Annotated in this window: 34 protein-coding genes and 3 pseudogenes (1 of these 37 cut by a window edge); 31 read left to right on the plus strand and 6 right to left on the minus strand. The window is 33.8% G+C overall.

Going from position 1 to position 56,268, the window contains the following annotated elements:
• On the plus strand, positions 1 to 663 hold the 3' portion of the coding sequence (locus CN601_RS16840; protein WP_098119408.1) for a response regulator transcription factor. The gene continues 6 nt to the left of window position 1, outside the view; only the last 663 of its 669 coding nucleotides appear in the window; the start codon falls outside the window, past its left edge; the stop codon is at positions 661 to 663.
• 34 nt (positions 664 to 697) lie between these two features.
• Positions 698 to 1,002: pseudogene (locus CN601_RS27585) on the plus strand (ATP-binding cassette domain-containing protein); the annotation flags it as partial.
• A 423-nt stretch (positions 1,003 to 1,425) separates the two neighbouring features.
• Here CN601_RS27585 and CN601_RS16850 read toward each other — a convergent pair.
• The gene (locus CN601_RS16850; RefSeq protein WP_098119410.1) at positions 1,426 to 4,884 is read right to left on the minus strand and encodes a S8 family peptidase; all 3,459 of its coding nucleotides are present in this window, start codon (positions 4,882 to 4,884) and stop codon (positions 1,426 to 1,428) included.
• Between the two features lie 1,003 nt (positions 4,885 to 5,887).
• Between CN601_RS16850 and CN601_RS16855 the strand changes: the two genes are divergently transcribed.
• From CN601_RS16855 to CN601_RS16865, 3 genes are all read left to right on the plus strand, one after another.
• Entirely contained in the window at positions 5,888 to 8,170 is a 2,283-nt protein-coding gene (locus CN601_RS16855; RefSeq protein ID WP_098171733.1) for a S8 family serine peptidase, read from the plus strand.
• Positions 8,171 to 8,346: 176 nt separating this feature from the next.
• Positions 8,347 to 8,931 (plus strand): dockerin type I domain-containing protein, encoded by a 585-nt coding sequence (locus tag CN601_RS16860; RefSeq protein ID WP_142317362.1) that lies wholly within the window; start codon positions 8,347 to 8,349, stop codon positions 8,929 to 8,931.
• A 651-nt stretch (positions 8,932 to 9,582) separates the two neighbouring features.
• Entirely contained in the window at positions 9,583 to 13,146 is a 3,564-nt protein-coding gene (locus tag CN601_RS16865) for a S8 family serine peptidase (RefSeq protein ID WP_306659831.1), read from the plus strand.
• Positions 13,147 to 13,332: 186 nt separating this feature from the next.
• On the opposite strand, the gene CN601_RS16870 is transcribed toward CN601_RS16865, so the two are convergent.
• A complete protein-coding gene (locus tag CN601_RS16870; protein ID WP_179865588.1) occupies positions 13,333 to 14,220 on the minus strand; it encodes a LysR family transcriptional regulator in 888 nt (295 codons plus the stop codon).
• 335 nt (positions 14,221 to 14,555) lie between these two features.
• Here CN601_RS16870 and CN601_RS16875 point away from each other — a divergent pair, with 335 nt between their 5' ends.
• From CN601_RS16875 to CN601_RS27605, 5 genes and pseudogenes are all read left to right on the plus strand, one after another.
• Positions 14,556 to 18,770, plus strand: a complete 4,215-nt coding sequence (locus tag CN601_RS16875) for a S8 family serine peptidase (RefSeq protein ID WP_179865589.1) — start codon at positions 14,556 to 14,558, stop codon at positions 18,768 to 18,770.
• Positions 18,771 to 19,395: 625 nt separating this feature from the next.
• Complete coding sequence (locus CN601_RS27895) at positions 19,396 to 23,613, plus strand: S8 family serine peptidase (protein WP_098119415.1); 4,218 nt, start codon at positions 19,396 to 19,398, stop codon at positions 23,611 to 23,613.
• A gap of 178 nt (positions 23,614 to 23,791) precedes the next feature.
• Complete coding sequence (locus CN601_RS16885; RefSeq protein WP_098119416.1) at positions 23,792 to 24,103, plus strand: LysR family transcriptional regulator; 312 nt, start codon at positions 23,792 to 23,794, stop codon at positions 24,101 to 24,103.
• A 59-nt stretch (positions 24,104 to 24,162) separates the two neighbouring features.
• Positions 24,163 to 28,392 (plus strand): S8 family serine peptidase, encoded by a 4,230-nt coding sequence (locus CN601_RS16890; protein ID WP_098119417.1) that lies wholly within the window; start codon positions 24,163 to 24,165, stop codon positions 28,390 to 28,392.
• A gap of 383 nt (positions 28,393 to 28,775) precedes the next feature.
• Positions 28,776 to 30,137 (plus strand): annotated as a pseudogene (locus tag CN601_RS27605) (spore germination protein).
• Positions 30,138 to 30,251: 114 nt separating this feature from the next.
• Here the strand turns inward: CN601_RS27605 and CN601_RS16905 are convergent.
• Positions 30,252 to 31,421 (minus strand): ROK family transcriptional regulator, encoded by a 1,170-nt coding sequence (locus CN601_RS16905; protein WP_098119420.1) that lies wholly within the window; start codon positions 31,419 to 31,421, stop codon positions 30,252 to 30,254.
• 496 nt (positions 31,422 to 31,917) lie between these two features.
• Here CN601_RS16905 and CN601_RS16910 point away from each other — a divergent pair, with 496 nt between their 5' ends.
• From CN601_RS16910 to CN601_RS16945, 8 genes are all read left to right on the plus strand, one after another.
• Positions 31,918 to 33,018 carry an amidohydrolase family protein gene (locus tag CN601_RS16910; protein ID WP_098119421.1) on the plus strand — a complete coding sequence of 367 codons (1,101 nt, stop codon included), beginning with the start codon at positions 31,918 to 31,920 and terminating at the stop codon, positions 33,016 to 33,018.
• 18 nt (positions 33,019 to 33,036) lie between these two features.
• Positions 33,037 to 33,393: a Rieske (2Fe-2S) protein gene (locus CN601_RS16915; RefSeq protein ID WP_098119422.1), complete on the plus strand. Its 357-nt coding sequence runs from the start codon at positions 33,037 to 33,039 to the stop codon at positions 33,391 to 33,393.
• 80 nt (positions 33,394 to 33,473) lie between these two features.
• Entirely contained in the window at positions 33,474 to 33,962 is a 489-nt protein-coding gene (locus tag CN601_RS16920; protein ID WP_179865591.1) for a DinB family protein, read from the plus strand.
• Between the two features lie 124 nt (positions 33,963 to 34,086).
• Complete coding sequence (locus CN601_RS16925; protein ID WP_098171735.1) at positions 34,087 to 35,364, plus strand: MFS transporter; 1,278 nt, start codon at positions 34,087 to 34,089, stop codon at positions 35,362 to 35,364.
• A 168-nt stretch (positions 35,365 to 35,532) separates the two neighbouring features.
• Positions 35,533 to 36,936 carry an aldehyde dehydrogenase gene (locus CN601_RS16930; RefSeq protein ID WP_098119425.1) on the plus strand — a complete coding sequence of 468 codons (1,404 nt, stop codon included), beginning with the start codon at positions 35,533 to 35,535 and terminating at the stop codon, positions 36,934 to 36,936.
• Between the two features lie 154 nt (positions 36,937 to 37,090).
• Positions 37,091 to 38,599 carry a long-chain-fatty-acid--CoA ligase gene (locus CN601_RS16935; RefSeq protein ID WP_098119426.1) on the plus strand — a complete coding sequence of 503 codons (1,509 nt, stop codon included), beginning with the start codon at positions 37,091 to 37,093 and terminating at the stop codon, positions 38,597 to 38,599.
• Positions 38,600 to 39,095: 496 nt separating this feature from the next.
• Complete coding sequence (locus CN601_RS16940; RefSeq protein ID WP_098119427.1) at positions 39,096 to 39,296, plus strand: alpha/beta-type small acid-soluble spore protein; 201 nt, start codon at positions 39,096 to 39,098, stop codon at positions 39,294 to 39,296.
• 607 nt (positions 39,297 to 39,903) lie between these two features.
• A complete protein-coding gene (locus CN601_RS16945) occupies positions 39,904 to 40,167 on the plus strand; it encodes an N-acetylmuramoyl-L-alanine amidase (protein WP_098119428.1) in 264 nt (87 codons plus the stop codon).
• A gap of 120 nt (positions 40,168 to 40,287) precedes the next feature.
• Here the strand turns inward: CN601_RS16945 and CN601_RS16950 are convergent.
• A pseudogene (locus CN601_RS16950) lies at positions 40,288 to 40,767 on the minus strand (Ger(x)C family spore germination C-terminal domain-containing protein); the annotation flags it as partial.
• Positions 40,768 to 40,779: 12 nt separating this feature from the next.
• Entirely contained in the window at positions 40,780 to 41,472 is a 693-nt protein-coding gene (locus tag CN601_RS16955; protein WP_098171736.1) for a Ger(x)C family spore germination protein, read from the minus strand.
• Between the two features lie 244 nt (positions 41,473 to 41,716).
• Between CN601_RS16955 and CN601_RS16960 the strand changes: the two genes are divergently transcribed.
• The 5 genes from CN601_RS16960 to CN601_RS16985 all read left to right on the plus strand — a co-directional run bounded on the left by CN601_RS16960 (position 41,717) and on the right by CN601_RS16985 (position 45,994).
• Positions 41,717 to 42,055 carry a zinc ribbon domain-containing protein YjdM gene (locus tag CN601_RS16960; protein ID WP_098171737.1) on the plus strand — a complete coding sequence of 113 codons (339 nt, stop codon included), beginning with the start codon at positions 41,717 to 41,719 and terminating at the stop codon, positions 42,053 to 42,055.
• A gap of 247 nt (positions 42,056 to 42,302) precedes the next feature.
• Entirely contained in the window at positions 42,303 to 44,078 is a 1,776-nt protein-coding gene (locus CN601_RS16965; protein WP_098119432.1) for a SulP family inorganic anion transporter, read from the plus strand.
• Positions 44,079 to 44,183: 105 nt separating this feature from the next.
• Complete coding sequence (locus CN601_RS16970; protein WP_098119433.1) at positions 44,184 to 44,510, plus strand: ArsR/SmtB family transcription factor; 327 nt, start codon at positions 44,184 to 44,186, stop codon at positions 44,508 to 44,510.
• A gap of 336 nt (positions 44,511 to 44,846) precedes the next feature.
• Positions 44,847 to 45,047, plus strand: coding sequence for a hypothetical protein (locus tag CN601_RS16975; protein WP_098119434.1), 201 nt, complete (start codon positions 44,847 to 44,849; stop codon positions 45,045 to 45,047).
• Positions 45,048 to 45,421: 374 nt separating this feature from the next.
• Positions 45,422 to 45,994, plus strand: a complete 573-nt coding sequence (locus CN601_RS16985; protein WP_098119436.1) for a hypothetical protein — start codon at positions 45,422 to 45,424, stop codon at positions 45,992 to 45,994.
• Between the two features lie 781 nt (positions 45,995 to 46,775).
• On the opposite strand, the gene CN601_RS16990 is transcribed toward CN601_RS16985, so the two are convergent.
• Complete coding sequence (locus tag CN601_RS16990; RefSeq protein WP_098119437.1) at positions 46,776 to 47,942, minus strand: tyrosine-type recombinase/integrase; 1,167 nt, start codon at positions 47,940 to 47,942, stop codon at positions 46,776 to 46,778.
• Positions 47,943 to 48,398: 456 nt separating this feature from the next.
• On the opposite strand from CN601_RS16990, the gene CN601_RS16995 reads away from it, so the two are divergent.
• The 8 genes from CN601_RS16995 to CN601_RS17030 all read left to right on the plus strand — a co-directional run bounded on the left by CN601_RS16995 (position 48,399) and on the right by CN601_RS17030 (position 56,252).
• The gene (locus CN601_RS16995) at positions 48,399 to 49,415 is read left to right on the plus strand and encodes a helix-turn-helix domain-containing protein (protein WP_098171738.1); all 1,017 of its coding nucleotides are present in this window, start codon (positions 48,399 to 48,401) and stop codon (positions 49,413 to 49,415) included.
• 415 nt (positions 49,416 to 49,830) lie between these two features.
• Positions 49,831 to 51,129, plus strand: coding sequence for a DUF262 domain-containing protein (locus CN601_RS17000; protein ID WP_098171739.1), 1,299 nt, complete (start codon positions 49,831 to 49,833; stop codon positions 51,127 to 51,129).
• Between the two features lie 3 nt (positions 51,130 to 51,132).
• Complete coding sequence (locus CN601_RS17005) at positions 51,133 to 52,914, plus strand: DUF262 domain-containing protein (RefSeq protein WP_098171740.1); 1,782 nt, start codon at positions 51,133 to 51,135, stop codon at positions 52,912 to 52,914.
• Between the two features lie 610 nt (positions 52,915 to 53,524).
• Positions 53,525 to 53,917, plus strand: coding sequence for a hypothetical protein (locus CN601_RS17010; protein WP_098171741.1), 393 nt, complete (start codon positions 53,525 to 53,527; stop codon positions 53,915 to 53,917).
• 95 nt (positions 53,918 to 54,012) lie between these two features.
• Positions 54,013 to 54,402, plus strand: a complete 390-nt coding sequence (locus CN601_RS17015; protein WP_098171742.1) for a hypothetical protein — start codon at positions 54,013 to 54,015, stop codon at positions 54,400 to 54,402.
• A gap of 237 nt (positions 54,403 to 54,639) precedes the next feature.
• A complete protein-coding gene (locus CN601_RS17020; protein WP_098171743.1) occupies positions 54,640 to 55,002 on the plus strand; it encodes a PadR family transcriptional regulator in 363 nt (120 codons plus the stop codon).
• The gene (locus CN601_RS17025) at positions 54,963 to 55,724 is read left to right on the plus strand and encodes a VanZ family protein (protein ID WP_098171744.1); all 762 of its coding nucleotides are present in this window, start codon (positions 54,963 to 54,965) and stop codon (positions 55,722 to 55,724) included. Before CN601_RS17020 ends, CN601_RS17025 begins: the two co-directional genes overlap by 40 nt.
• Before the next feature lie 108 nt (positions 55,725 to 55,832).
• Entirely contained in the window at positions 55,833 to 56,252 is a 420-nt protein-coding gene (locus tag CN601_RS17030; RefSeq protein ID WP_098171745.1) for a hypothetical protein, read from the plus strand.
• Positions 56,253 to 56,268: the final 16 nt, after the last annotated feature.

Raw genomic sequence — 56,268 nt, forward strand, 5'->3', positions numbered from 1 at the left:
CATATCTTAATTGTTGATGATGATCCCAGTATCAGGGAATTAGTGTCAATGCATTTGCAAAATGAAGGATTTGGTATTTTTAAAGCTTGTGATGGACTTGAAGCATCTGAAGTTCTTAAAAAAGAAAAAATCCATCTAGCTGTTATTGATATTATGATGCCGAATAAAAATGGTTATGAGCTGTGCGAAGAGATTCGTAGTTTCTATGATATTCCCATTATCATTCTTTCATCAAAAGACCAGTTACAAGATAAAGAAATAGGTTTCGAATATGGAGCAGATGATTACTTGGTTAAACCATTTGAACCAAAAGAATTGCAATTCAGGATCAAAGCGTTGTTACGCCGCTATAAAATGCTGAGTACAGAGTGTATTCATCTGAATCAAACAGTGATTAATCCAATGAGCTATGAAGTTAGTATTAATGGAAATATTTTTATTTTACCATTAAAGGAATTTGAATTATTATCCCAACTCGGAAGATATCCAAACCGTATTTTTACTAGAGAAGATTTGATTCAATTGATCTGGGGACCTGACTTTGATGGTGATGTGCGGACTGTTGATGTTCATATAAAACGATTACGTGAAAGATTCAGGATGAGAACGTCTGATTTTATGATTAAAACGATTCGTGGAATCGGATATAAATTGGAGGCTTAAATAAATGAAGTCTCTTTATTTGCAATTTGATTATTACTATTCAGAAAATCTTTCTGGTAGAGAAAAGCAAAGAGTAGCAATTGTACGTGCTTGGATGAATGACTGAGAAATTATGCTATCTGACGAACCTACAGCCAGTCTTGATTCGAAACTAGATAGAGATCTGGATGTGTTGTTAGCAGAAGAGGTAAAGACTAGAGGAAAAGTAGCTATCATGTTTACTAACGATGAAAGAGTACTAGATTTATGTGATCGGATCAGACCATTCGAGACGGTCTGTTGTCAAAATTGAAATCTCGATCTATACATAGTTTTTACTACATAGCGATTGAGAATTAGTAATAATTTAATAGTAGGATAAACTTGACCCGTTATTGATTTATCAATAAGGGTTTTGCTTTGTAAAATAATTAAGCAAATATTTGGAAATGCGAACACAATGTGTATTTTATCGATAAAGCTGTGAACTTGGTTGATAAGGTTAATATTTCTTGAAATAATGGTGAAATTCGTTGGAATATAATGGAATCTCGTTAGCTTAGATGAAATAGATGTTAAATGCATTCGATAATTAAAAATAATTAGAACAGATTTTTTTATAATACATGAGTATCAAAAAGAAATGATTAAGTAAAGTTTTAAAAAACTTCGATGAGAAGGAAAAAAGAAACGTGTACGGAACCTTTCTCCATTCGGATCTAGTTCTATACACGTCTATGAAAAACGTAGGGGTGTCCTTATACTATTTTTTAGGGAACGGTTTTATTTATAACTTGGAATTCGAAAAGCACGAATCATAGTCTGACTAACTTTATTACCCGATTTATCTTCTGCTTTTAATCGGAGTGAAACGAATCCTCCTGAAGTGTGGTTAATAATTGTTTTTCCACTGTCTATAGTCTGAGCGAATATAGGATTCTGAGACCATGTCTTTCCGTCATCGAATGAGATTTCTACTGAAAGCTTAGTTAGCTTCACTTTAGCACCATCCTCACGATTAACGTCAAGGTTTAAGATGAAATCCGTATCTCTTCTTGTCACAGCATCAGCTCCATAAAAATCTCCATCTGCACGGATCATTAACAGCGGAAGTAGTGTAGTTTCACCTCCGGCTGGGCGCTTGGAGTGGAATGTCCATGTTGTTTCTGCTTGAGTACCTAGATCAGACCAACCAACTTGGCGAGTTGCAGTAGTTGTGACAGTATATTCAGAATCATCTGCCGGGACGATGACAGTTATTCCAACAGGGCTAGCTACCGAACCTGAACTGCCACCTGTACGTGTTACTGCTGTTGTACCGGTCAGCTTCGATGCCCCAGTATATTCAGTTAGTTCGTGTCCTTCTTCGCCGAATGAGAATAGTCGGTGACCGAAGGAGATTGTATCACCTGTTCGCCTGGATGGAAACAGCTCTAATCCACCGAAAGTTGACGCTGTAGAAGGGTTGACCGGGCCACGGTTCCATTCCACCTCGGATTTGCCTTTTTTCATAATTCGAGTGTCGTAGGTAACGCCCTGACCAGTTACACCATTCGTTACACTGTTAAGTACAATCATTCCCAACCAACTAATGTCTTTATCAGCGGTGTAGTACTCTATGCGATCAGCTAGTGGTGCTGCATCTACGAATTGGTGTTTATTACCAAGTCCGCCGCCACCCGGAAGTAAACTTTGTTCAGTACGGAAGAATTTCTCCACCTTTCCTTGGTCGTGGTATGTTGTGTGAACCTGTGCTAAGTCCTTATCGCGAACTTGGAAGCTTAGATCTGCTGGGATATTACCTTCACTATGGAAGACCAAATTGTAGAACCAGCCATTAGCGGTATACATCGGCACTTTGCCGTTAGCATCCCTTGGTACTAGTGTTGGTCTATACGCAAACTGGTAAATATGGTGCACTGGATCAGCAACCTTCACAGTTGGAGTAGCGAAAAACTCGGTGTCGTTACCGTATGTCGCAACGAATGCTTGTCGTGAGGACGAAATATTATTGCCCTCATCGCTAATGATTTGCGACTTATGGAACACTTCTGCGTGAACTCGTCCTGCATTGTCTTTGTCCACCTTTACCGTGATCGGTAGCGCGGTGCGTGCATCCAATATCACATTTTTATTTCCGTTCTTACTTACCAAAAAGTCTGGTCGAGTTGCAATTGTTGCCTTTCTGTGTCCTTTTGAATCAACCGATTCAATGAATGTATTGAAGTCGTAATGGCCAACAGGTAATCGCTGATTAGATACACCATCAGAGAAGTTCAGCTGAAAATTCTCGCCAGTATCTGAGTTAAACGCGATTCCTCTAACCGATGTCGGTGCATTGCCGTTCCGATCAATCGTGCGCACTGTCAAAGGATATGCTTCTATGTCAAAGTAAGCGCCAATCGCGGTATTCACAGAAGTTTCTCCAGCTGTTGCAGTCAAATACCCAGAGTAAGCTCCTAATTTTCCCACTTTAGACGGATCCACAGTTACTTCTAACGATGCTGTCCCTTTTGCTGGAACTGTAACTTTGCTGCTACTGAAATTGAACATCCCATCTGGTGCTGATTTGCCGTCTGGCCCAGCAACATTCGTTTTCAACTCCAGCGTAACATCAGTAGCGCTATCATTTCGATATGTCACCGTTCTGTTGACTTTCTCTGAAGAGTGAGGGAATGGAAAGCCAAGGCTGACACTGCCACTTGTTGCATATACATTCGTATTTGTTGCCCTAACTAGGTCGAGGCGTCCGGCACCTTGCCCATATACTGACACTCCGCTAAGAGGCTTAGCACTACTCATTAATGCTGCTTTTAACTGTGTAGCCGTCCAGTCGGGGTGCAGTTGCTTCATGATCGCAACAGCGCCCGTCACATGCGGTGCAGCCATCGAAGTACCACTCATGTTCGTGTACATGCTGTCAATTGGAGAACCTGCATTAGTCCCAGCAGCACGCGCAGCAATAATAGCTTGCCCTGGTGCGGTGATGTCTGGCTTTAGCGCTAGGTCACCTACTCGCGGACCCTGACTTGAGTAGGTAGATAACGTATCTGTCTTAGTGGAGCTAGCCACGGTCAGCGCGGCGTCCGCGGAACCTGGATTCCCTACAGTGAACGGCGCACCTGAATTACCTGCCGAAATAACGAACAATGTGCCAGTCTGTTCTGTCAATCTGTTCACAGCTTGAGAGATTGAGTCGGTGCCATCCGACGGATCACCACCGAGGCTCATATTAATAGCAGCAGGGTGTTTACTAGAAGCCCACTCCATGCCGGCAACAATATCGCTTTCCTCGCAGCTGCTATTGGTACATACTTTTCCAATTAACAGGCTAGTGTCCGGGGCAACTCCGCGGTACATACCGTCAGACGCAGCACCAGTTCCTGCGATGATGCTCGCTACGTGTGTACCATGACCCAAAGTATCTTTGGCTACTCCATTTGTGTCGGTGAAATCCTTCGCTTCGATAACTCGACCTGCTAGGTCGGGATGAGTAGCATCGTATCCTGAGTCGAGAATGGCAACAGTGGCGCCCTTTCCAGTGTATCCAGACGCCCAAACGGTGGGTGAACCAATTAAGTTATTGGCCTCAACGTCCTCAATATGGACTTTTCCATCCAACCAGACTTTCTTTACATTATTATCGAGTGTCAGTGTACTTGAGCCAGTAGTTAACTGTTTCCAAAGCTTTGCTGCTTCGTCATGATCGACATCTGCAGCAAAGCCGTGCAGACTTGGAAGATTACGATCGATATTCAGCGCACCCAGCGAGGAAGGATCAGAACTAGAAACTGCTGCGTCGTCCTTGTAGCCAACGATCAGTGGTAAAGAATCAGACTTTTCGTTCGTATACCCGTCTGCGATTAGCTGGTCGATATCAAACAGCCTCTCGTCGAGTGCTTTAGAGTCTACTAGTGGAACAGCGTCCATTGGAATGACGGTAGCGTTTTGTTTGCCGGTTTTATCACGAGTGACTGACTCATAAAAGTTGACGCCTTCTCGTCCTGGTGCAGGTTGGACGTTAAGCGATAGATTACCGTCCAGTGCTGTTGTAACCTCCACTTTGTCTCCAGTAAGTAATGTAACAGTCTTAATGTTAGTAGCCTGCCCTTTCTCTGAATCGACAGGTTTAATGCCAGAAATGTCAGTTTGTTCGGTTGTTTGTCCCAAAACTAAGCTGGGAATTAGCGCAAGCTGTAAACAGATTGTTGGGATGATAAGTGACTTTTTAATTGAACTCATTCCTTTCTAATGGTAAATTCATATGTTTGAAGAGTCGTAGAGGTAGGTTAATTTTAATGATTGATTAGCAACTTAAATCTTATGTCTAATAATTTCTCTTATAAACTGACTAAAGACAAAGTATAAAGATCAAGGTGAAAGTCTCGTTGTTTAATAGTTTGTTAAAAGTTAGTAAGGATAAATAGAATTACTAGACACTTTATAGGCTCCTTCCATTTTTTATAATCAAAAATATAGAATTCATTTATGAACGATATATGAACAAATGATTACAAATTGATTAAATAATTATAATGTTAAAAATATTCAAATAAATAATTGCACTATTAAATGATATGGGTAGTAGGTTTACTACGTATAAGAAGGTAGGAAAGAAATAGATAGAAAAGTATTCTAGGAAAAAGTAAGGTTTTAATTGAAACTAGGAATATTAAAAAATTCGTAAATTACAAAATGAATTTTATTTCGCCATCATAATGTTTCTAATTAATATTAGAGATTACGAAAAAAATTGACCTGTGACATATAGCTTAAGGTTAATTTTTTCCCGTATTATATAAGTTTTCCTTATATTACATAAGAAAAAATAAATTGTTAATATTCTGAAAATTACTTAATCTAAACTGGAGGAAAGTAGTCTATTTTAAAAACAAAATGGTTCCATGTTTATTCAGCTAAAATTTAGTTCCAAAAGATTTTTTTTGAATTTTAAACAACTACTTTTTATTTAGTTTAGATTGGAAGGTGTAAAAATTTGTAAAAAACAGCTAAGTGTTTCATTCAAATAAGATTATATTGTTGGCAATATTTTGATTATTCCTGTATTAGGGGAATGTTTAAAGGATTTACGTAATCTAAAAAAGTATATTTTCTTAATGAAAATGGAATGGCATTGGAAAAAAGCTCATTAAAAATGCGAAGGAACTTGTGTTAGTAGGTTTCTTCAATTCAGTAACTATTATTTTTTTAAACTGGCTAATCAATTCTTAAAGGAGATGGAAAGATGAAAAAGAAGTTCATTAAATTGAGCATTATAGCAGTTCTTACTACAAGTAGTCTATCGGCATTAAATTTTAGAGCGCCAAGTAGAGTGCATGCAACTACTCTTAATACAGAATCGATTTTAGCTAAACTTACACCAGAACAACGTAAATCTTTGCAACAGCTTTCAATAGTCGAGCAATCCGGACTTCACCTAGATTCGAGCGTGGATTTGGAAAGTGAGAAGGAGGTTTCAGTGATTGTACAATTCAAACATAAGCCGGATAAAGTTGCAGTACTACAATCGGCACTGCAAGGGGAACGCTTGTCAGAAACTCAAGCGAAGAAGGATGTAACTGCTGACCATGAGGCGTTCAAAAAGGATTTAATGAATGCTTTTAAAGTTCATGGAAAGAAAAAGATAGCATCTTTCGAAATAGAACAAACATACAAACATACTTTCAATGGCTTAGCGTTGAAAATACCAGCGAATATGATTAAGACTTTACAGAAATCTGAAGCTGTACAAGCGGTGTATAGTAATGTGCAAATGCAAATTGAACCACCATCAATTGAGACAGAGGATACTCAATTAGCCAATTCCCCTAAAATGGATGAAGAGGATTCTTTTCTTGGGCTGAAACAACTCCATGCGGAAGGTTATACGGGAAAAGGTGTGAAAGTTGCGGTTATTGATACGGGAATCGACTATAATCACCCTGATTTACAAGCTGCCTATAAAGGTGGATACGACTTTGTAGATCATGATAATGATCCAATGGAAACCACGTATTCAGATTGGAAGAAGTCTGGAAAACCAGAAATAAATGGTGGAATAACGTACTACACAGAACATGGTACACATGTATCCGGCATCATCGCAGGAAGAGGAACAAACGATAGTGACTACGCAACAACTGGTGTGGCACCCGATGCAGACCTATATGTTTATCGAGTACTTGGGCCTTATGGAAGTGGATCGATGGAAAATGTTTTAGCAGGAATTGATAAAGCAGTTTCAGACAGTGTAGATGTAATGAACTTGTCTCTTGGCTCAAATGATAGCGATCCACTGTTTCCAACAAATATTGCTGTCAATAATGCGGTTCTTAGCGGTGTAACCGTTGTTGTAGCTGCTGGAAATTCTGGAAGTAGTGCATATACTTTAGGTTCTCCTGGTACGGCTGCCCTGGCTTTGACAGTTGGAGCAAGCAATACGCCATTTAAAATTGATACATTTAAAGGTTGCATTGAGAATGTATCGGCAGATTTACGCCTTATGGCCAAAAATTATGCTGATTACATATCTACTTTAAATGGCCAAACCCTTCCCATTGTAGATGTAGGATCTGGGAATTTACCTTACTATAATGGTAAAGATGTGAAAGGGAAAGTAGTGATTGCAAACAACAATCAATATTCGTTAGATTCTATCATCCAAAATGCTAAACAAAACGGAGCAGCAGCTGTTCTGATCTATAGTCTTATTAAGGGGCAAGGACATATCCAAAGTTATTTAGGAGAAGGCAAAAACTATTTACCAGCGTTTTCCTTATCAAATTCAGACGGAACCGCTATTTTACAAAAAATACGAGCAGGTTATACTTATTTTAATTTTGGAGAAATGGGACAAATCCAGGCGCAAGGAGATTTTTTAGCGGACTTCAGCTCGCGAGGTCCATCACGAGTTAATTATGATATCAAACCGGAAATCACAGCTCCTGGTGTAGGGGTTATGTCGACTGTTCCTTTTTATAAAAATAATCCTGATAACCCTTCCGATTATAAATATTCATACGAGCGTTTATCAGGTACATCAATGGCCACACCGAATGTATCTGGAATTGCTGCATTATTATTGCAAGCAAACTCAAAATTGAAACCGAATGATATAAAAGCTATTTTAATGAATACAGCACATCCGTTAAGTAACCCGTATAGTGTATTTGACGTAGGGGCTGGACGTGTAGATCCTTTAATGGCTATTCACTCAAGTATTGAAATCAAAGTTTCGGAAAAAACACCTATGATGATTCATGATAAAGTAAATCAGATTAAAGAAGAAACAGGTGCACTTAGCTTTGGAACAAAACTATTTAACAATAAAGATATAGTTGATAATCGTTCTGTTAAGATCGATAACAATGGAGTAGTAGCTAAAACTTTTGATGTAAGTGTGAAATTTCAAACCGATGTAAGAGGATCAAAAGATGGAGAGAAAAATGGTGTGAAATTGGCAACTGATCCTTCATTTACCATACTTGCTAATAGAAGCGTGAATAAGAATGTTTCGCTAATACAATAGATAAAGGTAGTATCAATGCCAATACAGTCATAAAACTTTTCTTTGATGGTACGAAAGAGATAACAGGGGATATTCCATTAGTAGATGTCACCGTTGAATTGCCAATTAGCACAAATATATATTATGATTCTACTATAAAAAACATGCAATCAACATTTACAAGCAGTGATGGGCAAGTGACAAAACCATTTACTGTCATTCCAAATATAAAGGTTTTACCTACATTCTCCAGAGTGAATGATTATTTAAAAGCAGAAGCGTTATCTAATAATATTGTAGATTACTCAAAAGCGGGAATAACTTTTAAAATTAGAAATACTCAAGAGAAAGAATTTACAAGTCCTATTGATCAGTTAGGATCTTTTGCTATCAATTTACCAGTTTCGAATGATGAATTTAGAGTAACCTTGGATGCTCCTGGACATTTTACAGCTACCTCAACTTTTACAGTTTTTGGTGATTTATATGGGACTCTTTATGGAAAGTCAAAACTTTTGGGTCTAGATGATCTAACTGCAGGAGACGTGAACAAAGATAGTGTCATTGATATCATGGATGCTGTGGCAATTCAAGTATATTGGGGAACAAATAAACGTAGCGCTGATATTAATTTTGATGGCAAAGTGGATGAGAAAGACCTGTTCTTTGTGGAAAAGAATTACATGAAGCAAAATGAAAAAATAGATAGTATACCAGAAACGCCAAAGAAAAAATACAAAGGAAAAACGCTTGAAGACATAAAAGAGGAATTAGGAGTATAATAAATTTTTGTAACATAAGGAAATATCAAATCATTAATAAATATATGTTCATATGAAGTGATAGAAGCTCAATCTTTTAGGTTGAGTTTTTTTTATTTTTTGACGCTATTCTAAAGAATTTTAGCTTTTAAGTATTTCAATTTTCGAGGCAAAAGTTGAATGGAATGGTCCGTAAATTTATTAGGAAAAAAGTAGTGATTTTTAGTTAAACAAACACGATCAAATAAGCGAACTTTAATAATGGATTAGATTTAATATTATTTTTTATAGAACTTTAATTGTATATTAATAAAATTTTAATTAAGTATTTGACTAGAAAGTAAAACGATAGACTTGGCTTAACTAAGTAGTTTTAAGATGAATATTATCATTCAATAATTTATCAATATTTTTAAATTTTTTAAAAAATAACTTGTGACAATTGTCTTAAGACAAATTTTTATCCCGAAATAAATAAGATTAACTTACCTTTCATTAAAAAAACTAAATTGCAAATATTCAGATAAATAACTAATCTTTTCTTAAGAGAGTGGTCGATTGTCAAAGCAAAAAGATTGTATGTTTGAACAGCTATCGTTCTTTTCCATATGAATTTTTGGTTTATTGAAAAAACTACTTTTTAAGAATAATAGATTGGAAGGTGTAGGAAAGTTGAAAAAAAAAAGTAAAGTTTTTCCGTACAAAGTCATTACATCTGTAGCATTATCGACAATGTTATTATCAACTCCTGTATTTGCAGAAGGAACACCAGATGAATCAGGAATTCCAAACGAATTGGGTCAAAAAGCCAATATCTCTGAAATATTGAAAAATGGCTTTTTAAGTAAAGAAGAATTGGCAAACGCTAAGGAAAAAGACAAATTTGGTTATGAAACGATGAAAGATAAACCAAATGAAGTATTAGCTGAATATAAGCCAAATGATCAAGTTAGGATGATCGTTGAAGTAGAAAATGCGACAGATTCAGCGAAAGATAACGAACAAACGAAAGAGAAAAAGGATAAGGCAATTCAGGACGATGTTATCTCTAAGCTTTCTAAAACGAAAACTAAGAAGACTATAAAACACCGTTTCTATAAAGGTTTTAATGGTTTTAGTATAGATACGCAGTTTAAGAATTTAGAAGAAATACAATCTATAGATGGTGTAAAGAAAGTTCATCTTGCAAGAACGTTCCAACCTTCTATGGCTGCAAGTAAAGAATTAGTACAAGCTCAAAAAGTATGGGAGTCATACGGATACAAAGGTGAAGGGCTTGTTGTCGGAGTAGTTGATTCAGGAATTGATTGGACTCATAAAGATATGACAATAACAGAAAAAGGAAAGAAACTGGAGAAATTAACGCGAGAAAACAGTGCATCTAAATTTAACGAAACTGCAGTTAATGAAACTTGGTACAGTGATAAAGTTCCAACTGGATACGACTGGGCGGATAATGATACAGATGTCATTCCACACGGCGCAAATGGAAATCCTCATGGTACACATGTATCCGGAACAATTGGTGCGAATGGTGATGAAGCAAATGATGGTGTACTTGGTATTGCACCTGGAGTCCAATTATTAGCAGAAAAAGTATTCTCTGATCAAGGCGGAGGAGCATGGGAAGATGACATTATTGCAGGTATTCAGCATGCAATGACGATGGGTGCTGATGTCATTAACATGAGTTTAGGTAGTGATGCGGGATGGGTAGGAGAAGACGATGACCTTGTTCAAAAGGCGATTCGTGAAGCTACTGAACAAGGGACGTTAGTAGTTGTAGCTGGAGGAAATGCAGCTTATAGTACGCAGAATAATCTTCTACCATGGTCTACTCAACCATTTGCAGAAAATCCAGATATTGGAACAGTTGGGCAACCTGGAGTAAGTCCGTATGCTTTATCAGTGGCTTCATATGAAAATACGAAAATTCATATGAATGCTTTACAATCCTCAGATGGATTTACTTTGCCGTATAGAAATTCATCGGGAATGCCGTTTTCTAATGCATTAGTACATGATCAAAGTTATGATCTTGTTTATGTAGGCGAAGGTACAACTGCAGACTTTAATGGGAAAGACGTGGCTGGAAAAATCGTCGTTGCAAAACCGATTCCACCAAATGGATATGGAAGTTATTCGTATATTCAAGGGGAAGCCAGAAAAAGAGGGGCATTAGCAGTAATCGTAGTACCACCATCAGCAGTAAAGGATTACCCGAATTTTGTCTTCAGTTCTTACTTTATTCCTTCAGCAACGACAGGTAAAGCTGTTGGAGATGCATTAATCCAAAAACTATCAAACGGACAAATCGTTAAAATGAAATCATCCATTGGGATTTATGTAGATAACCCAGATAAAGATACGATGTCCTATTTCTCATCTTATGGAGCTCCTTATACATTAGATTTTAAACCGGAAATTTCTGCTCCTGGTGGAAATATCTATTCGACAGTTCCTGGTAACCAATATGATGTGTACAGTGGAACTTCTATGGCAACTCCACATGTCGCTGGTGGTTCAGCACTTGTGCTGCAATCTTTATATGATAAAGGGCTTAAACACTCAGAAGAAGCTGCATTAAAAACTAAAATAGCATTAATGAATACGGCAAAGATCGTGCAAGATCCACGTACGAATAACGAAGTACCTTACTCTCCTCGTATTCAAGGGTCGGGCTTAATGCAAATCAAAAATGCGATTAGTACACCTGTACTTGTAACTAGGAAAAATACACCTTTAGAGCAAGCAGGAGCGGTTGCATTAAAAGAAATTAAAAATGATAGAGCGGTCTTCAATTTGAATGTGGAAGCACTTCAAAATCTTAAAACAAAAGAAGAATTAGAATATACTGTAAATGTTGATTTATTAACAGATGGAACAGAAACGAAAAATTTTGACTTCAACAATGATGGGAAATCAGATTATTCTAATGAATATTTAACGTTAAAAAGTAAGCGCGTCGAAGGAGCTTCCATCTATGTGAACGATGAAAAAATCACTGATGTACAAGGAGCCGCATTAAAGATAAAACAAGGACAAGAAAAAAATCTAAAAATAGAAATTCGACTGCCAAGAACTTTAAAGAAAGATGCTTTTTTAGAGGGATTTGTACGTCTTGTGCCAACCGGAAAAAACAGTAGTTTGGCTGTTCCATTAACTGTTCCTTATATGGGATACAATGGCGAATGGGACCAACCAAAAAATATTGATCCTGTTGCTTGGGATAATGATGCTTTCTTAGGATATACAGCACTTTGGGATGATATGACGGAAACCCCAATTGGATATAACAGAGCAATCGGAGATTTTGATGTAGTAGATCATATGGCTGTTTCTCCAAATTCAGTTGCACCTGGTGTCTTCCCATCATTTACTGCTTTCCGTAACTTAAAAGAAACAGAAATGTACGTGGAAGATTCAAAAGGAAAGAAAGTAAATTGGCTTGGCAACTTAGGAGAGTATACTGAAAATGGTTCTCCACTAAAATTAAGAAAAAACAGCATGTTCTCTGGAAACTATTTCTACAAATTTGATGAATTTGATTTTCCAGATTATACATGGGATGAAACAGATGAAAAAGGCAATTTAGTACCTGACGGAAATTATAATTATGTTTTAAAAACTACATTAGATTATAAAAATGCGAAGCCACAAGTAGTGAAACTTCCGATTAAGGTCGATTCTGGACAAGTGAAGGTTACGGATATAAAAGTTGAACCAAAAGATGGTAAATATGAAATTTCATTTAAAGCAGCAGACAATAAAGGTGGTAGCGGTTATAAAGGAGCGATTCTTTTTGTTGATAATCAGTATTATGAAACAAAGATTGGGGAAACTTCTGTTCTAGTTCCAAACAATCCTAAGAGCATTGTCGTCATGGGAGTTGACTACGCTTATAACCAAAGCTACTCAGTATGGGGAGATCCTTCTTTTATTAACGAGAACATGGTCTTGACTTTCTTTAATGTATCTGGAACAAATGTAACTACTAGTACACCTGCTACTATTACCAGTTACGCGAATAATCGAGTGGATTGGAAAGTGTATGTGAAGGATGCGAATGGGAAAGTAGTTGATACAGCAGTGGTAGAAGATGAGCATACGTTACGCCTGAAATGGACTCCAGCTGAGAAGGTTCAAAGTGGCACTTATTATATCTCGGCTGATGTTGTTACAAAAGATGGATTTAAAATAACAACGACACCGAAAAAAATTACAGTAGTAAAGTAATAAATTAGTAATATAAGTCAATTTTTAAACGTACCCCGAAGTAGAGCTAAATAGAGCTACTTTGGGGTATTTTTGTTTATAAGTAAAGTAATAAGGATGTAAAAAAGGTAATAAGAGTTCCAAACCATTAGGTTGACATTTCTAAATTCCTGAATTATCATCTGTAATCATTATAGTGAAAAAATATTATAGATTAGTTTTTAAATAAGTAATGAAATTGTTAGCCGAATTAGAAAATTGTTTTTGTCTTAAACAAACTGCCCAAAACTCATTACTAATATAGGTGGACTTGGTTATTAAAGGGATTATTTTGATTGACCCATTAAGAACATCTACATCATTTTTTAATGTTATATTTCGTGCGAGAGCAATAGCTATGCCGTTTTTTACGGCTGAACGAATATTATCTGAATTACTAGAAATGAATAGGAATTTGTTTTTGTTAAAAATTAAGCGATGAAAATCTACAAATGAATTCATTTTATAAATAACTAACTGTTCGTTTTGTAAATCTTCAGGAGTAACTTCATCATAATGGTAGAAAGGTGATGTTTTTCCGACAAGAATGCAAAGCTGAGTACTGCATAACCATTCATACAATATATCGGATTCCTGACTTAGGGTTTGTTCAGTTGCTGGCAATAATGCAATATCTGGATGATCAGTTTTGATGAAATGTACTATCTCCGTTGGGTCAACTTCTTGAACATGGACATCAATATCTGGATAATCATTTTTGAATTTTAAAATGGATTCGGTAACGATATACGTGATTCCTGGAACACAAACTATCTTTAGTTCATTTTTGATTGAATTATTTTGAATTTTTATGCTCTGTTCTAACTTTTCTATTTGTTCTAATACCTTACTAGCAAGGTCAATAACGACTCTTCCTTCTTCAGATGGAATCGTTTTCGATTTTAACCGAATGAATAATTTGAAATTTATATTTTTTTCCAATTGGAGTATTGATTGACTGACTGCTGACGCAGATACATGAAGGTTTTTTGCTGCTTTCGTAATTGATTCTACTTTTGCAATTTCCACGATATACCTTATTTGTTCTATATTCATATATACCCCCATTTTTTGATTTCCCGTAATTTCTATGAGGCTATTAAAGCATATAAATTCTTTTTTGTATATTAGTTATTTCAATTCGTTCGTTACTAAATTTTAACTTATTTCATTATCTTGAAATATTAATGTGTATATTAAGTATGGCTTTATATGGAGTCCTGAATTCCTCGATTTACATAAAAAGATCAAGTAATTAGAATAAACACTAGATAAAGAGAAGGGGGATTATGCTGCTAAGATATTTCAGAATATTTTAAATGATTAGTCTTGATTTTGTTATTTTTTATTGATCGAATTTAGAAGGATAAGATTAAATGGGGTGTAAAAGCATGGAAAAGTTATTAAAGAAAAAGAATGTTTTAAAGAACATTACTGCGCTTACTTTAGGAGTAGGGCTAGTTACAAGTAGTTTTTCAGCTTCATATTTTAATTCACCATCTAAGGTTCATGCTACTACTCTATCAAACGCAGAAGCGATTTTAGCTAAACTAACACCAGAACAGAGACAAGCATTGGCAAAAATGAATACCGAAGATCAAACTGGGTTATTTTTAAATCCAGACGTTAATCTAGATAAATCGGATAAAGTATCAGTTATTGTTCAATTTAATCAAAAGCCTCATAAAGTTGCAGTTTTAGAAGCTGCATTAAAAGGTGATAATTTATCTGATGTAAATGCTCGAGGTTTAGTTGATTCAGATCATGTGACATTCAAAAATGACTTAACTAAATTGATTAAAACTGAAAAAAGTAACTCTTCTTCTTTTAAAATCAATCGTGAATATAAAAACGCGTTTAACGGTGTTGCAATGCAAGTTCCTGCAAATCAGATTAAAACGTTACTTAATTCAAAAGCTGTAAAAGCAATTTACAGTAATGATCAAGTTCATGTAGAACAACCTATAAGTGATACTAGCCCTTCTACTGAGGCTCGTGGACAAGGTATGGCTGCAGAAAATGCATATTTGAATATTAATAAATTACATGATGAGGGTTATACAGGTAAAGGTGTAAAAGTCGCGGTCCTTGATACAGGGGTTGATTATAATCATCCTGACATTACGGGTGCTTATAAAGGTTACCGTGCTCAGCCTGGTGTTGATCCTAAATCAATCGATATCAACTCAGTAAAAGGCTGGGATTTTGTCGATAATGATGCAGATCCGATGGAAACGACATATGCAGATTGGGTAAAAGCAGGAAAACCTGGAGATTCTGATGGTGCGGATTACTATACTGAACATGGAACGCATGTTTCTGGGACAATTATTGGACAAGGTAAAAATAATAGTGAATACGCAACAAATGGTATCGCTCCAGGTGCTGACCTTTATGTTTATCGTGTGTTAGGACCGGGTGGTAGCGGATCTTTTGATGGCATTATAGCGGGAATTGAAAAAGCTGTAACCGATGGAATGGACATTATGAATTTATCTCTAGGTGCAAATTATAATGATCCGATGTTCCCAACAAGTATCGCGATTAATAATGCGGTATTGAACGGAGTAACTGCAGTAATCGCAGCAGGTAACGCTGGTAATGGGATGTATACAGTTGGCTCACCTGGTAATGCGTCATTAGCACTAACGGTTGGAGCAAGCGATGTTCCAAATGTGATTGCTACAATGAAAGGTAAAATCGATGATTCTGCTTTTGACCTACGACTGATGGCTAAAGGTTTTAGTGATAATATCTCTTCGTTACAAGGTCAATCATTTCCAATTACTAGTGTCGGAACTGGTCAATCATTTGAATACTCTGGCTCGAACAAGCGAGTAGACGGAAAAATCGTACTCATTCAGAGAGGAACAAATACGATTAATGATAAAGTTTTACAAGCAAAAGAGCATGGAGCAGCTGCGATACTAATTTACAATAACAATCCAACGGAGGGGCATCTCCAAGTAAACTTAGGTGAGGGTACTGATTTTATCCCTTCTTTTTCTTTAACAAATGCTGATGGTCTATCATTAGTTCAAAAAATAACATCAGGTAATGCTCAAATTTCGTTTAGTGACTTAGGACAAATGACAACCGGTGGTGATAATTTAGCGGATTTTAGCTCACGTGGACCATCTCGTGTAACATATGAGATTAAACCGGAAATTACTGCGCCTGGGGTAAGCGTTTTATCAACGGTTCCAGGATTTCTTCATGACCATGAGAATCCGAATAATTATGAATATGCATACGAGCGTATGAGTGGTTCTTCAATGGCGACACCAGCAACTGCAGGTATTGCAGCATTATTACTTCAAGCAAAACCGGACTTACAACCGGAAGATGTGAAAGCCATTTTAATGAATACGGCTGATCCATTAAGCAAGCCATATAGTGTATTCGAAGTTGGTGCAGGTCGAGTTGATCCGTATAAAGCAATTCATTCAAATATCGAATTGAAAGTTGAAGAAAAAACGCCAACTATTATTAATAATAAAGTAAAACAAATGAAAATTGATACGGCAGCATTAAGCTATGGAAATATAGCCTATAGCGGAAAAGATATTGTTGATACACGCTCTGTTACATTACTAAACAGAGGAGAAAAGGCAAAAACATTTAATGTTAGTGTTAATTTCCAATCTAATTTAAGAGGATCTAAGGATGCGGCTAAAAATGGTGTAACAGTCGATACAATTTCTACGATTACATTAAAAGGAATTAGTCAAAAGAAAACAAATGTATCACTTACAATTCCAAAAACAGCTGAAAAGGGAATCTATGAGGGGTATGTTGTGTATACAAATAAGGATAACCCTAATGAAACGTATAAAATCCCTTTCGGTGTTCACTATGTAGAGCAAGGTTTCGAAAGTATGAGTAATGATCGAGAATCCGTTACGACATCTTTAGCACCGGGTACACTGAAAGACAGACGGTTTTTAACAACATTGACACTTAAATCTCACATGAGGAATATTGATGTCATTGTATCTGATGCAAAAACAGGTGAAGATTTAGGGGTAATTGGATCAATGGATGGAATCGGAATAGATGAGGGAGTACCTAATACTATGACTCTATGGTCAGGATATTATTATCCATTCACTAGCGATCCAAATAATCCAGTGTCATCGAAATCTTATTCACCAAAAGAGGGGCAATATAAATTAAAACTAATTGGATACGATGATAATGGAAAAACATATACAATCTCTCAAGACTTCTTCGTAGACAATCAAATGCCTAAATATGATATCCATGTTGATGGTGAAAAAGAAGGTAATCCATTTATTGAGTTTAAACCAGATCAACAGTTTGTTGATATGACAGGATCGATCTCAGATAAAAATGTCGATGTAAGAAAAACAGCAGGATTTATTGCAGACCAATCACAAAATCAAATTTGGTATTACTATAATGGACTTTACCCAACAGCAAAACTAGAATTGGACAAGGATGGAAATGCAATAGACAAAATTGCGATGTTACCATCTCAAGCTTATTTACCTGTTTTGTTTGAAGGAATCGATGAAGCGACAAATAGTGCTGGTCAAAAACGATATATTTTTATTAAAGATGGTACGTCTTATGTTTACGGTCAACCAACAGGCCCAACAAGATTAAATCAAGTGATATCACATCCTGGTGACAGCGTCAAAATAACACTTACTGCCAATAACTTGAATAAAGTGATGAAAGCAAATTACAATTTTACAACAAATGATAGTGACACAAATATTATCGATATTTCCCTTAATCCAGAGGCGAAAAAACTAGGTGGTACAATAGTTGTTACTGCAACGAATCCATCAACAACAACGACTAAATCAGATGTAAATGTTACATTCGATGGAAGTAAAGATGTGTCTGGTGACGTACCGATGGTTGATGTAACACTTAAAATAACAAATTCAAATCAAACGTATTTTACTTATAGCTCAAGCTTCAACAAGGTGACTTCTACTTTCACAAGTATTGATAATGTAGTAACGAAACCACTTACTTATGTTGCTCCAATTGCTATTCTTCAAGATTTTTCACGAGTAGTTGGATATATCCAACCTGAAGGATTATTCGATTCAACTAATCAAGTTGATTCGTCGAAGGATGCAACGAAAATAGGTGCAAAAGTAACCGCAACTGATAGAAATGGAAAGAACTATGTAGGAACTATGGAGGCAAGTGGCCAGTTTACATTAGATGGATTGCCAGTTACAAAAGATGATTTTACACTTGTTCAGGACATTCCTGGTCACTTTACAACGTATGGTCATTTCGATGTTTACAACACAATTGATGACTCAATCTATGGAAATGCTACTAGAATCGGAACGGAAACAGTTGATCAAGCAGTAGCTGGAGATGTAAATAAAGATAATGTCATTGATATTATGGATGCGATAGCAATCCAAACATACTGGGATACAAATAAACGAAGTGCAGATATTAACTTTGATGGAAAAGTAGATGCAAAAGACTTTGCATTTGTTGAAAAAAATTACTTAATGCAAAATTCAACAATTACTAATCCACCAAAGCCTGTTAAAAAATATAAAGGTGAAACAATAGACAGTATTAAAAATGAATTAGGATTACAATAAATTGGTAATAGAGTAACTACTCGTTTGGTAGTTACTCTATTCATGTTGTTGAAAAAAGAATCTGTCATTGAAATGCCACGATATTATGTAGGAGTTTATTGACAGGGTGTTTTTGTAAACTATGATGCTTTTAATAAAGAGATTTGATGATTTACGCTCCAAGATGCTCGTTTTCCGTGGGATGGGCGATGGGCCCTCCTCGTCACATTCATTCCTGCTAAGGTTCACTTGTTCCACTTCTCGCACAGGAGTCTCGCACTTTCTGCTCCAATTTCTCTTAGTATTCTTTTTTTGAATTTAGTATTAATTAGTAAACTTTTATACTTCACTTCTTTTGAACAATTTATGCTATGAAAATTTGAATTCTAGTATTAAGTATTGCTTTATACAGAGTCCTTAAATGCACGTTTTACTTAGAAGGGACAAGAATTTACAATAAATATGATTAATAGACAAGGGGGGTCTATATTACAATTTTATTTCAGAATATTTTAAATGATTAGTTTTGTTTTTGTCGTTTAGTTGTTACTGCAATAAATCTAATGTGACAGGATTCGATGAAAATAACGTAATTTAAGCATTTGATGGTTTGGAAAATTTTATTAGATGAAATGGGGGCAAAAAAGTGAAAAAAAAGTTAAAGCAACAGAAAATCATTAAGAATGCAACTGCTCTTACTTTAGGTTTAGGGCTTGTTACAAGTAGTTTTTCAGCTTCGTATTTTAATTCTCCATCTAAAGTTCATGCTACTACTCTATCTAACGCTGAAACGATTTTAGCTAAATTATCACCAGAACAAAGACAAGCTTTGGCAAAAATTAATACAGATGATCAATCAGGATTATTTTTAAGCCCAGATGTCAGTTTAGAGAAATCAGAGAATGTATCAATCATTGTTCAGTTTAATCAAAAACCTCATAAAGTCGCTGTTTTAGACGCGGCATTAAAAGGTGATAGCTTATCTGACACTGATGCAAAAAAATTAGTAGATTCAGATCATACTACATTTAAAAATGACTTAAATACGATCTTGAAAACTGATAAAAATGATTCGGCTTCAATTAAGATAAAACGTGAATTCAAAAACTCCTTTAACGGGGTATCAATGCAAATTCCTGCAAATAAAATTAAGACTTTATTGAAATCAAAAGCAGTAAAAGCAATTTACAGTAATACTCAAGTACATGTAGAACAACCAGTGACTGAGGCGACACCATCAACTGAAGCTGTAGGAAAAGGGATGGCTGCAGAAAATTCATTCTTGAATATCAATAAGTTACATGATGAAGGTTTTACAGGCAAAGGCGTAAAAGTTGCTGTTATTGATACAGGGGTTGACTATAACCATCCAGATATAACTGCTGCGTATAAAGGTTATCGTGCTCAGCCAGGTGTTGATCCAAAATCAATCGATATAAATTCAGTAAAAGGCTGGGATTTTATCGATAATGATGCAGATCCGATGGAAACAACCTATGCAGATTGGGTAAAGGCAGGAAAACCTGGTTCAGCTGATGGAGCAGATTATTATACGGAACATGGAACGCACGTTTCCGGAACAATTGTTGGACAAGGTATAAACAATAGTGACTACGCAACGAATGGTATTGCTCCAGATGCTGATCTATATGTTTATCGTGTACTAGGTCCTGGAGGCGGTGGTGCAAATGATGGCATTATTGCTGCGATTGAAAAAGCAGTAACTGACGGAATGGACATTATGAATCTATCATTAGGTGCAAATTATAATGATCCATTGTCTCCAACTAGTATTGCAATTAATAATGCAGTATTAAACGGAGTGACGGCTGTGGTAGCAGCTGGTAATGCAGGTAATGATATGTATACACTTGGAAACCCTGGTAATGCTTCATTAGCTTTAACAGTTGGAGCAAGTGATGTTCCGGATCAAATTGCAACAATGAAAGGTACGCTTGACAATACAGTTTCTGATCTGCGACTTATGGCAAAAGGGTTCGCTGATAAAGTTGAGACATTACAAGGAAATCAATATTCAATTGTTAATGTTGGGTTAGGTACATCAAGTGAATATACAGGTAACAATAAAAGTGTGGCAGGCAAAGTTGTTCTAATACAACGTGGAAATACTACAATAAACGATAAAATTTTGCAAGCAAAAAATCGCGGTGCAGTTGCCGTACTAATATACAATAACAACCCAGCTGAAGGGCATCTACCGTTTAATTTAGGAGAAAGTACTGACTTTATCCCAGCATTCTCTATAACAAATGCAGATGGACTAGCATTAGTACAAAAAATATCGACAGGCAGTCCTCAGTTTTCGTTTAGTGATTTAGGACAACTGACGACTCAAGGTGATAACTTAGCTGATTTCAGCTCAAGAGGACCAGCTAAGACCACATATGAAATTAAACCTGAAATTACAGCACCAGGTGTAAGTGTTTTATCAACTGTACCAGGATTCGTACATGACCATGGTAATCCAGGAAATTACCAATATGCTTATGAGCGAATGAGTGGTACTTCGATGGCAACACCAGCGACTGCAGGTATAGCTGCATTACTACTTCAAGCAAAACCAGATTTACAGCCTGAAGATGTAAAGGCGATTTTAATGAATACAGCAGATCCTTTAAGTAAGCCATATAGTGTATTTGAAGTTGGTGCAGGTCGAGTTGATCCTTATAAAGCAATTCACTCAAGCATTGAACTTAAAGTGGAAGAAAAAACGCCGACGATCATTAACAACAAAGAAAAACAAATACGAATTGATACGGCAGCATTAAGCTATGGAAATAAAGCTTACACCGGATCAGATATTAATGATACTCGCACTGTAACGTTATTAAATAGAGGAGAAAAGTCAAAAACATTTAATGTTAGTGTTAATTTCCAAACTAGTTTAAGAGGATCAAAGGATGCAGTGAAAAATGGGGTAACAGTTGATACGAATCCAACCGTTACGTTAAAAGGAATCAGTCAAAAGAAAACAAATGTAACACTTACGATTCCAAAATCGGCTGAAAAAGGCATCTATGAAGGGTATGTTGTGTATACAAATAAAGATAATCCTAATGAAACGTATAAAATCCCTTTCGGTGTTCATTATGTAGAACAAGGGTTTGATGCTATGAGTAACGCTCGTCAATCAGTATCAACTTCATTAGAAAAAAACCAATTTAAAGATCGAGAAATTCTTACTACCATTTCATTAAAATCACATATGAGATATATTGATGTCGTTGTAGCGAATGCAAAAACAGGTGAAGATTTAGGCGTAATTGGAACTGTTGATGGAATCCCATTAAATGAAGGAGTTTCATATAATGCGCATTTGTGGCAAGGATATTACTACCCGTTTACTAACGATCCAAATAATCCAATTTCTACGAAAGCTTATGCACCAGATGAAGGACAATATAAGCTTAAGTTGATTGGGTACGATGATAATGGAAAATCATATACAATTTCACAAGACTTCTTTGCCGATAATCAAATGCCAACATATGATGTTCACGTTGATGGAGAAAAAAAAGGTAATCCATTTATTGAATATAAACCAGATCAGCAGTTAATTGATATGACCGCATCGATTTCTGATAAGTATGTTAACGTAATGAATGCAGCAGGCTTTAAAGCTGACCAATCTCATAATCATATTTGGTATTACTATAATAGTATTTATCCTACTGACGAACTAACAATAGATAAAGACGGAAACGCAAAAGATCAAATTGCGATGTTACCTTCTCAAGATTTTCTATCTGTCATGTTTGAAGGGATTGATGAAGCAACAAATGGTGCAGGTCAAAAACAGTACATTTTTATTAAGGAAGGTACACCATATGTTTACGGACAACCAAATGATCCAACTAGATTAAATGCAGTACTTAAACATCCTGGTGACACAGTAAAAATAACACTTACTGCAAATAACGTAAATAAACTGATGAAAGCTAATTATAATTTTACGACAAGTAATGGAGATACAAATATTGTCGATATTTCACTCAATCCTGAGGCGAAAAATCTAGGCGGTACTTTAGCTGTGACATCTTCTAATCCATCTACTACAAAAACAAAATCAGATGTAACGGTTACATTTGATGGTAGTAAGGAAGTGTCTGGTGATCTTCCAATGGTTGATGTAACACTTAAATTAACAAATTCAAATCAGACTGATTTTTCTATGGTATCTAGTTTTGCTAATGTAACTTCAACTTTTACAAGTGTAGACAATAAAGTGACGAGACCATTAACTTATGTTGCTCCTATCGGTATTATGCAGGACTACTCAAAAGTAACTGGTTATATTCACCCTAATGGATTAAAAGGTGTAGATGGATTATTGGATAAAACGAAAGACTTCACAACAGTTGGCGGGAAAATTACTGTTATTGATAGCAAAGGAAAGAGATACGAAGGAACAATCGATAAAATTGGACAGTTTTTAGTGTCTGGATTGCCTGTTACAAAAGAAGGTTTTACAATCGTTCAGGACATTCCTGGTCATTTTACAACGTATGACGATTTTAAAAACGTTTACAGTACAGTGGATGATACCATTTATGGCACTAGTAAGTATCTTGGAACAGAGACGGTTGATAATGCGACTGCCGGAGATGTGAATAAAGATAATGTCATCGATCTAAATGACGCTTTAGCTATTCAAACGTATTGGGGAACGAATAAACGAAGTGCAGATATTAACTTTGATGGAACAGTTGATGCGAAAGATTTTGCGTTTGTTGAAGAAAATTACTTAATGCAAAATTCAACAGTTGCAAATCCACCAAAACCTGTCAAAAAGTCAAAAGGGAAAACAATTGAATCCATTAAAAATGAATTAAGTATTCAATAAATAGTTCAATAGACTAAAAAAATTGGTCGTGTCTATTAAGTTACTTTAAAAATTTATTCAAACTATAAATAAATGCATGAAATTTCCAAAGCTATCTGCTTTCACTTGGACAGGAGGCAGATAGTTTTTATAAAAGCTTTAGATGTTGAATTGTTTTATAGATTAATAGGAGGATTTGATGAATATCGAAAAATTACAATATTTCGTTGAAGTTGTAAATACCGGTTCCTTTTTATTTGCAGCACAGAATCTATTCGTGAGTCAATCAGCCATTAGCCAATCAATTAGTAGCTTAGAAAAAGATTTAGGCGTTAAACTATTTGATCGATACCGAGGGCAAGGTGTTGTACCAACTGCAGAAGGGTTACGCATCATCCCACTAGCAAGAGAATTACTAATAAAATGTCAAGAGTTAGAGGAACTAGCCAAATCGATACATGATCGAGTTCAAATGGAACTAGATGATCGATATCAACTCAGTATACTCTAAAAATTTTAACTAATTTACCATTTTATCTAATACAACAATAGACAGGGGAAAGTTAAAAAATGAATAAGAAAAAGAAGTTTATTCAGAATACTACAGCCTTAACATTAGGGGTAGGATTAGTAACAAGTAGTTTTTCAGCTTCATATTTTCATTCACCATCAAAAGTTCATGCAACTTCTTTATTTAATGCAGAAACGGTTTTATCTAAATTAACAACAGCACAAAGACAAGCATTAACTCAAATATCAAAAAATGATCAATCAGGTTTATTTTTAAATCAAGATATAAATTTAGACAGCCCACAAGCTATTTCAGTTATCGTTCAGTTTAATCAAAAACCACAAAAAATTGCCGTTTTAGAAGCTGCTTTACAAGGTGAAAGTTTGTCAAATGACGAAGCAAAAAGTCGAGTGGAAGCAGATCATACAGCATTTAAAGAAGATATACACCAATTTTTAAATACGAATAGTAAAGCTTCTAGTACTTACAAGATTAAAAGAGAATATAAAAACGCATTTAATGGTGTATCGATGGATTTGCCTGCAAATCAAGTCGAATCTTTATTAAAATCGAAAGCTGTAAAGGCAATATACAGTGACGAGACAGTAAAAGTAGAGCAGCCTAATAGTGAAATAACTCCTTCAAAAGAAGCTGCTGGTCAAGGAATGGCAGCAGAGAATGAATATCTCAAAATTAATAAATTACACGAAGAAGGATATACAGGTAAGGGAGTGAAAGTTGCTGTTATTGATACAGGTGTTGATTACAATCATCCTGATATTACAGCAGCATACAAAGGATATCGTGCACAACCAGGAGTAAATCCACAAACAATTGATCCGAGTTCTGTGAAAGGTTGGGACTTTGTTGGTAATGATGCTGATCCAATGGAAACAACTTATGAGGATTGGAAAAATGCAGGGAAGCCTGGAACTAGTGATGGAGCCGATTACTACACTGAACATGGCACGCATGTTTCCGGAACGATTGTAGGACAAGGTAAAAACAATAGTGAATATGCAACGAATGGAATTGCACCGGATGCGGATCTTTATGTATATCGCGTACTCGGTCCTTCAGGCAGTGGTAATACATCAAATGTAATTGCAGGAATTGAAAAAGCAGTAACGGACGGTATGAACGTTATGAATTTATCTTTAGGAGCAAATTATAACGATCCGATGTATCCAACTGGAATTGCAATTAATAATGCAGTTTTAAGTGGAGTAACGGCAGTAGTTGCAGCAGGGAATTCAGGTAGTGATATGTATACTGTAGGATCTCCAGGTGGTGCTGCATTAGCTTTAACAGTAGGTGCAAGTGATGTACCGAATGTGATTGCAACAATGAATGGGAGTGTTGATAGTACGAAGTTTGATTTACGATTAATGGCGAAAGGCTTTAGTGATAATATTACCTCATTACAAGGTCAATCACGTCAAATCGTTGCTGTTGGAACTGGACAAGCTACTGAATACAAAGGTGCAAATAGTCGTGTGGATGGAAAAATCGTACTGATCCAAAGAGGAACAAATACGATAAATGATAAAATTTTGCAAGCAAAAAATCGTGGTGCTGCCGCTATAATAATTTACAATAATAATGCTGCAGAAGGACATCTTCCATTTAATTTAGGTGAAAGCACAGATTTTATCCCTACTTTCTCATTAACCAATGCTGATGGACTTGCTCTATCGCAAAAAATAAGCTCGGGTAGTGCACAATTCTCATTTAGTGATTTAGGGCAAATAAAAACCGGTGGCGATAATCTTGCTGACTTCAGCTCTCGTGGACCATCTCGTATGACTTATGAAATTAAACCTGAAATTACAGCACCTGGTGTAGGTGTATTATCGACTGTTCCAGGATTTGTTCATGATCATGCGAATCCGAACAATTATCAATATGCGTACGAGCGTATGTCAGGTACTTCGATGGCGACGCCAGCTACTGCAGGGGTAGTAGCATTATTGCTGCAAGCAAAGCCTGATTTAAAACCTGAAGATGTAAAAGCCATCTTAATGAATACAGCGGATCCTTTAAGCAAGCCTTATAGTGTATTTGAAGTTGGGGCAGGTCGAGTTGATCCTTACAATGCAATTCATTCAACTATCGAATTAAAAGTTTCTGAAACAACACCAACAATTATTAATAACAAGGAAAAACAAATTAAAATTGATACTGGTGCACTAAGTTTTGGAAATAAAGCTTATAGTGGAAATGACATCAAAGATACTCACTCTGTTACATTATTAAATAGAGGGGAAAAGTCAAAAACGTTTAATGTAAGTGTTAATTTTCAATCTAATTTAAGAGGATCAAAGGATGCAGTGAAGAATGGTGTAACCGTTGATACGACTTCAACTATTACGTTAAAAGGGATTAGCCAGAAGAAAACGAATGTTACATTGATGATTCCAAAGGCGGCGGAAAAAGGAATCTATGAAGGATATGTTGTTTATACAAATAAAGACAATCCAGCTGAAACATATAAAATACCATTTGGTGTTCACTATGTAGAGCAAGGTTTAGCTGATTTTAACCTATCAAAAAACTCTGTCAGTTCATTGGGTACACAGTATTTCCAATATTTTTGGGAAAATAGAGTATTTGGTACATTTAGCTTGAAATCTCATATGAGATCTGTAGATATTGTTTTAACAGATGCAAAAACAGGTATGGATATTGGTTTGCTTAACTCGTATGATGGTGTAGGAGTTAATGAAGGAGTACAGTATAATGTTCTTGCTTATAATGGTGGGTATTATCCATTCACAAATGATCCAAATAATCCAGTTGATTATAATCCGGTGATAACAAAAGAAGGTCACTATTTTGTAAAATTAATTGGATATGATGATGCAGGAAAAACGTATATCTTAAAAAGAGATTTGTTTGTAGATAACACAATGCCAAGCTTTGATATGCATGTAGATGGAGAAAATCCAGGAAATCCATTTGTAGAATTCAAAGCAAATCAAGAAAATGTTCCATTGACAGCTACCATAAAAGACAAAATAGTTGATGAAATGAATTCAGCCGGATTATCAGCAAATCAATCACAAAATCAAATTTGGTATTTCTATAATGATCCATTTTCACCGTCTGGACAACTGACAGTAGAAGGGAATGGAAATGCAACTGATCAAATTGCTATGATTCCAAGCCAATCCTATTTACATGTGTATTTTGAAGGGATTGATCAAGCAACAAACAGTGCTGCACAAAAATCGTACTATTTCGTGAAGGATGACACGCCATACGTTGCAGGAACACCGAATTTACCAACGAGATTAAACGCACTTTGGTTGAAAAATGGAGACACTGTTACAATTACTTTAACAGCGAATAATATCGACAAAGTGAAAGAAGCTGTATACAATTTTGATACAACTAAAACTGATACAAAAATACTAAATATTGCATTAAATCCAGAAGCACAAAAACTTGGTGTAAAAGACTTCAATGTGACATCAACAGATAAATCAAGCACGGTTGTTAATTCAAATGTAAAAGTTTCATTTGATGGAACTACTGGTGTTTCCGGTGATGTTCCGATGGTTGATATCACTTTACAAATTCCAAAAGGTCAAGAACGTTTGGGTTCATCAAGCTTTTATAGCTCAGCAGTGAAATCGACATTTACGAATGTGGATAATGTAGTAACGAGACCAATCACAGAGACAGTGCCAATCAATATTTTATCTTATAATTCAACTGTAAATGGTTATTTATTTGCAGAAGGATTAAATAAAGTAACGAGTACTGGAACTGGCGTAGATTCTGCGAAAGATTACACGACAATTGGTTCAACGGTTCAAATTTTAGATAAAAATGGAAATGCGTACAATGGAACAATTGCTAAAAATGGTACGTTTAAAATCTTAAATTTACCAACAACGAAAGATAAATATACGCTTAAGATTGATATTCCAGGTCATTTCACTCAATACGGAGATTTTGATTCTTATCTACCATTAGATGATCAAATTGGTGGTAAGTATTGGACGAATATCTCAAACGTAGTAACAGGAAATGCAGTCGCTGGAGACATTAATAAAGATAATGTCATTGATGTGATGGATGCTTTAGCGATTCAAACTTATTGGGGGACAAATAAACGTAGCGCGGATATTAACTTTGATGGAAATGTGGATGCAAAAGACTTTGCTTTTGTAGAAAAGAACTACTTATTACAAAATAAACAAGTTGATAACGCGCCATCTCCTAAGAAACAATATAAAGGATCAACGCTTCAAAGTATTAAAAATGGATTAGGAATTAACTAATAGATTAGAAGATTCTTTCTACCTGTTTCTGAATATTGGAACAGGTAGATTTTTTGTTCTACGATAAGAAAGTAAAAATTAGCAGTGAGGAAGAGAACTTGAGGTAGATGCCAAATCTTGGAATAAAGTATAAGTGCAAGTACGCCTTTGTTTTCTCCTAAAAGGCTCGGTAGTCGCCGAGTTTTCTTTATATGCTCAATGCATTGAATAAAATGCTTTTCATTACGGAAAGGAATTCTTTGGATTTTTTTGTTTAAAGGAGAGCCTAATATGCTTAAAAAGATGAAGGAGCTAAAGAATGGGTGAATTGAAACAAATATCTTTATCGGTTAACTTTTTTAAGAATCTAAATCTAATCCAAGAACAATTTAATGAATCCTGACTTGAAATTTCGTTTATTTAAAATTAGAGGAAAGATTGATCGTGAGGCTGCGATTTTTTATCTCGATGGAATTACAAATAATGAAACTATACAGAACCATCTTCTTTCACCGTTGTTGCATGTTGGAGAAATTGAAAAATTAGAAGACATTGTTTTTTACCATCTTTCAATTTTAGATGCAATTGTAGTAAGAACGATTAATGAGATTTTGAGTGGATTATCAAAAGGGAAAACACTAGTTCTCATTGATGGATTTAATGAAGGAATTTTAGCAGATACTTCGGATTGGCAAAAAAGAGCCATTTCTGAACCAGATACACAACGTTCTATAAAAGGTCCATTGGTTAGTTTCAATGAGCAATTGAAAAATAATATCAATTTATTACGTAATATGGCACAGACGCATCAATTAAGTGTAGAAAGTTATTAAATTGGTCAGGAATGTAATACAGATGTCTCGATTTTATATATGAGAAGCCTTGTTAATCATCATGTTTTAGAAGAAGCTAGACAAAAAATTATGAATATCGATGTTGATTATTTATTAGAAGCTAGAGTAATAGAAGATGCATTAGAAGGGAAGAAGAAGCTTTTTCCACTTACTTTTACGTGTTAACGGCCAGATGTAACGGTTTCAGCTTTGTTTGAAGGCAGAGTAGTAATTCTGGTAAACGGTAACCCTTCTTGTATAATTGTTCCCTGCCTTTTTCTCAAAAATATTCATCAACCTGATGAATATTTTTCAAAATCAGGTCGATTTGGGTATCGTTTTATGCGCTTATTTGGTGGGTTCCTGTCAGTTTTCTTACTAGGATTATATGTGTCAATGGAACGGTTTCATCATAATTGGATTCCACATCATTTTGCTAAAAAATTGTTATCCAGCTCAGATACACTTTTTCCTATTTTGATTGAAATTTTTTTCGTTTTGATTTTGTTTCAATTTCTGACCGAAGCAGCACTACGAATACCAAAGTCAACTGTTATTATAGTGTCTTTGATTGGTGCAATTGTAGTAGGCCAGACCGCGGTTTCGGCTAAACTAATCCATCCATTAACATTAATTATAGTTGGAACTAATTTTTTAGCAACGATTGTAATCGCAGCAGGAGGGTTATATGGAACTGTACTAATACTAAGGTTTATTTTTCTACTACTTGGTTATTTTTTTGGAGTAACAGGTATTCTAATAGGATTCATCATTCTAATTGCATATATGGCATCACTTAAATCTCTTGGTGTACCATGTTTAGCACCTTTTATTCCATTTCAATGGAACGAAATGAAAGACGGCTTAATCCGAGGAGATTTGCGAAAGTTAATTAATAGTAAGCATACGTATCAAACTAAGAAAAATAAATGAAGCGAAAATAAGGTGAAGTGGAAGAAAACAAATGATTAAATGAGCCGGTAACGATGAATCCAATCAGTTACCGGTTCAATTAATAAAACAGCAGTATCATATTTGGCTGTGTAATTAATCCAATAATTCATGTATAACAATACAGCCTGCTCCAATGGCCGCTGCGTTTTCGCCAAGTGTAGGACGAGTAAATTTAAATTCATAATCAGGATAAACTTTTTTCATTCGCTCTTGTGTAGTTTCAATTACGATTTCATAAAATAAATCGATCTTTGCTATAGTTGGTCCACCTAAAATAACGATTTCGGGATGGACAATGCTTAAGTAGGTAGAAAGTCCAGCCCCGAAGTAAATAGCAGCATCTTTAATGACTTGGATACATAAAGGATCATTTTCTTGAACTGCTGAGCAAATATCATCAAAATTTATTTGTTCATTTACAGAAAACTTTTCATTTAATATCGAAGAATGACCTCTCTTTAAAGCGTTTATTGTATCATCAATCATCGCTGGAATAGAGGAATAAGCAAGAGCACAACCGAAATTTCCACAAATACATTTTCGCCCATGAATATCGACCACTATATGGCCATGTCCAAATTTTCCGGCTGTATCTGTCGTTTTACGGAGAATATGTGCGTTTGTTAAGATGCCAGTTCGAATACCAATCCCGCTATGTATAAATACAGCATTGTCTGAACCCTTCCATGAACCTTGTTGATATTCACCTAAAACTGCGGCATTTGAACTATTTTCAATCGATATTTTCATTTGTAACTGTTCACCAAGAATAGTACTAAGTACTTTTTTATCTAAATCGATGACCGAATTTTCGAGGGCAATTCCTATTCCAAGAATACATGAATGATTAATTTGATGTGCTTGTAACATGTGTGAAATGACTTGGGCAATTTTTTGAGCCGCATTTTCTGATGAAGTTCCTTGAGAGAGAAAGAGTACTGATTCAGCTGTGATTGTTAAGGAAAGATCCATCATCAATATTTTACTGGGTGTAGAAGATACGTCTATGCCAATAACAAAATAGTTATTTGGTGTAACTTGATAGAGAGTTGGTTTTCTTCCTCCTCTCGATTCACCAAAATTACCTTCACTAATTAGCTCTTCTTTTGTGAGATCTTCGATAAAGCGCGAACAAGTACTTTGTTTTAATCCAGTAAACTCCATGATTTTTCCTTGTGAAATCGGACCATATTTCCATATCAATTTGTAAATACGTTTTTGAGTGTGCGCTTTTTGTGATTCTTGATTTAAAAATTGGAACATGAAAGCTTTTCTCCTTAATTATAAGATTCACTATCGTCATTTTATCACTATTATTTTTAAAAAACAGTATCAATATTAGCAGTCATTTAATAGTTAAAGATCAATTGCAACTAACAATAATGTTTTTACTTATCGGTTTACTTAAGAAAAATGACTGTTTTTTACTACAAGAATGAGCATAATGTTAATCGGTTCCTGATTTTAGTTGTTTGTACTTACATCCAAAATGAATATATCATTGGTGTTTTATCTATAAAATTAGATAATCTAAAATATTTTTAAAACGCTTATGTAAATGTATTGACCCAATATGGATATAAGTTTTATAATTGGATTAAGAATTATAATATCTGAAAATTTAGATTCATCTGAAGATTCCTTAGCGTATTTATGATGGAGAACTTGCAAAAATTGCATCTTAAGTGAAACAGTCAAAACTGAATCGAAGCAAGTCTATTGCTTCATCATTTACAGTAATTCAAATAGGAGGAAGAAAATGACTACTATCCAACAGAACACAGACTTAGAAAAAGAAAAGACAAGAAAAGGTTTACCCGTTATCGATTGTGATATCCATGAAATGCCAGTATCAGTGTTTGACTTATTACCTTACATGGAGGAGCCGTGGAGAGGTTATTTAGAAAGAGGACAATGGCAACCAAAAAGATTACCATATACTTGGCCACTTCCTGGCGGAGTAGACCGACTGGATTTAAAAAATGACGATAAAAATTGGTTTGCAGGAACAGATTTCAATTTAATGAAAAGAGAAGTTTTAGATAAATACAATATTAAATATGCCATCTTAACAAGCTTATTTTATCCTTCTGATACACCAAAGGCAGTTCAGCCAGAATTTCGTAATGCGCTTGCGAGTGCTTACAACGATTGGGTTATTGAAAATTGGTTGACTAAAGACGATCGATTACGTGGATCAATTTGCATTAATACACGCGACCCAAAGGCTGCGGCGCAAGAAATTGACCGCGTTGGTAGCCACCCGAAAATCGTACAAATCATGATGCCTGTATTGTATGACGTGGAATTTGGAGATCCATATTTCCATCCAATCTATGAAGCTGCAGAAAGAAATAATTTGCGAATTTCAATGCATCAAAGTACGGACACACAACCAGCGGGCGGATATCCGACTTATTACATGCAGTGGCATACAACGATGCCGCAAAATTTCATGACTCAAATTGTCAGTCTAATAACACATGGGGTGTTTGAAAAGTATCCAAGCTTAGGATTTATTTGCTTAGAAAGTGGATTCACATGGTTACCCCATCTAATGTGGAGATTCGATGTGAACTATCGCTCTCTTCGAAGAGAAGTACCATGGTTAACAAAAAATCCGAGTGAATATATCCGAAAACACTTCCGTTTCAGTACTCAACCGATGGATGACCCAGAAGATGCAAAACAGTTATTGCAAATTATTGATATGATTGGGCCTGAAATGCTTGTCTTTTCAACGGACTACCCTCATTGGGATTTTGATGATCCATACCGTGCGTATCCTAGTATTTTCCCTAAAGAATTAAAGCAACGTCTATTGTACGATAATGCTCGAGAATTTTACGGTTTTGAGTAATAGGGGAGGAGGGAAAATATGAAATTCGCAGTTGCCAAAATAAATGACATGAACCCAGGAGAAATCAAAGAAATTACGGTAAATGGGAAAAAATTACTTTTATGTTGTATGAAAGATTCTACCTATAAGGTATTAAGTGCCCTTTGTCCACATGAGGGAGCAAGAATGGTAGGAGCCAGAACATTAGAAGGTACAACACTTAGCCCTTGTGTAGGAGAAATCGAATTTGGTCGATGTAATGAAATCATTCGGTGTCCATGGCATGGATATGAATTTGATGTTAGTACAGGTAAGACATTATTTGAATCAAAAAATATGAATCTTAAATCCTATGAAGTGAACATAGATGGAGAAGAAATTTTTGTAGAGGTTTAGGTCTTGGGAAAATGTGTATCCGAAATGTACGGTTAAAAAACTTTCTTATGAAAATCTTTTAAGAGAAAAGGAGAATGTTTATGAATTTCTGGAATCAACAAAAAAATATATTTAATCGATCACATGTTACATTAATAAAGATGCTTAAGTCTATCGCTGAAGTGGTTGCAAATCATCAACCTAAAGGTTTTAATAATTCACTTCATTGGAATGTTGGACATATTTTAACGATTAATGAACAGCTTTTGTTTTTGTTACCTAATCATCCAACAGAATTTCCACTTCATTATATTGAATTATTCGGACAAGGAACGAAACCAACTGAATTTCAAGAAAACGTACCCTCATTGGAGACGTTAATTGACCAATTAATTGATCAAAAAACGCGAGTAGAAGAACTGGCTGTCCAAGGATTTGATCTGAAATTAACTGAGCCACTACTGTTAGAACCTCTCTCTTTAGAGACAAATGGGGAATTGTTTAATTTTGCGATTTATCATCAAGGAGAACATACCGGATTTATTAATGCACTAAAAAATATCGTTGAGATAGCAGAAGTTCAAAATTAAATTGAAGAAATAAATCCGTCGACTATGTAAGCCTCCTTGTGTTAATTGCAGATCATGTTGTCGACGGTTTTTAATAGTGCATGATGTGGCTGAAAGGTGAAGTATTCAAAAAGGGGGACTTACTTTGAAGAGAATTCGTGGAATCATACTTTTATTTTTATTTATCGGATTAATGATTAACTATGCAGATAAATCGGTGTCTGGATATGCTTCAATTGCGATTATGAAAGAATTTAAATTATCAGCTCCTCAGTGGGGAGTGGTCGGAAGCAGTTTTTTCTGGTTATTTTCATTGGCAGCAATCGTTGGTGGAGCATTGTCAGACAAAATTGGATCAAAAAAAATGCTTACAATTCTTTTGCTAGCATGGACAGTTTTACAGCTAGGGGCATTCGCCATCACTGGTCTTACTGGACTTATCTTGTACCGAATTTTACTCGGAATGTTTGAAGGTCCGAGTGCACCAGCGATGTACAGTCACGTAAGTAAATGGTTCCCAAAAGAGCAGCAAGGACGGGCTTTATCCATTCTGAACATAGGTGCTCAAATTGGGGCATTTTTATATGCTCCGATTGTTGTTCATCTGATTCATAATTTTGGGTGGCGATTTTCGTTTGCTAGTTTTGGTGTATTCAGCCTATTGTGGGTTCTTTTTTGGATTCCATTTGGTAAGGATAAACCGGTTGAAACAAAGAAACCTAATCTTAATATATCTATACAACCAAAATTGAAATCCTCTGAAATAGTCAAACTAGTATTCTCACGTAATTCAATACCATCGATACTAGCTTTATTCGCATGTTTTTGGTATGTAGTATGGCTACTTGTCTGGATGCCACAGTATTTGGTAAAAGTGATTCATCTATCATCTCAACAGATGGGCTATTCGGTATTAAGTATTGGCTTATGCTCGATGATTATTTCTTATGCGATTTGCACTTATTCAGATATATTGTATAAGAAAAGTGGGGATTCTCGTAAATCTCGTGTAAATTTATCAATCATTACGATGCTGTCAGCAGGAGCTATGTTGACTTCAATACTGTTCATTCATTCAACTGTTTGGGTCATTGTTACTATTGCTTTTGCAAGTGGATTTGTAAATGTGTTCTTAGCTTTAGGTCCCCAGTTATTAATGAGTTTTTCTCCTGAACGTAGTGGATTAATGGCAAGCTTAGGTACTTCATTTATGAATTCAGCAGGAATTATTGGCCCAATTGTAACAGGTTATTTAATCCAATCTGCCGGAAAAGGAAACGTAGAAATGGGGCATAATTATTCTATTTTTAGCATCATTGCATTACTTGTCGTTGCAAGTATATTATTATTGGTTTTTGTGCATCCAGATGAGCGTGTTATTAAGATGGCACAAGAAAATGACCAAGGAATTAATATAGTTTAATGGATAAGTAAAAAAAGAAGAAAAACGACCCTAGTACAGGTAGATACAATTTGTTTTATCAAAATTGAAAATCAAATAGTTTTGTATTTCGATAGATTCATAATAGTTAGAAAAAATAGCTAAAGAATAGGTGGCTATTACAATTTCGACTATAAGGAGTGTTTAATCATGGAACAAGTAATCGAAAAAACATTAGTTGATTCATCTCAATATGCTTCATTGGTTTCATCACAGAATGCTTTCTTTCAAACTGGAAAGACTCGATCATATGAATTTCGAATTCAACAGCTAGTAAAATTATATAAAGTAATTTCAGAAAATGAGAAACTTATTTTAGAAGCAGTAAAAAAGGATTTAAATAAGAGTGAGTTTGAAGGGTTTTTTGGAGACGTTGCCTTAATACTACATGAAATTACATATGTCAAAAAACAGTTAAGAAAATGGATGAAGCCTTCAAAAGTTCAAACGCCAATCACTCATTTTGGCAGTAGTTGCAAAGTTTACCGTGAACCTTATGGTGTGAATTTAATTATTTCACCCTGGAACTATCCATTTCAGCTAACATTTATCCCGTTGATTGGTGCAATAGCTGGTGGAAATACAGCTATTATCAAACCTTCAGAACTGACGCCGAACTCTTCTGCATTGATCGCAAGATTGATTAAAGAGACATTTTCAAGTGAGTTTATTGCCTGTATTGAAGGAGGAGTTGAAGAAAGTACAGCCCTATTAAATGAGAGATTTGACCATATATTCTTCACAGGTAGTGTTCAGGTCGGAAGTATTGTGATGCAATCGGCAAGTAAACATTTAACGCCTGTTACTTTAGAACTTGGTGGAAAGAGCCCAACAATCGTCGATTCAAGTGCGAACATTAAACTTGCTGCTCGAAGGATTGCATGGGGGAAATTTTTTAATGCTGGTCAAACTTGTATTGCTCCTGATTATATATACGTACACAAATCAATTGAAGAAAAGTTTCTTTCTACATTAAAAGAAGAGATTGAGAGATTATTTACGGAAAATCCTCTTACTTATAGTGATTACACACATGTTGTTAATGACCGCCATTTCTCAAGGTTAAAAAAATTATTAGCTGGACCTACTGTATTTTACGGAGGGGAAACTGACGAAATAACACTAGCATTTGAACCTACTATTCTTACAAATGTTACACTCGATCATCCCGTAATGAAAGAAGAAATTTTCGGCCCTATTTTACCAGTATTAACTTTCCGTTCAATTGATGAAGTAATCAATGACATTAACAGTAATCCTAAACCATTAGCACTTTATTTGTTCACGGAAAAAAGTTCAGTAAAAGAACGGATTATTAATAACATTCCATTTGGTGGAGGATGTATAAATGATACTTTATATCATATTACAACACCTCATTTACCATTTGGCGGAGTCGGGCATAGTGGACATGGATCCTATCATGGAATCCATTCATTTAAATGTTTCACACACGAAAAGAGTGTTCTAAATCAAACAACTAAATTTGATTTAAATGTAAGATACCATACTACAAAAGGAGCATTAAACATTATTCGAAAACTTTTTAAATAGTAACAAACCCCTAGTTTGCTTTTTATTAAGTTGGAACCCTAGTTTTTTATAAAAAACAGCTGTGATTATTTGAATTTTCGAAAAATAGTCTGTTACGTGTATGGATTTAAGATAAAACGAAATTAATAGTTTATATAGAAGGAGAGCAGAATAAATGAGCTGGAACTTAAATGAAAATTTAAGAAAAAGTACTGAAAAATTTCCAAATCGTTTGTCCCTTACTTTTGCAAATGAAAGTATGACATATCGTGAGTTGGATTCGACTGTTGATTTGGTTGCTTCCAACTTAATTCACTATGGAATTAAAAAAGGTGACAAAGTAGCATTATTATTAGGTAATTGCACTGAATTTGTCATTGCCTATTATGGTATTCTTCGTGCTGGTGGGGTTGTTGTACCGATTAATCCAATTTACACAGGAGATGAAATTTCCTATATACTATCTAATAGTCAATCGAAAGCTGTTATTGCAAATACTTCATTGGAGTTTGTACTAGCTAATCTAAAAGAGCAATTAAACGATTTAGAAATGACGTTTTATATCGAATCTACTTGGGAACTTCTTGTTCAAGCTGCTGATCGATATGATTACCCTTTAATCAATGAAGACGATCTTGCAATGATCTTATATACGTCTGGTACAACCGGTAAACCAAAGGGTGCCATGTTATCTCAGCGTAATATGGCTTCGACTGCCGCATCTTTTACTAAATTAATAGAATTTAAAGAAACCGATCGAATTTTAGCAGTACTTCCTATGTTCCATGTATTTTGTATGACTGTATGTATAAATGCACCAATTATGTGTGGAGCAAATATCGTTATTTCACAAAAATTTAGTCCAACTGATGTTATTCAAACGATTTTAAATGAAAAAATAACTTTATTTGCTGGTGTACCAACTATGTATAGCTATTTAATGCAAGTAAAAGATTTCTCAGCTGACCATTTTTCAAGTGTTAGGGTATGTTTATCAGGTGGAGCCTCTATACCTGTTGAATTACTTCTAAGATTTGAAGGAAAGTTTAATACTACTGTATTAGAAGGCTTTGGATGTTCTGAAACCTCCGCAATTACAGCAATCAATCCTTTAAAAGGAAATAAAAAGACTGGTTCAGTCGGAGTAGATATACCATATGTAGTAAATATGATTGTCGATCCAAATGGAGTCGAAGTTCCAAGAGGTGAAGTAGGAGAACTAATTGTAAAAGGTCCGAATATTATGATTGGATACTTTGGCATGCCTGATGCCACGGCTTCCTCTTTGAAAAATGGTTGGTTTTATACAGGTGACTTAGCAAAAAGGGATAAAGAAGGATACATCTATATTGTTGATCGAAAAAAGGATATGGTACTTGTAGGTGGATATAATGTTTATCCAAGAGAGGTCGAAGAAGTGCTCTATCAGCATCCGGCCATCGTAGAAGCAGCCATAATTGGAATACCTGATCATCATTATGGTGAAAGTGTGAAAGCTTTCGTTGTTTGTAGTAATGAAAGTGTTACAACTGATGAATTATTCTATTTCTGTAAAATTAAATTAGCAAAATATAAAGTACCTAAAGAAATCGAAATCATTTCTGAAATGCCTAAAAATAGTACAGGTAAGATATTGCGGAGAGGATTACTTGCGCCAGAAGAGATCCCTGCTGAAATGAACTAATTTATAAATGTTGAAATCAGTACCTTAAAATAACAAGTGCACCCTACCTCACTTATTCAATCATATTCATTGCACAAAAATTGCACAGACTTAATAGAAACAATAGAAATAACGGACAAGCTGTGCATAAAATTACAATGACTCCTTGATTTAATGGACTTAATTGACCTAAAATATCCAGTAATACTGAATAATCCGCGCATCCTGTAATTGACAGGGTAGGGGTCGATGGTTCAAGTCCAGTTCCATACTTTTAGAGAAGCTGTAGGCCTTGGTGTTATTGGGTTTTCAGCTTCTTTAATTTTATTAGTTCGCTATGAATCCTTTTAATTAAACCTCGCGGGTCATAAACTATTCTGAGCGTTATAATAGCTCAATTTTAATATTACCTGTAATTTAAAATTAATTTGAATAGATTTTAATTTTAGAGATAATACTATCTCCAATCTGATATTCTCTTATCAGACAAACTAATATTTAAAGGAGCTAAAACATCATGGCAAACAAATCTTCAAATCAATATGCTTCACCAAATGCTCAATCTGCAATTGACGCAATGAAAATGGAGATAGCTTCGGAGTTTGGAGTGCATCTAGGTCCAGATTCAACTGCTCGTGCTAATGGTTCTGTAGGTGGAGAAATAACAAAACGCTTAGTTCAAATGGCTGAACAAAGTCTTGGTGGCTATTCAAGATAAGTATTAATATAATATATATAGTTGAGAGACTCGCACAGAATGAGTCTCTTTTTTTATGTCCAATTTCTAATTACTAATTAAGATAAGGAACTAATTAATCAGGTATTTTACTTTATTATATATAGTTTTTGGGTATAATGGCACAAAATGGGTATGGAAATGGAAGTATATATAGTTCATTAAATTTATCGTAAATTCACATTAAATTCACAACTGTAGATTATAATAACTTCATCCTTTGAACATAAAGTATCAGAAAGAAGGCGGACTAATTGAAAACCCTTAAAATAAGCTCAGTAGATGAACTACAAAAATTTGAAGCAAACCTTAAGAAGTATAATTGGGTTTTGATGTTAATTGCAGTGATCACTATACCTTTTATTGTAAGCAATTTGTAAAAAGAAAAGACAACAAATTAGTCTTTTTGATTTGTGTTTAAAGACCTTTCCTAGTATTTAATACTTCTATTCTGAGAAATAATTGATAATTAGATGTTAAAAACATGTACGAATTAAGCCCTCTAAAAATTGGATTAGAGCAACTACTTGAACAGTAGTTGCTCTTTTTTATAGTACTTACAATTTAGTTTGCTCTTTTAAAATTTTTTATGGTTCACTTTAAAACTAGTAAATACACCCTACATCTTAAACAAGCAGCTACCAAATTACTAGGAGGAGGATTAGTATCAGTCCCAGTAGTCAACTCACCTGCTGCCAAGTTCATACTTGCCAATATATTAACAAGAACAGCAATCTTAATTGAACTTGGATACATTTCAAATTCAACTGATGAAGCGCGAATGACTTCAGAAGAATTTCAAACAAATACAACAAATTCAATTGTTGAAGGGATGCTCGAATATTTTAAATAGAAAATTTTTTACTAAAAGTAAAGGTCAACTAACACATTCGTTTGTATTAGAATGTACCTTTTTAAAAAGAGAACCAACTATCATTAATTGATCAGTCGGTTTTCAAATTTAAACATATTTCTAGAATGGATAGGCTTTTTTTCTCATCCCTACATTTTCAATTTGTATATTAACTTGTACTTTAATTTTTGCATCTACAAATAATTCATTCCAATGATCAGCAACTTTATTAAAAGTTTTAGCGTCTAATAAATGATATTTATCACCAAATCCAAAGCTATCGCCACCATACTGTTGAACTTTTTCAATTCCATTGACAATTATTTGATTAATTTCATGCTCAGCCTTTTTTTCATAATTTGATAAAGTCTTTGCTTTATCAAATTCATCATTACATAATACTTCATCAAAATGTCCAATTGAATTAATTTTTACTACAATCACTGGTAATTGATTCTTCATTTTTATTGTTACTTTACTTTTGATTCGAGTAAGCTCTATTGAGTCAAAAGTATCTTCATTACATCGAATTTGTATATTAGTCGTTTTTATATTATTGTCAATTATTTGGATGGTCTTAGCCGACGGACCATCCAACCATCCTACTAGTTTCTAATTTTTAAAAATACCTGTTCCGTTTATAAATGGATATGATGATTTAGCATTTTCCATATTTGCTAATGATTCGGACGTATTATTTTTATTTTCTATACTAACACCATTAATTGTAGGCTCTCTACCTTTACTTGAAATTTTACTAATTACTTCTCGTATCTCATTTTCACTATTTTCCCCCAAGGAAATAGAAGTATTATGTATTTTCCCATATATTGACTTTGCAGGTATTTTATCAAGAGTAGGGATAGTATTTAACACCTCAAAAACACTGTTATTTCGAGCAATAATTACTGGCACATTTACTCGTATTTTGGAATCTCTTTCAAATACATCGAATATATACTTTACAGATTTTTTCTTTACCAATGTTTCTCCTAGTGCAACCAAAGCAACATGTGAGTAAATATTTGTGCGAGAGTTTTTTCTTGAAGAAAGACGAGCAGCTTCTGAAATTGTTCTACCTTTCGCTACTACGGATATAACAGGGATCCCTTGCGAACCTGTTTGAGATGCAATTGCACTGGGATTTATGATTTGAGCAATCATAATGTACTTTTTTTCTTGGGGTAAATAGTCTAATCCCATTGCAACTACGATCGCTACTCCGTTTAATTCCTTATAGTTCGAACAACCTCCTCCAATCAGTAAACAACAGATAAGTAATAAACTAAAATATCTATTTTTCATATTTTTTTCCTCATAATATTTATTAATCTACGAATCAAATGTTTATTCTAGTGTTAATTTTCCCACTTTTAAATAGTATATTCAAATATTCAAATCTACATAAATATATGTTGTCAGGATGATTAAACTATGAGAGTATAGCTGGATGAAGAATTTCCTTTACCATTTTTGAATGGAAGAATTCTTTTCCAACTAAAAACATAAAAACATGATTAAAAAAGCAAATTTAAGGAGGAAATAAAAAATGGTTGAACTACCAAATTGTCCAAAATGCAACTCAGAATATACTTATCATGATGGTAATCTATTTGTGTGCCCTGAATGTGGATATGAATGGACACTGGATATTGGAACTGAAATGGATGATAAGAAAGTTGTAAAAGATGCCAATGGAAATATTTTAAATGATGGTGATTCAGTGACTGTCATCAAAGATCTTAAAGTAAAAGGAACTTCTCTCGTAGTTAAAATTGGTACAAAAGTAAAAAGTATCCGTCTGGTTGATGGAGATCATGATATAGATTGCAAAATTGATGGATTTGGAGCAATGAAATTAAAATCTGAGTTTGTAAAAAAAATATAGATGTTTAATAAATAAGACATCTATATGGGAAAGGACCTTTCGAAGAGGTTCTTTTTTTAGTTCTTTTTGTATTTGCTGAATATGTAAATTACTAAAAAATTTGTAGATAAATATGGAATAAACCTTTTGGTAAATAGTTACAAGAATAAATTATAAGATTTTATTTGACGGGGAAGTGATCTGTTATTATAATTATATTAAATATTTGTATATTCAAATAATCAAATATACGAGAAGGTGCAATAAGGTGAAATGGCGAGGTAGATTTGTACAGTATAAAATAGAGTCTTTTAGAAAAGATCTAATTTCTGGAATAATTGTTGGTATTATTGCAATCCCTTTAGGTATGGCTTTTGCGATTAGTTCAGGAGTGAAACCTGAATATGGAATTTATACAACGATTATTGGAGGAATATTAATATCTATTTTTGGAGGTTCTAAGTTTCAAATAGGGGGACCTACAGGCGCATTTATACCTATACTATTATCAATTGTAATTCATTATGGTTATGATAATTTACTAATTGCAGGTTTTTTAGCTGGTGTTTTTCTCACCCTAATGGGGATTTTTAAAATGGGTTTTCTAATTCAATTTATACCTCGACCTGTTACGATAGGATTTACCACAGGAATAGCAGTTATTATCTTTACTGGACAAATTGTTAATTTTTTAGGACTTCAAAATATAACTAAGCATGAGGATTTCATTTCAAATATGAGAGAAATTGGATTACATATTGCGACAATAAATCCGTATAGTTTAATAACTTCAATGTTATGTTTTATTTCTGTTATTACAGTTACTAAACTATACCCAAAAGTGCCTGGATCATTAATTGGTCTTATTTTTTCTAGTATAACCGCTTACCTTCTTTTTAAAGGGGAAGTTCCAACAATTAATTCCACATTTGGCGCTATTCCGAGTAGTATTCCAGCATTTCATTTTGTTGATCTGAATTTGGAAAAAATTCAAACACTAATTGGTCCTGCGTTTGTCATTGCAATGCTTGGCGGGATCGAATCACTTTTGTCAGCAGTAGTCGCAGATGGTATGTCAGGTAGTAGGCATAATAGTAATAAGGAGTTAATAGGACAGGGGATTGCTAATATGATTATTCCTTTTTTCGGAGGAATACCAGCTACAGGAGCAATCGCTAGGACTGCAACGAATATAAAGAGTGGTGCTGTTTCACCTATCTCTGGAATTATCCATGGTGTTATTGTCCTAATCATTTTATTAGTGTTTGCACCATTTGCATCACAAATTCCTTTAGCTAGTATGGCTCCAATTTTAATGTTTGTAGCATGGAACATGAGTGAAAGAAAAGAGTTTATTCATATTTTAAAAACTAAATCCAGTGACGCTATTATTTTAATCTTAACTTTTTTACTGACCGTTTTTCTAAATTTAACAACGGCCGTTGAAGTCGGCTTAATCGTTGCAGTTATTTTATTTGTTAAAAGAATGTCCGAACTTCATATCGTTAGAAAGGTATTACCAGATCGTTCCCGTCAGAATCAAAAATTGATGTCACATACAGTTAATGAGTACCACGATTGTCCTCAAATTAGCATTTTTACAATTGAAGGTCCAATTTTTTTTGGAACTGCCAATCTATTTGAACAATCTATTTTGAAGTTAATAGATAATAATCCAAAATTTTTAATATTAAGATTCGGAAAGGTTCCTTTTATCGATACAACGGGAGAAGCTAAGTTAGCTAATATCGTTAACTATCTCAGAAGAAATGACAGTTTTGTGTTACTAACAGGTCTTCACTCTCAACCAAAAGACTTATTAATTCGTACCAAATTGTATGATGTGATTGGTAAACAAAATATTTTTGAACATTCAGGTGAGGCTATTTCATACGCTTTATTAAATATTAATTATAATAAGTGTCTAGGTTGCAAGCACTATGCATTTTTAGAATGTTCAATCTTATCCAAACCAAACCTTTTAGATAGTAAGGACCAAAAAAAAGACGAAAAAGATCTTAATAGATTAGACTCTATTGAGTAATTATCTTTATAAAGTTTAAAATAACACTCTGAATAGGTATAGTTAAGATAATAAATATTTTGAAATTAGGATCTTTGATCATAAAGATAGTTTGGAGGAACACAATTGAATTTAGAACTACAACAATTTAAAGCAGAATTTTTTAAAGCACTAGGTCATCCACTACGAATTCGAATTCTTGAAATTCTGAGTGAGGGTGAGAGAAATGTAAATGAGATCCAAAGTATAATAGGTAGTGAAGGGTCTGCTGTATCTCAACAACTTTCAATATTACGAAATAAAAACATTGTATATGGTACGAAGGAAGGAAATAAAGTTACATATTCCCTTAGAGATCCGATGATTTCTGAGTTATTAGTAGTTGCCCGTCAAATTTTTAATAATCACTTAGTCGATACGATTAGTATGTTAGATAAATTTAAAGAAGATTAATAATGATAGAAAAATTTACTATTCTTAAGAAGGTATATATATTTTTTATGACAAAAAAAGTTGGACTTTAAATTTAAGTCTCGACTTTTTTTGTCATAGACCATAATTAGAATAAAATAATCATCATGGGTCTTTATTAAATGCTCTTACTAACATAGATTATACTAGATTGTTTAATAAGGATGTAGGCGAAGAAATAGTAACGTCTGATTATGATAATACTACTGAATTAATAAGATATGCGAAAGTTAAAGAAGTTATAGGACAACGTGGGTATATGGTTGTGAATTCGTAAAAGATGTTAGATGAATAACAAGTGTAATGGAAGGTGGACGTATGCATTTAAAATTAAAATATGAAATACAAAAAGGAGCAGCAGAGATCGTTAAAGAAATAGTAAAAGAGATGGATGGTTTATCAGAAGAAGGTTTTGTCAACAAGTTCTATCGAGACCCGTATTTTCGTAAAGGTTTTGACACATTAGTAGAATTTTATATACAAGCAAAAAGAGATGTGCATAAAGATGAACAAACGTAATTTCACAGGGTGGAATAAGAGTGGCTGAGAAATATGCTATTGGGTCGTTACACGGGAATCTAACAGGACAATTTCATATAATTGATAGGTATCTTGAGGGTGATACATCAAGGATCTACAGTATCGCAACAACTTTTTACGTAATAAAAGCATTGAATCTGGTACTAAAGAAGGTTACAAGGTCATCTATTTCCTTCGAGACCAAATAAATATCGATTACTCCTGTTGCTTTGTTAATGTTTAACAATTATTTGTTTGATACGATCTCAATGATTGATAAATTCAATGAGGATTAGTTTTTAAGTTTTAAAGATTTCAAGTGTTTTCAAAGAGCAAAACACTCTCTTTTAGTAAAAAAGAAAGGATTAAAAGTGATGGATTCTTATGAAAAGGAACGTCTCATGACAAGAGAAGAACTGATACACTTTGGACATCAGTATTTAGAAGGCGTTGGTATTTCATCCATATGTAATGTTTGTATTGCAATTGGTGGGTCTTGTTGTAAGTATTGCAATGAGTTAGAGGAAGGAAAAGGTTGTAAAAATAGAAATACGAGCTGTACTGCATGGTTATGTGGATATTTAAAGTTGATTCTTTATAAGGCAGGATTACTTGATGAATGGGAAGAATTTTGGGAGAAAATACCAGGTCAAGCATACAGGATGGATTACACACCTTCTATTGTTTCTATCCAAAAAGAAATAGATATCCCTAGTATTCAATCATTAAGTGAAGCTTTTGCTAAAGACTTAACTCGTTTGAATGCGAAACATAAAAGTTCAGATAATATTATCGAACTAAACGATAAATTAGATCGATATATCACAAGATTTTCGATATATAAAGATGAAGAAATTTTGGAGAAAGCTAAAAATGAATTAAATCAATTAATAAGTTGTTTTTACTCTTTCAAGTTTGCTCTTCAATCTAGTAAATACGGAGAATAAGTCCGTTAACTTTATTAAAATTTAATATTAATTTAAATATTTTTTTGAATATTAAAAATTTTTAGAAGTTAAAACTGATACTGTTTATGTGACATTCCCTTAACTCTTTATAGGAGACTCCTAAAGCATGCTTGAATTAAAGAAGCATTAGGAGTTTCTCCTTTTTGAGGTATATAATCATTATTTTGATCGATAAAATGTTTGTAGATCTGACCAATGGGATCTATAATAGTCTTTCTTTCTAAGCAATAGTCATGTGAAACCTCTATTTTTTAAGAGAATCAATAGGAGCTTCGTAATTTTTTAGTATAAATTTTATTATTAAGTAAATACCATTATTTGCTTTTATTAAAAAGTGTACATATCCCATCCTGTAACCTGGTTCCAATTAGGAACCAAGGCGGACTAACTGAAAACCCTTAAAACAAGCTCAATAGATGAACTACAAAAATTTGAAGCAAACCTTAAGAAGTATAATTGGATTTTGATGTTAATTGCAGTGATCACTATACCTTTTATTGTATGTAATTTGTAAATAGAAAAGACAACAGTAAACTGTTGTCTTTTTTACTTCTCCTTTATGTAAATTAACATTAATTAGGATTTCAAAAGGAATAAAAGTGCAAGGAAATAATTGTGACTACTATCAATGAGCTGGAATTGACTTTTCAGACGAATATACTAAAAAGTAAGTGCTTTATGGAAAAATAGAAGGTATTATATATATCTTTTTTATTTGAATTAATGAGTTTCTTCTATTATATATATGTTTTATTGAACCTTAGAAATTAGATTTATTCTTCCATACCAAGCCTACATTTGTATCCCTTTTTTCATGTTTTGCCAGGTAAATCTGAGTTGTTCTTATACTTTCATGCCCAAGCGATGTAGAAATTGAGTATATGTCTGCACCATTTTCTCTACTGAATATAGCATAGAAATGACGAAAGAAATGGGCTGAGATTTTGCCGTTTCGTGTATGGTGTAGCAGGAAAGGCAACTTTGTCCGACTGATCATTTCAGATACGAACTTAGATAAATGATTTGGACTATAAGGCTTCATTTTACTTGTTAAAATTAAATATGAATCATCCAACGAATCTAATTCTGTAGCCAATCCTTTTCTTTTTCTAAATTGTACTAGTGCATCAAACACATAATCCATTAAATATACTTCTCGTTCTTTACGACCTTTCCCCATAACTTTTAACCAATAACCACGATGATCCTTTGAAATATCTTTCCATTTAGCAGTCGCAAGTTCAGCTGCACGTAGGCCTGAAGTTGCTAAGGTAATTAGTATCGTGTAATGTAACGGAGAGTTCTTATAAAAGTCTAATATTTGTTTTACTTCATCATATGTAATATCTCGATTCGGTAAATCATTTCGAGTTACATTTGCTGAAACTAGTGAGTAGTGTAGTGGCATTTCTGTATATTTTTGCTCATACAAGTATTTGAAAAAAGCCTTTAGTACAACCGTCTTTTTAGCGATTGTTGTTTTTTTATAAGGTTGACCGTTACGACCTAACGGAGCAAGTACTAACCATTTTTGATAATTAAGAATATGTCGTGGTTCTATGATACGTAATATACTTTGACTTTTTGTATGAAATGTATCCTCCAATAGTACATGCTTATTTTCGTTTAAATGATTATAAAAAACTAAAAGTTCTTTTATGTAAGTTTTACGTGTTTGACGATTCTTACTTCCAGTATCTGCTTCATCATCATATAAATCTCCTATTTCCTTCTTCTGGTATACAAAGCGATAAATCATATCAATATCTGAAAATGCTTCATGAACATCTACTTTATACTTTTCTGCAAATTCTTGAGTTCGATCTAAAATTTGAATTTGTTCGTTAGTTAGTGCAAGTGGATATTCATTTATATTAACTATTATTTTGTAAATTTTACTAACAGGAAACAAACTGTGAAATTCCATTAACTTACACTTCCTTTCAATACTTTACCAAATAATTGAAATTTAATTATATGTTTCTATCTTAAACTATTTAAATATTAATTACTATATTTACGCTTTATAGTAATATATCGCGAATTTAAACTTAAAGTTTCATTATCTAACACATATGCCAATTTAAATAAAAGTAATAAAACTGTCCATTCTTTTACACGATGTTACTATTAAATATTCAGTATTTGAACTTTATCTTTAAAGTTTGAGTAAGATTAGACATAAATATGAATATTGATTATACTAATTATAATTCCAATTTTTATTATTGATACGATTCCTTTAATTTAAACTACAATATTCATATACTTAGTAATATCTTAAAAATAAGATGAAATAAAAAACACGAAGGGGATTTCAGAATGGATCTTCTATATTGAGAAATTTACTTAATTTAAAATTTTTAGAAAGAAGGTTATAAGATTGATAGAATATCAGGAGAAAGAACAGGTCTTAACTACAAAGGAAGTTATTGAATATTTAGGTAAAGAGTGGGGAGAAGAACCTTCAACAACTACCATTTATTATTATGTTCGTAATGGTAAGTTGAAACAAAAGTATGAAGATAACTGGCGAATAGAAGGTACAATGCAGTTCGATAAACATGTTGTTGAAGCATTTGCTTTGGAATATAAGCGACCAGAAGGATATACTTTATCAGAAGTTGCGAAAATCGTAGGATTACATGTAACTACTCTTCAAAAATATATAAAAGATGGCTCATTAGCCGCATCGAAATTTGATTTTAAAGGTAAACCTACTTATTTTGTTTCTAACGAATCACTAGCTAGTTTTCAAGAATCAGAATATGTTAGTAAGAGTAAATCGAAACGAAAATCATTCTTTACAAAGAATAAAGAATTTTATTTGTACCAATCATTTAGAAATGAAACCACGAATGATTATGGTCGTATTATTCGAATTGAAAATAATATACCTACTTTGATGACAGCTCATGGCAAAGAATTAGTAGGAGCTGGTATTATTGCCAGTGGTTATGAACCTATCTATAAAGTAGGGACATTCAAACGAGTTACAAAGAAAAATTATGCAACTTTTGAATTTATATTACTCAATGATATTAAAAGTAAAGATTATCGACTTTTCGATTTCATTTATAACTTCATTGGCGCTGAAAATATAGACATAGAGCAAGGTAAGAATAAAGTAACTATAAAAATTAAACCATTCTTTATTCAACTGGATAAAGAATCCATTGATAATTACTATGAGATATTCAAAATGTTAAAAACTCTTTTAATAGAAGGAACTGTTCAGTTACGACACAATGGTCTTTATATAGGAACTGATTTCGAGAGTATAACAATTAATGTTCCAAAAAACGTAAAAGAAAAATTGCGTGAACTTGCCAATGAATCGGATTTATCTATTGAGGATTACTTAAAAGAGAAGTTACTTAATCAAATAAAAATTCGATAAATAATACATATATAATAGAAGAAAGTGGTGTAAATCTACAATGAATGCAGTTGACTAAATTAATTTATTTAATTTTGAAGTTGGGAAGGATTCGCTATTAGAAAGACTAGTGAAGCTTCAGAATGAACGTACTGCATTATCCATCAAGGAATATTTAGGAAAAACGATATGTAACCCTACAATTTATAATCTACTCTTGATTAACAAATTTATTAAATAAATAGAACACTTTGTGAAATGCTACACTTAAACTAAATGGCAGTTTAGTTTAAGTGAAAAGTTTCACAAATAGGGACGTGTTTTAATATTTGGAACCAAAATTAAAGTACGTTTTTCAATGATCTGAAGTTGGCCCAAAGAATAAAATGATTAGTGAATAATAACTAATTGTAAAAAATTGTAGGGGGATTTAAGGATGGCTCTACTTCAAGATGAATTAAAAATAACAAAGATTCAAGAATTACTTGGAATGAAATTAGCCTTACCAACATATCAACGACCGTATAGTTGGAGTGTGAGGTCTACAAATACGCTTTTTCTGGATACTTATCATGCATATCAAGAAGGTACACGAGAATACAGAATTGGCTCTGTCATTTTACATAAGGAAGATGAAAGATACAACGTTGTGGATGGTCAGCAAAGACTGACAACCCTTTCGATACTTCTATACTGTTTAGGTGATGAGGATCAAGGGCTATTAAGAGAAAAATATAATCAATTATCTAATGATGTAATAGTGACTAATTTTGATGTTTTGTCTAAGCGGACAAATGAACTTTCGCAAGATGAGCAAAGGAAATACAAACAATATTTATTAGAACATTGTAGTGCAGTTCAAATTGTCACAGATAGTGAGCAAGAGGCTTTTCAATTCTTTGATTCGCAAAATTCTCGTGGCAAAGAGTTAGATCCACATGATTTATTGAAGTCATATCATTTACGTGAGATGGGTGATGAAGACGAACAGCAGAAAGTAAGAATTATCAACCAATGGGAAAATGTGAACCAGGATGATTTAAATGACTTATTTAAAAGTTATCTTTACCCGTTGACGCAATGGTACAAAGGAAAGATTGGTTTGGGCTATTCTGCAAGTAATATTGATGTGTTCAAAGGGATTAAAACCACAAATGTTTTTAATTATGCTATATATCATAAAGCAAGTAACCTTTTCTTAGAACAGTTTAATGCAAATGGAAGCGGTGAACTACTTGCATCTAAAGCATTAAATCAATTTCAATTAACACAGCCACTAATCGCAGGAAGGCGTTTTTTCCATTATACCCTTCATTACGGAAGGCAACTTGTGCAAATACAAAATTTAATTAAAAAGGTTCACACGAATGAACAAATTCCGAGTAGACGTTCTGGAGATATTTACATTAAACAGTTATATGAATGTGCGTTATTGTTTTTTGCTGATCGCTTTGGTATTGAAAGCTTATCCAAAGGTGTGATGTACCAACTATATTCATGGAGCTATTCTTTGCGACTAACTATGCATGCTGTGTATCCTCAGACAATCAATAAGTATGCACGAGGAAAACATGAACGGTTGAACGAAGATTTGGATTTGTTTTCAGAAATTAGCGATATGAACCATGCTGAAGAGTTAAAGCTCATTGTTTTGGAGCAACCCGATATTGAGAGTAACAATAAAGAGAAGTACAAAGAAGTGTATGATTTACTTAGTGAATGGAATAGGTGGTAGGAGATGGATAGACATTTAAAAATCATACCGGTATCAAACATTTTTACTAATATCAGTTATTTAGTTCCAATTTATCAACGGAACTATGCTTGGGGAGAGTCGCAAATAGAACAACTGATAGAAGATATTAATAGTTCAATAGACGATCTTAATAAAAACTATTTTCTTGGAAATCTTATTGTTAATCAAACTGATAATAATGTTTATGAAGTAATCGATGGACAACAAAGATTGACGACATTATTTTTATTAGAAAATTATCTTGGCATGAATTTTGCGAAAGGTGCGTTGAGATTTGAAGCACGGGAAAAGTCAAATCGTACACTTCACATGATAAACAATAAGAACAGTGGTGAAATACTGGAGGAATTAGTATCAGTTGAAATCTTAGCTGGTTATCAAATCATTGAAAACTATTTTAAAAAAACGAAAGAAATAGACAAAAATGAGTTAATAAAAAAACTAGAAAAGGTTTTTCTTGTTCGTGTACAAGTTCCGCAAGGAATAGATTTAAATCATTATTTTGAAATCATGAATACTCGGGGTGAGCAACTAGAACTTCATGAAATAGCAAAGGCAAAGTTTTTAGAAGTTTTGGATACTGAACACGATAAAAAAACTGCAGCATTGATTTGGGAAAAATGCTCTGATATGGACTCATATATCCAAATGAATTTTGATCCTAACGTTAGAAAGGCTCTTTTTACAAGAGATTGGTCTAGGATCAATGGTCATATTGACGATTTTAATTCAATTAGAGAATGTATTCCGAATGATGACTATGATAAACATTCTGTTCCTTTGATTGACATTCTAAAAAGTAAGAGATTACTCAATAATGGAGAAAGTAAGGATGAAATTGAGAATGAACGATTTGAATCGACTATTTCATTCCCAAATTTTTTATTACAGGTAAATGCAGTCATTGGTAAGTTAGAAGAGGGAGATTCAACACTTGATGATAAACACTTCTTGGATAATCTATCATGGGCATGGAATGATGCTGGTAGAGCAAAGAACTTTTTATATCATATGTTAAAATGCCGTGTGTTGTTTGATAAATATATTTTGAAACGTGAATATGCTAGAGATTATAAAGAAACTGGAAAATGGTCGTTACAACGTTTAGAGAAATATAGTGATGTGAAAGGGCAAAAGCCCAAATATGTAGGTACTTTCGGCAATGACGATAGTCAGAATAATAAACAAATAAGAACTCTGCAATCATGCTTACGCATAACGTACACGTCACCTAAGACTATGCATTGGATTTCGCTAGTCTTAACAAGGTTACTAGAGAATGAATCATGTGACATCATTGAAATTCTTGAAGATTACTGCAAAACAAAAGTAATAAAATCAAATTTTCAGAATGCTAGTGGATTTGGTTTTGAAAGAATCGTATTTACTTACCTCGACTATCTTTTATACAAAGATGGGTATTCGTACTTGGATAAGACAATAATCCCGCCAATGCGTGAGGACTGGCAATTTCAATTTAGAACTTCGATAGAACACTTCCAACCACAACATCTAGTTGAGGGTGAAAATTGGAAATCGGATGACCTTGATGGTTTTGGAAACCTTGCGTTAATTACTGTGTCAGGAAACTCCAAGTTTTCTAATTTGCCACCTGCAGGGAAAATCAGCTCCTACCCGAGCATTATCGAACAAAGCTTGAAACTGAAGATCATGAAAGAATTAGTCAATCTCGACGATGAAAAATGGACTGAAGAAAAAGCAAGCAAACATAAAGAAGAAATGTTTAGGATTTTGAAGAGTTAGTATTCGAGTGAAAGTTAATGACATATGAATTAGATGTTGGTAATAGAACTCGAGTTAATGCTGTAATAAGGATCGTAAAGTGCGATTAAGTGATTGAAGCTCTAGAATACATTGTTAATTCTGGTCGAATTATTAAAGAAGGACCTAAAGCTGAACAGATGGAAAAAGAAGCATTAGGAGAAATACAATATAAACAAACAATCTAACACTCTCTTAAGGGTGTTTTTTTATGTTTATGGAAATGGCCATTATCAAAAATTCGATTATATTGAAACTATTTCGATTAAGAGAGGGGCCGGACAAAGATGGTTTTTTTAGGATGAACTTACAGATTGATAAAGAACATATTGAAAAATATATTATCGCGATAGAGAGGCGAAATACATAGTATTTGCTGCAATGTACAAGAATTATGTGAAGTAAGTGAGAAAATTCTTAAGTTACTAACGCAAGAGTTAGTTGAAAAACATATCATTACATTCGAAGTCACTTGTAAATTGAGATCTTTTTAAAAGGTCTTGCAAATTGAAAAAGTAATTCAGGGCAATAATAACCTTATTAGGAGAGTGAAATTTGCATTTATCTTCTGTAAGAAAAGGAGAATCCGAAAGTGAATATAAAACAAGTTGAAAAAGTAGGCTTAGAATACGTTTGTGATATTGATATTACAGTTGAGGAATGGAAAATACTGCTACGTAATGATGAAGTTTTCAATGAAAAGCGTATTGAAACTATTAAGAAATGGTATAACGAAACCGGTCACAAAGGAACTTGCACAGAAATTGGAATGAAGTACGGCATGACTCCAGATTCACTGCGCTCAATTATCACTCATTTAGGAAAAGCCGTACAGTCGGCGTTGAACCGTTTCAAAGTGATTGGTACTGATGGAAAAGATACATATTGGACGATTATTATGTACGGTAGACATAAAGAAAATCATTTTGAATGGGAATTGCGTAAAGAATTGGTTCAGGCTATTCAAGAATTAGAAATATTTTAACACTAAGCTAATGTACAACTAACGAGCGCGTTAGTTGTAGATATACAAATAATAGCAATGAAATTGGTCTAACTTTGAAAGGAAAAAGATAAGTAATGATAAAAGTATTTAGTAATAAGCCAATTATACATACTGTACCGTTAAGTGAGATAACAATTAACGATGGCATAAAAAGAATTGAGTTTGACGATGTAGATGAAAATAGGTGGAGGGTGTCATTTAAGACTACTCAAGCATGGCGAATAACAACCGTTGATTGCTTTGATTTTGAACCACTCTATATAAAAGAAGCATTTGATAATGGATTTTTCCAAAAATATATTTTTATAGTTGAGCAATCAAGTTGGATTGCAGAACTAAAAGCTGTCTTAAAAGAAAATGATCATAGTGCAACATTTATGGATAAAGCAAATCATTATATTTTTATCTTAGGAGACGAAGTAGTTGAAATAATTGCATGGGATAATTTTCAATTGAACAACTGACTTAATAAATTAATCTAAATATCACTAGAATAATTACTGGTATTCTAGAAATCTTATTGAACTAACGCATTGCTTTAGTTGTACAAAGTGATCGACTGTTAAGTCGATTTTTTTTCGTTTAATTTAAGTCTAGCTGAGTAAATTTCTTGTTAAAAGAGATAAAATGATTAACCTTGTAATACGATGTACTAAAGTGAAACGATGTAACATAACAATAAAGTGAAGTGAGGTGATGTTATGGATAAAGAAATTATGAAAGGCAGTATTGATATTTTGCTTCTCTCGCTTATTAATACAAAAGAAATGTATGGGTACGAAATAGTAAAAACCTTGAAAGAAAATAGTAATGATCTTTATAACATGAGTGAGGGAACGCTGTATCCTGCTTTAAAAAGACTGGAAAATAAGAATTTACTTCAATCTAGTTGGGGAGATTCTGACAACGGTGGAAGACGAAAATATTACAAAATTACAGAAGATGGAAAAAAAGAATTGAATAGAAAAGTTCATGAATGGAATCGGGTTAACAATTTAATAAAAGTTTGTCTGGAGGGGTTTGCTTGGATAAGAACATTGAAACCTATATTAATCAGATTGTAAACGAACTATCTTGTGATCCCAAAGAAAAAAAAGATATAGTTGATGAAATGAAAGATCATTTGAACTCTTTAAAAAATGAGTACATCGAACAAGGTTTCACTGAAAAAGAAGCTATTCAAGAAGCCTTAAGAAGTTTTGGTGAATTCAAACAAATAAGTCATGGATACAAAAAGTTCATAAATCCGAATTACAAAATCATCAAGCAATTAACATGGATATTATTCACTTTGTATTCTTTTGTAGCCCTTTGGAATTTACTTTTTGTACGATTAATTGATCGAATAATAAATAACAATTCATATAATCGATACTTCTTGTTTCCACAGAATCACCAAGGCTTTTTTGACATTGAAGTGTGGAAATTAAATTCAAGTATTATTCCTTTTAAAAATACAATTAATTACATAAATGGTTCTTCTAGTTTCAACGTAGATATTATTATTAATAATACAATAGGAAACCTGTTAATTTTTTTACCCATTGGAATTTTTCTGCCAATCCTATTCAAAAAATACATTATACTTTCTCAAGTTATTACTAGTTCAATCATTCTTAGTTTTACGATTGAAATTCTACAATTTACTCTTCGAATTGGACAATTTGATGTAGATGACATATTACTTAATACATTGGGTGCTATATTAGGATGTTTAATCGTTAAGTTAATTTGTAAATTTACCAATTTATTTAAAAGGAATCTATTTCAAGAAACTAAAAATTAAATTTAGAATTATATATGGTGTTAAGCAAATAACTCATGCTTTAGTTCAACAAGAACAAAAATTAAACAGGCATACTTAGGGGATAGTAATAGTGAGGTGAATTAATTCATGAAGAAGATGTTAATAACTTCATTTATGCTATTATTTATGATCCCAAGTACAACTTATGGTGAAAGTCTAGTAAATGCAAAATGCCCTCCAACTGAGAATTTACAAGAGGCAAATATAAAGGACAAAGATGAGTTGATAAGTGCCTTAAAGGACATTATTCCAAAGGTATACGGAACAGATCTTAACCATAAAGAATGGAGAATCGAGAAAATTCAACCTGCTGCAAGCTTGACTGGATTCGAGAAACACTACTTCGGTATTGCAGTAACTTTTTGTGGTAAAGAAGTAGCAAATCACTCATGGTTCGTTCGACTAATATTCCCTAGAATACTTCCAGCTGTCAGTGCTGCAACTGGAGAACTCTACATTGTTAAAGATCAGAATGATAACTGGTTTCCTTGGTTTCAATATCATTAATATTTCAAAAGTAATT

Origin of the sequence: Bacillus sp. AFS017336 (assembly GCF_002555445.1) — a bacterium.
Lineage (GTDB): Bacteria > Bacillota > Bacilli > Bacillales > Bacillaceae_G > Gottfriedia.

Excerpts from the sequence above, each read along its gene's own strand:
- CN601_RS16870 (WP_179865588.1), bottom strand. The coding sequence starts at position 14,220 with ATGAATATAGAACAAATAAGGTATATCGTGGAAATTGCAAAAGTAGAA.
- CN601_RS16850 (WP_098119410.1), bottom strand. The coding sequence starts at position 4,884 with ATGAGTTCAATTAAAAAGTCACTTATCATCCCAACAATCTGTTTACAG.
- CN601_RS16890 (WP_098119417.1), top strand. The coding sequence starts at position 24,163 with ATGAATAAGAAAAAGAAGTTTATTCAGAATACTACAGCCTTAACATTA.
- CN601_RS16910 (WP_098119421.1), top strand. The coding sequence starts at position 31,918 with ATGACTACTATCCAACAGAACACAGACTTAGAAAAAGAAAAGACAAGA.
- CN601_RS16885 (WP_098119416.1), top strand. The coding sequence starts at position 23,792 with ATGAATATCGAAAAATTACAATATTTCGTTGAAGTTGTAAATACCGGT.
- CN601_RS16920 (WP_179865591.1), top strand. The coding sequence starts at position 33,474 with ATGAATTTCTGGAATCAACAAAAAAATATATTTAATCGATCACATGTT.
- CN601_RS16940 (WP_098119427.1), top strand. The coding sequence starts at position 39,096 with ATGGCAAACAAATCTTCAAATCAATATGCTTCACCAAATGCTCAATCT.
- CN601_RS17020 (WP_098171743.1), top strand. The coding sequence starts at position 54,640 with ATGGATAAAGAAATTATGAAAGGCAGTATTGATATTTTGCTTCTCTCG.
- CN601_RS16945 (WP_098119428.1), top strand. The coding sequence starts at position 39,904 with ATGGTTCACTTTAAAACTAGTAAATACACCCTACATCTTAAACAAGCA.
- CN601_RS17000 (WP_098171739.1), top strand. The coding sequence starts at position 49,831 with ATGGCTCTACTTCAAGATGAATTAAAAATAACAAAGATTCAAGAATTA.
- CN601_RS16935 (WP_098119426.1), top strand. The coding sequence starts at position 37,091 with ATGAGCTGGAACTTAAATGAAAATTTAAGAAAAAGTACTGAAAAATTT.
- CN601_RS16855 (WP_098171733.1), top strand. The coding sequence starts at position 5,888 with ATGAAAAAGAAGTTCATTAAATTGAGCATTATAGCAGTTCTTACTACA.
- CN601_RS16905 (WP_098119420.1), bottom strand. The coding sequence starts at position 31,421 with ATGTTCCAATTTTTAAATCAAGAATCACAAAAAGCGCACACTCAAAAA.
- CN601_RS16875 (WP_179865589.1), top strand. The coding sequence starts at position 14,556 with ATGGAAAAGTTATTAAAGAAAAAGAATGTTTTAAAGAACATTACTGCG.
- CN601_RS16990 (WP_098119437.1), bottom strand. The coding sequence starts at position 47,942 with ATGGAATTTCACAGTTTGTTTCCTGTTAGTAAAATTTACAAAATAATA.
- CN601_RS17005 (WP_098171740.1), top strand. The coding sequence starts at position 51,133 with ATGGATAGACATTTAAAAATCATACCGGTATCAAACATTTTTACTAAT.
- CN601_RS17015 (WP_098171742.1), top strand. The coding sequence starts at position 54,013 with ATGATAAAAGTATTTAGTAATAAGCCAATTATACATACTGTACCGTTA.
- CN601_RS16955 (WP_098171736.1), bottom strand. The coding sequence starts at position 41,472 with ATGAAAAATAGATATTTTAGTTTATTACTTATCTGTTGTTTACTGATT.
- CN601_RS16930 (WP_098119425.1), top strand. The coding sequence starts at position 35,533 with ATGGAACAAGTAATCGAAAAAACATTAGTTGATTCATCTCAATATGCT.
- CN601_RS16975 (WP_098119434.1), top strand. The coding sequence starts at position 44,847 with ATGCATTTAAAATTAAAATATGAAATACAAAAAGGAGCAGCAGAGATC.
- CN601_RS16960 (WP_098171737.1), top strand. The coding sequence starts at position 41,717 with ATGGTTGAACTACCAAATTGTCCAAAATGCAACTCAGAATATACTTAT.
- CN601_RS17030 (WP_098171745.1), top strand. The coding sequence starts at position 55,833 with ATGAAGAAGATGTTAATAACTTCATTTATGCTATTATTTATGATCCCA.
- CN601_RS16915 (WP_098119422.1), top strand. The coding sequence starts at position 33,037 with ATGAAATTCGCAGTTGCCAAAATAAATGACATGAACCCAGGAGAAATC.
- CN601_RS16985 (WP_098119436.1), top strand. The coding sequence starts at position 45,422 with ATGGATTCTTATGAAAAGGAACGTCTCATGACAAGAGAAGAACTGATA.